Annotated in this window: 58 protein-coding genes and 2 riboswitches; of the genes, 26 read left to right on the forward strand and 32 right to left on the reverse strand. The window is 72.2% G+C overall.

Features of this window, described 5'->3' with window-relative positions:
- The 4 genes from JCO01S_RS07820 to JCO01S_RS07835 all read right to left on the reverse strand — a co-directional run.
- Positions 1-423: tetrahydrofolate dehydrogenase/cyclohydrolase catalytic domain-containing protein (locus JCO01S_RS07820; protein ID WP_281189184.1), on the reverse strand; the 423-nt coding region annotated here is incomplete at its 3' end.
- 32 nt (positions 424-455) lie between these two features.
- Entirely contained in the window at positions 456-2,066 is a 1,611-nt protein-coding gene (purH, locus tag JCO01S_RS07825; RefSeq protein WP_068253378.1) for a bifunctional phosphoribosylaminoimidazolecarboxamide formyltransferase/IMP cyclohydrolase, read from the reverse strand.
- A 29-nt stretch (positions 2,067-2,095) separates the two neighbouring features.
- Positions 2,096-2,173, reverse strand: a riboswitch (ZMP/ZTP riboswitch).
- Positions 2,174-2,203: 30 nt separating this feature from the next.
- Positions 2,204-2,806: a phosphoribosylglycinamide formyltransferase gene (gene purN, locus JCO01S_RS07830; RefSeq protein WP_068253379.1), complete on the reverse strand. Its 603-nt coding sequence runs from the start codon at positions 2,804-2,806 to the stop codon at positions 2,204-2,206.
- A 31-nt stretch (positions 2,807-2,837) separates the two neighbouring features.
- Positions 2,838-3,185, reverse strand: coding sequence for a hypothetical protein (locus JCO01S_RS07835; RefSeq protein ID WP_068253380.1), 348 nt, complete (start codon positions 3,183-3,185; stop codon positions 2,838-2,840).
- A gap of 146 nt (positions 3,186-3,331) precedes the next feature.
- On the opposite strand from JCO01S_RS07835, the gene JCO01S_RS07840 reads away from it, so the two are divergent.
- Positions 3,332-4,084: a CHRD domain-containing protein gene (locus JCO01S_RS07840; RefSeq protein ID WP_157074517.1), complete on the forward strand. Its 753-nt coding sequence runs from the start codon at positions 3,332-3,334 to the stop codon at positions 4,082-4,084.
- Between the two features lie 54 nt (positions 4,085-4,138).
- Positions 4,139-4,792: a class F sortase gene (locus JCO01S_RS07845; RefSeq protein WP_068253388.1), complete on the forward strand. Its 654-nt coding sequence runs from the start codon at positions 4,139-4,141 to the stop codon at positions 4,790-4,792.
- Between the two features lie 37 nt (positions 4,793-4,829).
- Here JCO01S_RS07845 and JCO01S_RS07850 read toward each other — a convergent pair whose 3' ends face one another.
- Positions 4,830-5,996: a cell division protein PerM gene (locus JCO01S_RS07850; RefSeq protein ID WP_245634369.1), complete on the reverse strand. Its 1,167-nt coding sequence runs from the start codon at positions 5,994-5,996 to the stop codon at positions 4,830-4,832.
- Positions 5,997-6,117: 121 nt separating this feature from the next.
- Between JCO01S_RS07850 and JCO01S_RS07855 the strand changes: the two genes are divergently transcribed.
- On the forward strand, positions 6,118-6,624 hold the full coding sequence (locus tag JCO01S_RS07855; protein WP_068253401.1) for an RNA polymerase sigma factor: 507 nt from the start codon (positions 6,118-6,120) through the stop codon (positions 6,622-6,624).
- Positions 6,617-8,152 (forward strand): hypothetical protein, encoded by a 1,536-nt coding sequence (locus JCO01S_RS07860; protein WP_068253402.1) that lies wholly within the window; start codon positions 6,617-6,619, stop codon positions 8,150-8,152. Before JCO01S_RS07855 ends, JCO01S_RS07860 begins: the two co-directional genes overlap by 8 nt.
- 131 nt (positions 8,153-8,283) lie before the next feature.
- Here JCO01S_RS07860 and ribH read toward each other — a convergent pair whose 3' ends face one another.
- From ribH to sucC, 7 genes are all read right to left on the reverse strand, one after another.
- Positions 8,284-8,754 (reverse strand): 6,7-dimethyl-8-ribityllumazine synthase, encoded by a 471-nt coding sequence (gene ribH / locus JCO01S_RS07865; protein ID WP_068253409.1) that lies wholly within the window; start codon positions 8,752-8,754, stop codon positions 8,284-8,286.
- The gene (locus JCO01S_RS07870; protein WP_084342742.1) at positions 8,751-10,031 is read right to left on the reverse strand and encodes a bifunctional 3,4-dihydroxy-2-butanone-4-phosphate synthase/GTP cyclohydrolase II; all 1,281 of its coding nucleotides are present in this window, start codon (positions 10,029-10,031) and stop codon (positions 8,751-8,753) included. The genes ribH and JCO01S_RS07870 overlap by 4 nt, the downstream gene beginning before the upstream one ends.
- Positions 10,028-10,648 carry a riboflavin synthase gene (locus JCO01S_RS07875; RefSeq protein ID WP_068253413.1) on the reverse strand — a complete coding sequence of 207 codons (621 nt, stop codon included), beginning with the start codon at positions 10,646-10,648 and terminating at the stop codon, positions 10,028-10,030. The genes JCO01S_RS07870 and JCO01S_RS07875 overlap by 4 nt, the downstream gene beginning before the upstream one ends.
- On the reverse strand, positions 10,648-11,739 hold the full coding sequence (gene ribD, locus JCO01S_RS07880) for a bifunctional diaminohydroxyphosphoribosylaminopyrimidine deaminase/5-amino-6-(5-phosphoribosylamino)uracil reductase RibD (protein WP_068253415.1): 1,092 nt from the start codon (positions 11,737-11,739) through the stop codon (positions 10,648-10,650). The genes JCO01S_RS07875 and ribD overlap by 1 nt, the downstream gene beginning before the upstream one ends.
- A gap of 121 nt (positions 11,740-11,860) precedes the next feature.
- Positions 11,861-11,991, reverse strand: a riboswitch (FMN riboswitch).
- A gap of 94 nt (positions 11,992-12,085) precedes the next feature.
- Positions 12,086-12,877 (reverse strand): lysozyme, encoded by a 792-nt coding sequence (locus JCO01S_RS07885; protein ID WP_084342743.1) that lies wholly within the window; start codon positions 12,875-12,877, stop codon positions 12,086-12,088.
- A 277-nt stretch (positions 12,878-13,154) separates the two neighbouring features.
- Positions 13,155-14,039 (reverse strand): succinate--CoA ligase subunit alpha, encoded by an 885-nt coding sequence (gene sucD, locus JCO01S_RS07890; protein WP_068253417.1) that lies wholly within the window; start codon positions 14,037-14,039, stop codon positions 13,155-13,157.
- A 20-nt stretch (positions 14,040-14,059) separates the two neighbouring features.
- Positions 14,060-15,241 carry an ADP-forming succinate--CoA ligase subunit beta gene (sucC, locus tag JCO01S_RS07895; protein WP_068253419.1) on the reverse strand — a complete coding sequence of 394 codons (1,182 nt, stop codon included), beginning with the start codon at positions 15,239-15,241 and terminating at the stop codon, positions 14,060-14,062.
- Positions 15,242-15,371: 130 nt separating this feature from the next.
- On the opposite strand from sucC, the gene JCO01S_RS07900 reads away from it, so the two are divergent.
- Complete coding sequence (locus JCO01S_RS07900) at positions 15,372-16,298, forward strand: esterase/lipase family protein (RefSeq protein ID WP_245634367.1); 927 nt, start codon at positions 15,372-15,374, stop codon at positions 16,296-16,298.
- Between the two features lie 58 nt (positions 16,299-16,356).
- The gene (locus tag JCO01S_RS07905) at positions 16,357-17,118 is read left to right on the forward strand and encodes a M23 family metallopeptidase (RefSeq protein WP_068253422.1); all 762 of its coding nucleotides are present in this window, start codon (positions 16,357-16,359) and stop codon (positions 17,116-17,118) included.
- A 7-nt stretch (positions 17,119-17,125) separates the two neighbouring features.
- Here the strand turns inward: JCO01S_RS07905 and pcrA are convergent, their stop codons facing one another.
- Positions 17,126-19,555: a DNA helicase PcrA gene (pcrA, locus tag JCO01S_RS07910; protein ID WP_068253425.1), complete on the reverse strand. Its 2,430-nt coding sequence runs from the start codon at positions 19,553-19,555 to the stop codon at positions 17,126-17,128.
- A gap of 52 nt (positions 19,556-19,607) precedes the next feature.
- Between pcrA and JCO01S_RS07915 the strand changes: the two genes are divergently transcribed.
- The 3 genes from JCO01S_RS07915 to ligD are packed head-to-tail and all read left to right on the forward strand — an operon-like array spanning position 19,608 to position 22,478.
- Positions 19,608-20,876 carry an MFS transporter gene (locus JCO01S_RS07915; protein WP_068253428.1) on the forward strand — a complete coding sequence of 423 codons (1,269 nt, stop codon included), beginning with the start codon at positions 19,608-19,610 and terminating at the stop codon, positions 20,874-20,876.
- A gap of 38 nt (positions 20,877-20,914) precedes the next feature.
- Positions 20,915-21,508, forward strand: a complete 594-nt coding sequence (locus tag JCO01S_RS07920; RefSeq protein ID WP_068253433.1) for a GNAT family N-acetyltransferase — start codon at positions 20,915-20,917, stop codon at positions 21,506-21,508.
- A 16-nt stretch (positions 21,509-21,524) separates the two neighbouring features.
- Positions 21,525-22,478: a non-homologous end-joining DNA ligase gene (gene ligD, locus JCO01S_RS07925; protein ID WP_068253436.1), complete on the forward strand. Its 954-nt coding sequence runs from the start codon at positions 21,525-21,527 to the stop codon at positions 22,476-22,478.
- Here ligD and JCO01S_RS07930 read toward each other — a convergent pair.
- Positions 22,475-22,801: a TfoX/Sxy family protein gene (locus JCO01S_RS07930; RefSeq protein WP_068253439.1), complete on the reverse strand. Its 327-nt coding sequence runs from the start codon at positions 22,799-22,801 to the stop codon at positions 22,475-22,477. The genes ligD and JCO01S_RS07930 overlap by 4 nt on opposite strands.
- A gap of 79 nt (positions 22,802-22,880) precedes the next feature.
- Between JCO01S_RS07930 and JCO01S_RS07935 the strand changes: the two genes are divergently transcribed.
- The 6 genes from JCO01S_RS07935 to JCO01S_RS07950 all read left to right on the forward strand — a co-directional run bounded on the left by JCO01S_RS07935 (position 22,881) and on the right by JCO01S_RS07950 (position 26,369).
- Positions 22,881-23,141 (forward strand): ribbon-helix-helix protein, CopG family, encoded by a 261-nt coding sequence (locus JCO01S_RS07935; RefSeq protein WP_068253441.1) that lies wholly within the window; start codon positions 22,881-22,883, stop codon positions 23,139-23,141.
- Positions 23,138-23,293 carry a type II toxin-antitoxin system RelE/ParE family toxin gene (locus JCO01S_RS15895; RefSeq protein ID WP_169796913.1) on the forward strand — a complete coding sequence of 52 codons (156 nt, stop codon included), beginning with the start codon at positions 23,138-23,140 and terminating at the stop codon, positions 23,291-23,293. Before JCO01S_RS07935 ends, JCO01S_RS15895 begins: the two co-directional genes overlap by 4 nt.
- A 29-nt stretch (positions 23,294-23,322) precedes the next feature.
- Positions 23,323-23,433 carry a hypothetical protein gene (locus tag JCO01S_RS16425; RefSeq protein WP_369407286.1) on the forward strand — a complete coding sequence of 37 codons (111 nt, stop codon included), beginning with the start codon at positions 23,323-23,325 and terminating at the stop codon, positions 23,431-23,433.
- A gap of 31 nt (positions 23,434-23,464) precedes the next feature.
- Positions 23,465-24,295 carry a uracil-DNA glycosylase gene (locus JCO01S_RS07940; protein ID WP_068253443.1) on the forward strand — a complete coding sequence of 277 codons (831 nt, stop codon included), beginning with the start codon at positions 23,465-23,467 and terminating at the stop codon, positions 24,293-24,295.
- A 21-nt stretch (positions 24,296-24,316) separates the two neighbouring features.
- Positions 24,317-25,303 (forward strand): quinone oxidoreductase family protein, encoded by a 987-nt coding sequence (locus tag JCO01S_RS07945; RefSeq protein ID WP_068253447.1) that lies wholly within the window; start codon positions 24,317-24,319, stop codon positions 25,301-25,303.
- Positions 25,304-25,445: 142 nt separating this feature from the next.
- Complete coding sequence (locus JCO01S_RS07950) at positions 25,446-26,369, forward strand: type IV toxin-antitoxin system AbiEi family antitoxin domain-containing protein (RefSeq protein ID WP_068253450.1); 924 nt, start codon at positions 25,446-25,448, stop codon at positions 26,367-26,369.
- A gap of 48 nt (positions 26,370-26,417) precedes the next feature.
- Here the strand turns inward: JCO01S_RS07950 and JCO01S_RS07955 are convergent, their stop codons facing one another.
- From JCO01S_RS07955 to JCO01S_RS07965, 3 genes are read right to left on the reverse strand one after another with little or no spacing between them, the layout of a single operon-like run.
- A complete protein-coding gene (locus tag JCO01S_RS07955) occupies positions 26,418-26,753 on the reverse strand; it encodes a hypothetical protein (RefSeq protein WP_068253453.1) in 336 nt (111 codons plus the stop codon).
- A 24-nt stretch (positions 26,754-26,777) separates the two neighbouring features.
- A complete protein-coding gene (locus tag JCO01S_RS07960; RefSeq protein ID WP_068253456.1) occupies positions 26,778-27,395 on the reverse strand; it encodes an NUDIX hydrolase in 618 nt (205 codons plus the stop codon).
- On the reverse strand, positions 27,392-28,498 hold the full coding sequence (locus tag JCO01S_RS07965; protein ID WP_068253460.1) for a glycosyltransferase family 4 protein: 1,107 nt from the start codon (positions 28,496-28,498) through the stop codon (positions 27,392-27,394). The genes JCO01S_RS07960 and JCO01S_RS07965 overlap by 4 nt, the downstream gene beginning before the upstream one ends.
- Positions 28,499-28,540: 42 nt before the next feature.
- Here JCO01S_RS07965 and JCO01S_RS07970 point away from each other — a divergent pair, with 42 nt between their 5' ends.
- Positions 28,541-29,386 (forward strand): PIG-L deacetylase family protein, encoded by an 846-nt coding sequence (locus tag JCO01S_RS07970; RefSeq protein ID WP_218002247.1) that lies wholly within the window; start codon positions 28,541-28,543, stop codon positions 29,384-29,386.
- On the forward strand, positions 29,383-30,417 hold the full coding sequence (locus tag JCO01S_RS07975) for a lysylphosphatidylglycerol synthase transmembrane domain-containing protein (RefSeq protein ID WP_068253463.1): 1,035 nt from the start codon (positions 29,383-29,385) through the stop codon (positions 30,415-30,417). The genes JCO01S_RS07970 and JCO01S_RS07975 overlap by 4 nt, the downstream gene beginning before the upstream one ends.
- A 7-nt stretch (positions 30,418-30,424) precedes the next feature.
- On the opposite strand, the gene JCO01S_RS07980 is transcribed toward JCO01S_RS07975, so the two are convergent.
- From JCO01S_RS07980 to JCO01S_RS07990, 3 genes are read right to left on the reverse strand one after another with little or no spacing between them, the layout of a single operon-like run.
- Positions 30,425-31,222 (reverse strand): type 1 glutamine amidotransferase, encoded by a 798-nt coding sequence (locus tag JCO01S_RS07980; RefSeq protein WP_245634368.1) that lies wholly within the window; start codon positions 31,220-31,222, stop codon positions 30,425-30,427.
- A complete protein-coding gene (locus JCO01S_RS07985) occupies positions 31,219-32,553 on the reverse strand; it encodes a Mur ligase family protein (RefSeq protein WP_068253465.1) in 1,335 nt (444 codons plus the stop codon). Before JCO01S_RS07985 ends, JCO01S_RS07980 begins: the two co-directional genes overlap by 4 nt.
- Positions 32,554-32,608: 55 nt before the next feature.
- Positions 32,609-33,298, reverse strand: coding sequence for a lysophospholipid acyltransferase family protein (locus JCO01S_RS07990; RefSeq protein ID WP_068253467.1), 690 nt, complete (start codon positions 33,296-33,298; stop codon positions 32,609-32,611).
- 33 nt (positions 33,299-33,331) lie between these two features.
- Between JCO01S_RS07990 and JCO01S_RS07995 the strand changes: the two genes are divergently transcribed.
- Positions 33,332-33,751 carry a hypothetical protein gene (locus JCO01S_RS07995; RefSeq protein WP_068253469.1) on the forward strand — a complete coding sequence of 140 codons (420 nt, stop codon included), beginning with the start codon at positions 33,332-33,334 and terminating at the stop codon, positions 33,749-33,751.
- On the opposite strand, the gene guaA is transcribed toward JCO01S_RS07995, so the two are convergent.
- From guaA to JCO01S_RS08025, 6 genes are all read right to left on the reverse strand, one after another.
- Positions 33,752-35,329: a glutamine-hydrolyzing GMP synthase gene (gene guaA, locus JCO01S_RS08000; protein ID WP_068253539.1), complete on the reverse strand. Its 1,578-nt coding sequence runs from the start codon at positions 35,327-35,329 to the stop codon at positions 33,752-33,754.
- 53 nt (positions 35,330-35,382) lie between these two features.
- A complete protein-coding gene (locus JCO01S_RS08005) occupies positions 35,383-35,727 on the reverse strand; it encodes a DUF3817 domain-containing protein (RefSeq protein ID WP_068253471.1) in 345 nt (114 codons plus the stop codon).
- The gene (locus tag JCO01S_RS08010) at positions 35,724-36,482 is read right to left on the reverse strand and encodes an SURF1 family protein (protein WP_068253474.1); all 759 of its coding nucleotides are present in this window, start codon (positions 36,480-36,482) and stop codon (positions 35,724-35,726) included. Before JCO01S_RS08010 ends, JCO01S_RS08005 begins: the two co-directional genes overlap by 4 nt.
- A gap of 64 nt (positions 36,483-36,546) precedes the next feature.
- Positions 36,547-38,337 (reverse strand): GMC oxidoreductase, encoded by a 1,791-nt coding sequence (locus JCO01S_RS08015; RefSeq protein ID WP_068253477.1) that lies wholly within the window; start codon positions 38,335-38,337, stop codon positions 36,547-36,549.
- A complete protein-coding gene (locus JCO01S_RS08020) occupies positions 38,334-39,926 on the reverse strand; it encodes a succinic semialdehyde dehydrogenase (protein WP_068253478.1) in 1,593 nt (530 codons plus the stop codon). Before JCO01S_RS08020 ends, JCO01S_RS08015 begins: the two co-directional genes overlap by 4 nt.
- 67 nt (positions 39,927-39,993) lie before the next feature.
- Positions 39,994-41,115 (reverse strand): GuaB3 family IMP dehydrogenase-related protein, encoded by a 1,122-nt coding sequence (locus JCO01S_RS08025; RefSeq protein WP_068253479.1) that lies wholly within the window; start codon positions 41,113-41,115, stop codon positions 39,994-39,996.
- A gap of 144 nt (positions 41,116-41,259) precedes the next feature.
- On the opposite strand from JCO01S_RS08025, the gene JCO01S_RS08030 reads away from it, so the two are divergent.
- Positions 41,260-42,924, forward strand: a complete 1,665-nt coding sequence (locus tag JCO01S_RS08030) for a DHA2 family efflux MFS transporter permease subunit (RefSeq protein ID WP_084342744.1) — start codon at positions 41,260-41,262, stop codon at positions 42,922-42,924.
- Positions 42,925-43,016: 92 nt separating this feature from the next.
- Complete coding sequence (locus JCO01S_RS08035) at positions 43,017-43,292, forward strand: antitoxin (protein ID WP_068253482.1); 276 nt, start codon at positions 43,017-43,019, stop codon at positions 43,290-43,292.
- 1 nt (position 43,293) lies between these two features.
- Here JCO01S_RS08035 and JCO01S_RS08040 read toward each other — a convergent pair whose 3' ends face one another.
- Entirely contained in the window at positions 43,294-44,313 is a 1,020-nt protein-coding gene (locus tag JCO01S_RS08040; RefSeq protein ID WP_068253485.1) for a dipeptidase, read from the reverse strand.
- 60 nt (positions 44,314-44,373) lie between these two features.
- On the opposite strand from JCO01S_RS08040, the gene JCO01S_RS08045 reads away from it, so the two are divergent.
- The gene (locus tag JCO01S_RS08045; RefSeq protein ID WP_084342747.1) at positions 44,374-45,408 is read left to right on the forward strand and encodes a P1 family peptidase; all 1,035 of its coding nucleotides are present in this window, start codon (positions 44,374-44,376) and stop codon (positions 45,406-45,408) included.
- Here the strand turns inward: JCO01S_RS08045 and guaB are convergent.
- Positions 45,393-46,934: an IMP dehydrogenase gene (gene guaB / locus JCO01S_RS08050; RefSeq protein ID WP_068253491.1), complete on the reverse strand. Its 1,542-nt coding sequence runs from the start codon at positions 46,932-46,934 to the stop codon at positions 45,393-45,395. The genes JCO01S_RS08045 and guaB overlap by 16 nt on opposite strands.
- 185 nt (positions 46,935-47,119) lie before the next feature.
- On the opposite strand from guaB, the gene JCO01S_RS08055 reads away from it, so the two are divergent.
- The gene (locus JCO01S_RS08055; RefSeq protein ID WP_068253493.1) at positions 47,120-47,422 is read left to right on the forward strand and encodes a WhiB family transcriptional regulator; all 303 of its coding nucleotides are present in this window, start codon (positions 47,120-47,122) and stop codon (positions 47,420-47,422) included.
- Positions 47,423-47,481: 59 nt separating this feature from the next.
- The gene (locus JCO01S_RS08060) at positions 47,482-47,727 is read left to right on the forward strand and encodes an RNA-binding S4 domain-containing protein (protein WP_068253496.1); all 246 of its coding nucleotides are present in this window, start codon (positions 47,482-47,484) and stop codon (positions 47,725-47,727) included.
- A 9-nt stretch (positions 47,728-47,736) separates the two neighbouring features.
- Here the strand turns inward: JCO01S_RS08060 and JCO01S_RS08065 are convergent, their stop codons facing one another.
- Complete coding sequence (locus tag JCO01S_RS08065; RefSeq protein ID WP_068253500.1) at positions 47,737-48,432, reverse strand: aspartate/glutamate racemase family protein; 696 nt, start codon at positions 48,430-48,432, stop codon at positions 47,737-47,739.
- A 100-nt stretch (positions 48,433-48,532) separates the two neighbouring features.
- On the opposite strand from JCO01S_RS08065, the gene serA reads away from it, so the two are divergent.
- Entirely contained in the window at positions 48,533-49,735 is a 1,203-nt protein-coding gene (serA, locus tag JCO01S_RS08070; RefSeq protein WP_068253503.1) for a phosphoglycerate dehydrogenase, read from the forward strand.
- A 123-nt stretch (positions 49,736-49,858) separates the two neighbouring features.
- Here serA and JCO01S_RS08075 read toward each other — a convergent pair whose 3' ends face one another.
- Positions 49,859-50,581, reverse strand: a complete 723-nt coding sequence (locus JCO01S_RS08075) for a GAP family protein (RefSeq protein ID WP_068253507.1) — start codon at positions 50,579-50,581, stop codon at positions 49,859-49,861.
- 73 nt (positions 50,582-50,654) lie between these two features.
- Here JCO01S_RS08075 and JCO01S_RS15900 point away from each other — a divergent pair, with 73 nt between their 5' ends.
- Positions 50,655-51,260 carry a TetR/AcrR family transcriptional regulator gene (locus JCO01S_RS15900; protein WP_068253516.1) on the forward strand — a complete coding sequence of 202 codons (606 nt, stop codon included), beginning with the start codon at positions 50,655-50,657 and terminating at the stop codon, positions 51,258-51,260.
- A 62-nt stretch (positions 51,261-51,322) separates the two neighbouring features.
- Here the strand turns inward: JCO01S_RS15900 and groL are convergent, their stop codons facing one another.
- Positions 51,323-52,930: a chaperonin GroEL gene (groL, locus tag JCO01S_RS08085; RefSeq protein ID WP_068253519.1), complete on the reverse strand. Its 1,608-nt coding sequence runs from the start codon at positions 52,928-52,930 to the stop codon at positions 51,323-51,325.
- Between the two features lie 100 nt (positions 52,931-53,030).
- Positions 53,031-53,327 carry a co-chaperone GroES gene (gene groES, locus JCO01S_RS08090; protein ID WP_068253522.1) on the reverse strand — a complete coding sequence of 99 codons (297 nt, stop codon included), beginning with the start codon at positions 53,325-53,327 and terminating at the stop codon, positions 53,031-53,033.
- Positions 53,328-53,694: 367 nt separating this feature from the next.
- Between groES and JCO01S_RS08095 the strand changes: the two genes are divergently transcribed.
- Positions 53,695-54,279: DUF8688 domain-containing protein (locus JCO01S_RS08095; RefSeq protein ID WP_500778491.1), on the forward strand; the 585-nt coding region annotated here is incomplete at its 3' end.

Consider the following 54,279-nt stretch of genomic DNA (forward strand, 5'->3'; position numbering starts at 1 on the left):
CATCGGCGTGCACGGCAGCGGCGCCGGCTCGCCGAGCACGAGCCAGCCGAGGTTCATCGGGTGCAGCCCGTCGACGTCCTTGACCGGGTCGACCGCGGAGAGGATCGCGTTCTCGTCCAGCCCGGTCGGCTGCTGCACGAGGTAGCCGGTGCACTCCGGGTCCTCGTTGAGCTCCCGGACGACCGCCAGGACCTCCTCGAGGGTGGAGTCCGCGGGCAGGTCCCGCCGGATGCTCGTGATGCCGATGTCGGCGCAGTCCTTGTGCTTGGCGCCGACGTACCAGCGCGAGCCGGGGTCGTCACCGACGAGGACCGTGCCGAGCCCGGGGGTGGTGCCGGCCTCCTTGAGGACGGCCACGCGCTCCCGCAGCTCGTCCTTGATCGTCGCCAGGACGGCCCTGCCGTCGAGGATCCGTGCGCTCACGAGGTCTCCCTTCTGCTCTGCGCTCGCCGGGCTCAGTGCGCGAAGTGCCGCGTACCGGTGAAGTACATGGTGACGCCGGCCGCCTCCGCGGCCTCGATGACCTCCGCGTCCCGCTTCGACCCGCCGGGCGCGATGACCGCGCGCACACCGGCGTCGAGGAGGACCTGCAGACCGTCCGCGAAGGGGAAGAAGGCGTCCGAGGCGGCCACGGCCCCCTGCGCCCGCTCCTCGCCGGCCCGGGAGACCGCCAGGTGGCAGGAGTCGACGCGGTTGACCTGGCCCATGCCGATGCCGACCGAGGCGCCGTCGTCCGCGAGGAGGATGGCGTTGGACTTGGTGGCGCGCACCGCTCGCCAGGCGAAGGCGAGGTCGGCCAGGGTCTGCTCGTCGGCCGCCTCGCCGCAGACGAGCGCCCACTGCGCCGGGTCGTCGCCGTGGCCCTGCATCGGGCCGTCGTCCTCCCCCTTCGCCACGACGGCGTCGATCGCGTCGCGGTCCTGCACGAGCAGACCACCGGAGATCGGTCGCACCTCGACCCCACCGGGCGTCGGTGTCGCGGCGCGCAGCAGGCGGCGGTTCTTCTTCTCCCGCAGGATCGTCAGCGCCTCCTCCTCGAAGTCCGGCGCGATGACGACCTCGGAGAAGGTGCCGTTCAGGGCCGTCGCCATCGCCGCGGTGACCGGCCGGTTGCTCGCGACGATGCCGCCGTAGGCCGACACGGGGTCGCAGGCCGCGGCGCGCTCGTAGGCGGCCTCGATGTCGGCGCCGACGGCGATGCCGCACGGGTTGGCGTGCTTGATGATCGCCACCGTCGGCTGGTCGGCGTGGTCATGGGCCGCACGCCAGGCCGCGTCGCCGTCGACGTAGTTGTTGTAGGACATCTCCTTGCCGTGCAGCTGCTCGGCGCCGGCGATCCCGTCCGACTGCCCGGCGGCGTCGGAGACGTAGAGCGCGGCGCGTTGGTGCGGGTTCTCGCCGTAGCGCAGCGGCCGCTGCCGGGTCCAGGTGCCGCCGACGAGGGCGTCGAAGCCGGTGCCGTCACCCGTGTCCGCGATGGTCCCGGCCATCCACTCCGCCACGGCCACGTCGTAGCGCGCGGTGTGCCCGAAGGCCCGGGTGGCCAGCAGCTGACGCTGCTCGAGGGTGAAGCCGCCCCCGCGCACCGCCTCGAGGACCTCACCGTAGCTCGCCGGGTCGGTGACGACGGCGACCGAGCCGTGGTTCTTCGCCGCCGCGCGAACCATGGTCGGGCCGCCGATGTCGATCTTCTCGACGCAGTCCGCGACCGATGCACCGGAGGCGACGGTCTCGGCGAAGGGGTAGAGGTTGACCACGACGAGGTCGAAGGGGGCGACCTCCAGCTCCTGGAGCTGGCGGACGTGGTCCGGGATCCGGGAGTCGGCGAGGATGCCGGCGTGCACGCGCGGGTGCAGCGTCTTCACCCGGCCGTCGAGGCACTCGGGGAAGCCGGTGAGCTCCTCCACCTTCGTCACGGGCAGGCCGAGGCCCTCGATGGCGGCAGCGGAACCACCGGTGGAGACGAGCTCGACACCGGAGTCGGCGAGGCCCCGCACGAGGTCCTCCAGTCCGCTCTTGTCGAAGACGGAGACGAGGGCGCGGCGGATCGGACGGCGTTCGGACACTTCGGGTGCTCCTGGTTCGCTGGTTCGTGCGGGTGCACCCAGGCGGGCGATGCACCCCGACTCCACTCCCCGGTGGTGACCCACCTGCGCCAGTCGTGACCTCGTCAGTCTATGCCGGTCCCGCAAAGACCAGCCAATCAGCCGAGGCGGCAGCGGCGCCCGTCCACGTGCCAGCCGCGGGTGGCCATCGCGGTGACCACGTCGACGAGCATGGCCCGCTCGACGACCTTGATCCGTTCGTGCAGGCTCTCCTCGGTGTCCTCGTCGAGCACCTCGACGACCCGCTGGTCGATGATCGGCCCGGTGTCGACGCCGGCGTCGACGAGGTGGGCGGTCGAGCCGGTGACCCGGACCCCGTGGGCGAGGGCGTCGCGCACACCGTGCGCGCCGGGAAAGGAGGGCAGCAGCGCCGGGTGGGTGTTGAGCACCGTGTGCTGCAGGACGCGGGGGCCGAGGATCTTCATGAACCCGGCGGTGACCACCAGGTCCGGGGAGTGCTCGGCGATGCGCGCGGCGAGGGCCTCGTCCCAGGCGCCCCGGTCGGGGTGCTGACCGACCCGCTCGACGAAGGTGGGCACCCCGGCGGCCACCGCCCGCTCCAGGCCCACCGTCCCCGGCCGGTCGGCGCCGGCCGCGACCACCCGCGCGGGCAGCGTGCCGGTGGCCTGTGCGTCCAGGAGTGCCTGCAGCAGGGTGCCGGAGCCGGAGACGAGGACGAGGAGACGAAGGGGGACGCTCACGGCGGCGAGTCTAGGGACCGGCCCCCTTCGCTCAGAAGTCCGGTCGGTCCATGCCGGACACCACGATGCCCACCGCCACCGCGACCACGGCGACCGTCGCGGCGGCCACCCACCACCTGCGGGGCGGGTGGGCCACGGCGTTCCAGACCGTCCACCCGAGCTCGAGCAGCGTCGCCACCCCGGTGATGACCGCACCGACGACGGCCGGCCCGAAGACCTTCGTACGGGGTGCTGCGACGCCCCCCGGATCGGTCGGCGGCAGATAGTACGTCATCGTGATCTGGCCCGCCATCACCGCCACGGTCAGGGCGCAGACGGCGAGCAGGCAGAGTGCGCCGCCGATCCGCGGCCACTGCCGCCCGACCGGGTCAGTCGTCACACCGGGCCATCCTCTCGTTGCTGTCCTCGCGGCCATGGTGCCAATTCCGGCATCGCGACGCGAGTGCGTCCAATCCACGAGTCGGCCGGCTCCGAAACCCCTGCACGAGGCGGCACCACGTCGCCGAGAGGAGAGGATCCGCAATGATGCGCACCACACGAATCGCAGGACTCGCCGCCAGCGCCGCCCTCGTCGGCCTGCCGCTCGCTGCGGGGCCGGCCAGCGCCGACTCCGGGGAGCTGACAGCACACCTCACCCAGCTCAACGACTCCGGCGCCTCCGGCACCGCGTGGGCCGAGGTGGACGGGAACCAGGTCCACATCAAGCTCGAGACGAGCGGCATGACGGCGAAGGCACCGCACGCCCAGCACGTCCACATCGGGGGCCAGAGCATGTGCCCCGATCCGGACATGGAGGGCACCGGGCCGGACGGCGCGCTGAAGACGACCGACGCGGCCGACCAGTACGGGATGGTCGCGGTCTCCCTGACCATGGAGCCGGGCAAGACCGGACCCAAGGCCGCTGTCGACGTGCCGAACTTCCCGACGGGCGACAGCTACACCTATGAGCGCACCATCGAGGTCTCCGACCAGGTGGCCCAGGACATCAAGGACGGCAACGGCGTCATCGTCACCCACGGTGTCGACCTCGACGGTTCGGGGACCTACGACGGCAAGGCCATGTCGGACCTGGACCCGAAGCTGCCCCTCGAGGCCACCGTCCCGGCCGCCTGCGGCGAGCTCGACCAGGCCCAGATGTCCATGCCCGAGGGTGGCGTCGAGACCGGCGGCAGCAGCACCGGGGGCATCGAGTACCCGGCCGCCCTGACTCTCGGCGCGGTCGCCGTGGGCCTCGGCGGCGCCGGCTTCCTGGCCGGTCGCCGCAAGAGCACCCGCTGAGCGGTGCACGCCCCACGGCACGGTGCACACCGCGGACCACGATGGGTGGTCCCGGTGTGCACCGTGCTGCTCGTGGCGGGAGGTGGCACCGTCGGGTGGGCGGCCACCCAGCAGGTGGGCGCTCCGCCCGCCCCGACCTCGGCGGCCGCCGGCAGCGGGGAGGCGAAGGGGGATCCGCTCCCCTCCACCACCGCGTCGTCCGCCCACTCGCCGGCCGGTTCGTCCGCACCATCGCCCGACGTGGAGCCGATGGCTGCCTCGCGACCGACCGAGGTGCGCCTGCCCGACATCGGTGTCCACTCCCGGCTCCAGGGCCTCGGCCTGGACGCGGCCGGCCGGTTGGAGGTGCCCGAGGGGGAGCACTACGACGAGGCGGGCTGGTACACGGGCTCGCCCACGCCCGGCGAGACCGGGCCGAGCGTGCTCCTCGGGCACGTCACCGGCAGCGGCCATGATCCCTCGATCTTCTTCGACCTCGGCGCGACGGAGGTCGGGGACCGCATCGAGGTCGACCGTCGGGACGGGTCCACGGCGGTCTTCACGGTGACGAGGGTGCGCCAGTACCCCAAGGACGACTTCCCACGCGCGGCGGTCTACGGCGCGACGAGCGATCCGGAGCTGCGCGTGATCACCTGCGGGGGCACCTACGACGAGGCCGCCCGACGTCATCTGTCCAATGTCGTGGTGTACGCAGAGCTGGTCGACTGAGCCACCGCCCGCGGCGGTCATCGGGCGCTCCCGCGCGTCAGCGACGCAGCCGCCACCAGTCGCGGGTGAGGACCACGGCGGCACCGATCCCGAGCTCGAGCAGGAGCACGACCGCGAGCCGGACCGCCGGGGCGCCGAGGTCGGAGAGGCGGGCGTTGCCGAGCGAGCCGCCGGCGACGCCGTCCAGGAGGGCCACTCCGACGGCGGTGACGGCCACGGCCGCCGCAGCGACACCGGCCTTGGTCGAGGTCGTCGCGAGGCGCGGTACCCGCCGCAGGGCGCGCCGGGCGACGAAGGCCCCGATGAGCAGCGGCACGACAACGAGCAGGTGGGTCACCCAGGGCAGCCCGCCCGGCTGCGGCTGCGCGGCGAGCACCGGCAGCATCGGGAGCACCTCGGACTCCGCACCGGACCACGTGGTGCTGGCGCCGTCGGCGGCGGAGAAGCCGGGTCCCGCGGCGAAGGAGAGCGCCCAGACGCCGAGGTTCGGCAGCAGGAGGAGCTGGGCGAGCACGAGCAGCAGGCCACCGAAGAAGCCGGCCTCGAGCGTGGACTGGATGTGGCCGACCCGATCGAGGTTGACGAGGACGGCGAGCAGGACGAGCAGGCTCCCCGCGGCCATCGACACGCCGACGCCCTCGAGACCGGGACGCAGCGCGCGGCCGAACGCGGCCGGCACGCGGTCGGTCACCCGGGCCACCCGCTCGGGCAGCACGTCGGACACGCCGTGGGCGAGCGCGAGGGCGAGCGCCGGCAGCACGAGCACCGGGACCGGCAGGAAGAGCCACGCCGGGCCGGCGGGGGCCATGAGACCGAGCAGTGCCGCCAGCACCCCGACTCCGGTGTACCCACCCAGCCACAGGCCCCGCAGCCGGGCATCGGGATCGTCCGGCAGCCCGCGGCGGGCGCCGAACCAGGCCAGCAGGAGGAGCAGGGCGGTGCCGAGCAGCGGCGTCATGGCGAGGTGCCCGGCACCGAGGTCGACCCGGCCTCCGCCGAGGACCAGCCACGTCAGTGCACCGGTGCCGACGGCATCGCCGGCCCCGGCGGTGGCGCGGGGGACCGCGAGCATGCCGAGCACGAGGAGGAGGACGGTGACGAGGAGGCCCGAAGCGGCTGTCGCCGCCCCCGCACCGGCGGCCCACCACAGGCGGCCCCGGTCCTCACCCTCGTCCACCCGTGTCGCCGAGCGGAGCATCTCCATGACCGTCACGGCGCCATGATCCCCGAGTTGTGGCCGCCACGACGGCCCGACAGGCCGTACCGTGCAAAAAGACATCACGAGGAGGCAACCTTCGCCGCCACCGACGCGTCTGGAGGAGTGAATGAAGGGAGGAGGATTGTCGGCGGCGGCCGAGTTCGACGAGTTCTACCGGGCCACCGCACAGCGCGTCGTGCACCTCGTCTATGCCTCGACCGGCGATCTCGAGCTGGCTCGCGACTCCACGCAGGAGGCGTACGCCCGCGCCTGGCAGCGCTGGGCACGGGTCAGGGACTCGGACGAGCCCCTCGCCTGGGTGCGCACCGTCGCGCGCCGCATCGCCATCTCCACTTGGCGCAAGGACACCAACCGGGCCCGGGTGCTGGAGCGCACCGGCCCCACGAGTGAGCCGGCAGCTCCGGGTGATGACCGGATGACCGTGGTCTCGGCGCTGCGCCGGCTCGGTCCGGAGGTGCGTGAGACCATCGCGCTGCACTACCTCGCCGACCTCAGCATCGACGAGATCGCCCGCCAGACCGGCTCGCCCCCCGGAACCGTCAAGGCCCGCCTGCACCGCGGGCGCCACCAGCTCGCCACGATCCTCGCCCCGAAGGAGGCCCACGATGACTGACGATCACCGCTGGGACCCCGACGAGGAGGAGCTCGTCCGGCGTGCCCTCGCGTCCCTCCGCGAGGACGTCGACGCCCACCCCCTCCCCGGGCCGGAGTCGGTGCGCGCTTCGGGCGCCGAGCTGGGTGTCCTCAGCTCCCGCCGCCATCGGGTCGTCGGCGTCCTGGCGGGCGCCGCCGCGGCCACGGTGGTCGCCGCGGGCGCCGGGATCCTCACCTGGAACAGCAGCGACGTCGCCCCGCCGGCGAGCTCCTCGACCTTCGCGGGGACGAGCAGCAGCTCTCCGGAGACGGTCGCCGTGAGGGAGGGGCTCGTCGTGCTCGGGGCACGCGAGTGGTCCGGAGCGCTCGGCCGCACCGTGCCCTCGACGGTCACGCCCGAGGACCTGACCGGTCCCTGCTTCACCCCGGACCCGGACGCGACCTGGGAGCACCGGGTGGCCCGTCTGGGAGACGGCGACGTCGCCGCCCGGCAGTGGGTCGGCACTGACGAGGAGGACCCGCAGCGGTTGCGCGACACCGTGGACGAGGCCGTCACCTCCTGCACCGACTCGTTGTCGCTGGAGAAGGTCGACTCGGGACGGCTCGGCGACGGCCGGTACCGGCTGTGGCAGGCCTCCCCGGACGGCGGTCCGGGCCAGTGGTGGCTCGAGGTGCGCCGCGGCAGCCGTCTCTCCTTCATCACCGTGGTCGAGGACGGGCCCGTCCACTCCGCGAAGGACATGCGCCGCCTCGGTCTGGGGGTGCTCGGGGAGGTCGACCTCGCCGACATCCCGCGTGAGCCGACCCCGACGAACACCTCCTCGGGTACGAGCACGCCGACCCCGACCTCGACCACGACTCCCTCCTCCCCCAGCCCGACCAGCACCGAGGAGCCTCCCGTCATGGCCGCACCGCGGCCCACCGGGAGCGCGTCCTCACCCTCCGGCTCGCCGTCCCGCAGCGATGACGACGTGGAGCCGACGACACCGCCGAGCGCCGCCATCGAGCCCGAGACGGGCAAGAGCACCACCTCGACGGAGGACCGGGACGAAGGGGGCCACCCCCAGGTCGGTGGCGTGGCCGCCCGCCACTACGTGCCCGCCGAGCGCTGGGCCTCCCCCGCGCTCACCGGTGGCGAGTCCTCCTTCGAGGGACCGGTGGAGATGGAGGGGCGGTCCTACCTGTCGGTGTGCACCTCGGCGGACTCCGGCGACCGGATCGGCGCGATCGGCATCCGCTCGGGCGAGGGGGACATGAACTACTTCGGTCAGCAGTACGTCCTGCTGACCGACGCCTCGTCCGACCGCTACGCGGAGCTGCGCGAGGGGCTGAGGTCAGGTTGCACGGGTACCGAGGCGACCGACCTGGGCAATGGCGTCTACCGGGTCGGCGACGGCGACTTCGTGGAGTACCTGGGCGTGGCCCGCATCGGCTCCGGGGTGACGATCTTGCACCTCACCGAGGCGCAGACGGCGCCCGGACCGCTCACCGACGACGTCGCCCGCAGCGAGCTGGGCCGGCTGCTGGGGATCGCGGTGACGCACTGACCGGGGGTGGGAGAAGATGGCAGTGCCGACCCGGGAGCAGGGGGGTCGACCGGGTCGGCACTGTAGCCGCCATGGTAAAGGAACGGTAAGCGAACGTCACGGGTGGACTTCCCCGGGCGTCGTGCCGCTGGTCACTCCCGCAGCGACCGGAGCGTGCGCAGCGTCGAGACGGCCGCCTCCGCGGCCTCCCGTCCCTTGTCCTCCCGCGAGCCCGGCAGGCCCGCGCGGTCGATGGCCTGGCCCTCGTCGTCGCACGTGAGCAGGCCGAAGCCGACCGGGGTCCCGGACTCGAGCGCGACACGTGAGAGCCCCTCGGTCGCGGCGGTGCACACGTAGTCGAAGTGCGGGGTGCCCCCGCGGATGATGACGCCGAGTGCCACGACCGCGTCGTGGGTCCGGGCCAGCTGGGCGGCGACGACCGGCAGCTCGAAGCTGCCGGCGACCCGCACCACCTGCGGGTCGATCCCCGCGTCGGCGAGCGCCGCCTCCGCTCCCCCGACCAACCCGTCCATGATGGTCGTGTGCCAGCTGGAGGCGACGATCGCGACGGTCACGTCGCTCGCATCGCCCAGGTCCAGGCTCGGTGCGCCCTCGCCACTCATGTCGTGCTCCCTTCGTCCGTCTCCGGCAGCCACGGCAGGTCGTGGCCCATCCGGTCCCGTTTGGTGCGCAGGTAGCGCAGGTTCTCCATCGTCACCCCGGCCGCGAGCGGTACCCGCTCGCTCACCTCGACCCCGAGCGTGGTGAGGGCCGTGACCTTGGTCGGGTTGTTGCTCAGCAGCCGCACCCGGTCCACGCCGAGGTCGCGCAGGATCTGTGCCGCGTGGGTGTAGTCACGGGCGTCGACCGGCAGGCCGAGGTTGAGGTTGGCATCGACGGTGTCCTCGCCGGCGTCCTGCTGGGCGTAGGCACGCAGCTTGCCGAGCAGCCCGATGCCGCGCCCCTCGTGCCCCCGGACGTAGACGATGATGCCCCCGCCGGCCTCGACGACCTGCCGCTGGGCGGCCTCCAGCTGGGGCCCGCAGTCGCAGCGCCGGGAGTGCAGGACGTCCCCGGTGAGGCACTCGCTGTGCACCCGGACCAGCGGCGTGCCGGTCGTGATGTCGCCGTGGACGAGCGCGACGTGCTCGCTGCCGTCCACGCCGCTGCGGTAGCCGTGGGCGACGAAGTCCCCGTGGGCCGTCGGCAGCCGGGTGGTGACGACGCGATCGACGAGGGCCTCGGTGCGACGACGCAGGTCGACGAGGTCGGCGATGCTCACCAGCGCCCAGCCGCGCTCGTCCGCGACCCGGCGCAGCGAGGGCAGTCGGGCCATCGACCCGTCCTCCTCGACGACCTCGCAGATGACACCGGCGGGTGCGCGCCCCGCCAGCCGGCAGAGGTCGACGGCCGCCTCGGTGTGCCCCCGACGCTCCAGCACGCCACCGCTGCGGGCGCGCAGCGGGAACATGTGCCCGGGCCGAGCGAGGTCCCCGCGCATCGTCCTGGGGTCGGCGAGCAGCCGGGCGGTCCGGGAGCGGTCCGCCGCGCTGATGCCGGTGCTCACGCCGGTGCGCGCGTCGACCGAGACCGTGTAGGCGGTGCCCTTGGCGTCCTCGTTGACCCGGGTCATCGGGGGCAGGCCGAGGCGGTCCAGCTCCTCGCCGATCATCGCCACGCACACCACCCCGCTGCCGAGGCGCACGGTCAGGCCCATGAGCTCGGGGGTGGCCGCGTCCGCGGCGAAGATGATGTCACCCTCGTTCTCGCGGTCGGCGTCGTCGACGACGAGGACGGGACGGCCCGCACCGATCTCGGCCACCGCACGCTCGATCGGGTCGAGCATCGACTCGGGATGGTCCCCGTGGGCGTGGCGCTCGAGGTGGTCCTGCGCTGTCATCGCGCGTCCTCCTGGTCCAGGTCCAGCTGGCGCTGGACGTACTTGCCGATGACATCGACCTCGACGTTGACCCGGTCCCCGACGGCCTTGTGCCCCAACGTCGTCAGCTCCATCGTCGTGGGGATCAGGGCCACCTCAACGTGCTCGCGACCCACCGCGGTCAGCGTGAGGCTCACGCCGTCCAGGCAGATGGAACCCTTCTCCACGACGAAGGGGGCCAGGTCGCCCGGGATCTGCAGGCGCACCACGTCTCCCTCACGGCCTCGTCCCTCCGGGCGACGTTCGGAGATCGTCGCGACCGCATCCACGTGCCCCTGCACGAGGTGGCCGTCGAGCCGGGAGCCGAGGACCATCGCCCGCTCGAGGTTGACCCGGTCCCCGACACGCAGGTCGCCGAGGGCGCTGCGGCGCAGGCTCTCCGCGATGACGTCGAAGGTGACGCGGTCCCCCTTCGGACTGGGGTCGGTGACCGTCAGGCACACCCCGTCGACGGCGATCGAGGCACCGTGGGTGGCGCCGCGCGTCGCGACCCGGCCGGCGACCGTGATCCGGCTGGAGTCACCCGTGGGTTCGATCGCGACGACCTCCCCCAGCTCCTCGATGATCCCGGTGAACATCAGCTGATCCTCCTGACGGCAGCAGTGATGGCGACGTCCTCACCCAGGCGGGTGACGTCGGTGGTGGTCAGGCGCAGGGCCTCGGTGATCGTGGCGATGCCCGCGTCCTCCAGGACGGGGCGACCGGCACCCAGCAGGGCCGGTGCGACGTGGGCGACGACCTCGTCGACGAGGTCGGCGGCGACGAAGGCGCCCGCGAGCCGGGCACCCCCTTCGAGCAGGACGGAGCGGATCCCTCTCTCCTGCAGGCCGTGCAGCACCGCGGGCAGGTCGAGACCGTCGGCCGCGGGCACCGCGAGGACACCGACGCCGGCGTCGGTCAGGCGGCTGGCATCTGTGCCCTCGGCGACGACGACGAGGGTGTCGGCGGCGTCGTCGAGCACCCGTGCGGTGAGGGGGATCTCGGCCCGGGCGTCGAGCACGACGCGCAGCGGCGACGGGGCGCCCGGGAGGTCCCGGACGGCCAGGTGGGGGTCGTCCGCCCGCAGCGTGCCGGTCCCGACGAGGACGGCGTCCCGCTCGGCCCGCAGCTCGTGCACCGCCCGGCGGGCAGGGGCGCCGGTGATCCAGCGGCTCGTGCCGTCGGCGGCAGCGGTGCGCCCGTCCAGGGTGGCTGCGGACTTCCACGTGACGAAGGGTCGGCCGGTGCGCACCGAGTGCAGCCAGGCGCGGTTGACGTGGGTCGCCGCCTCCCGGCCGACTCCCTCGTCCACCTCGATGCCGGCCGCGCGCAGGTCCTGCAGCCCGCCACCGGCATCGCCGGTCGGGTCCGCCACCGCCACGACGACGCGGGTGATGCCCGCCTCGACGAGCGCGCGGGTGCACGGGCCGGTGCGGCCGCTGTGGCGGCACGGCTCGAGGGTGACGACGGCGGTGCCGCCCCGTGCCCGCTCGCCGGCGTCCGCCAGGGCAGCCACCTCGGCGTGCGGTCCTCCCGCCCGCTGGTGGAGGCCCTCGCCGACGACGTGGCCGTCGCGGTCGAGGATGACGCAGCCGACGACGGGGTTCGGGCTGGTGCGCCCCAGGCCCCCGGCGGCGAGCACGACGGCACGGTCCATCGCCTCGGCTGGTGTCATCTGCTGGCCGGCCATCTGCCCTCTCCGTGCTCGGTACACGAGCCCGGTGGGGCGAAGGGGGTGGCAGCCCGGTTCTCGGGCGACGACGGCGATCGGGGCGCCGGGCCCCGTTGCGGGACCGGCACGACCGGAACCGTCGCGTGCTGCCTCCCATCCGGACTTTCACCGTCGGTGCTGGAGTTCCACCAGCTCGGCCCGCCCTCGAGGAGGACGGGTTCGCGGACTGTCACCGCCGGCTCGGACTTCCACCGACCCCGGAGCACGCGTACGACTTGCTCGTACGCCGAGCAGTCTACGCCAGCGCGTCGGCGGACCCTGCGGTGGTGTGGTCACACTCACCGAGCGGGCCCACTGCCGCCGGTCAGCCCGTGGCGAGCGCCTTGAGCCGGGTGTAGGAGCCGTTGAAGACGTTCTTGTCGATGGGGTCGTCGGTGTACTGCCAGAAGGTGTACCAACCCCACCCGGGCGGCAGCGACCCGGCGCTGGAGCCGTAGCGGGCGATCCACAGCGGGGACTTGTTCGCGAACGACGTGTCCGAGCCGACGCACTGGTTCCACCAGTTGGTGTTGGAGTAGATGACCGGGTACCGACCGGTGAGGGTCTTGTACCGATTGAGGAAGGAATTCATCCAGGAGCGCATCTGGGTCTTCGTCTTGCCGTAGCAGGTGGCGCCGTAGGGGTTCCACTCCATGTCGAGGGCTCCCGGCAGCGTCTTGCCGTCCGAGGACCAGCCGCCGCCGTTGGCGACGAAGTGGTTCGCCTGCGTGGCGCCGCTGGACTTGTTCGGGAGCGCGAAGTGGTACGCGCCGCGGATCATGCCGGCGTCGTAGGACCCGTTGTACTGCTGGGTGAAGTAGGAACTCGTGTAGCTCGTGCCCTCCGTCGCCTTGACGTAGGCGAAGCGGTTGCCGGCCGCGCGCTGGGCCGACCAGTCGACATTGCCCTGCCAGCTCGAGACGTCGATGCCGGGGACCCCGGAGACGGCGGTGTCGGCAGCGGCGCTGCGGTCCGCGGAGCGCTCGTCGTGCAGCTTCCAGCCCATCTGGGCGCGGCCGGGGGGCGGGTCATCCGGGTCTGCGGCATTCGCCGAGGGGGCGGCACAGAGCGCGAGCACGCCGGTGAGGGCGGCGGCGCGCAGGACGGATCGGAGCATGGGAGCTTCTCCTCGTTCAGGGGGCGGGCGCGCGAGGGGGTCGCGCCACCGCAGAGGCTAGAGATCGAAGGTGACCACGAGGCAAGCATTGGGTCGAGATTTCGTCCCGGATTGGTCAACACCGGTGTGCCGCAACCCCCTTCGCGCGCAAGTGAGCCTCGAAGGGCGCTGCGCCGCGGCGGCACCGCTCCCGTCAACCAGGTAACTCGCGAGTAGGTGCCACGACGAAGGGCGGGTGCCGGGAAGACCCGGCACCCGCCCTTCGTGTGGGGAGGGATCACTTGCCCTGCATGATCTCCCGCATGAGCTCGGCGGTCTCGGACGGCGTCTTGCCGACCTTGACGCCCGCGGCCTCGAGGGCCTCCTTCTTCGCGGCCGCCGTGCCGGAGGAGCCGGAGACGATGGCGCCGGCGTGGCCCATCGTCTTGCCCTCCGGGGCGGTGAAGCCCGCGACGTAGCCGACGACCGGCTTGGAGACGTTGTCCTTGATGTAGTCGGCCGCACGCTCCTCGGCGTCGCCACCGATCTCGCCGATCATGACGATCGCGTCGGTCTCGGGGTCCTTCTCGAAGGCCTCGAGGCAGTCGATGTGCGTCGTGCCGATGACCGGGTCACCACCGATGCCGATGGCGGTGGAGAAGCCGAAGTCACGCAGCTCGTACATCATCTGGTAGGTCAGCGTGCCCGACTTGGACACCAGGCCGATGCGGCCGGCCCCGGCGATGCTCGCAGGGATGATGCCGGCGTTGGACTTGCCGGGGCTGATGACGCCGGGGCAGTTCGGGCCGATGATCCGGGTCTGCTTGCCCACGCTGTAGTTGTAGAACTCCGCGGAGTCCTTGACGGCGATGCCCTCGGTGATGACGACGGCGGTGCCGATCTCGGCGTCGATGGCCTCGACGACCGCGGACTTGGCGAAGGCCGGCGGCACGAAGATGACGGACACGTCGGCGCCCGTCTCCTTCATCGCGTCGCCGACGGAGCCGAAGACGGGCACGCTCTGCCCGGAGGGGAAGTCGACGCTCTGGCCGGCCTTCTTGGGGTTGACGCCGCCCACGACGTTGGTGCCGGCGGCGAGCATGAGCGTGGTGTGCTTCATGCCCTCGGAGCCGGTCATGCCCTGGACGATGACCTTGGATTCTGCGGTGAGGAAGATTGCCATGGTTGTTTTCTCTACGTCCTTTACTTCGCGGCCAGCTCGGCGGCCTTGCGGGCGGCACCGTCCATCGTGTCCTCGATGGACACGAGCGGGTGGTTGAACTCGGCGAGGATGCGACGACCCTCGTCGACGTTGTTGCCGTCCAGGCGGACGACGAGCGGCTTCGTCGCGCCGTCACCGAGGGTCTTCAGCGCGCCGACGATGCCGTTGGCGACGGCGTCGCAGGCGGTGATGCCACCGAAGACGTTGACGAAGACGGACTTGACCTGCTCGTCACCGAGGATGACGTCCAGACCGTTGGCCATGACCTCGGCGGAGGCGCCGCCACCGATGTCGAGGAAGTTGGCCGGCTTGGCCTTGCCGCCGGTGTGGTCCTCACCGGCGTAGGCGACGACGTCGAGGGTGCTCATGACGAGCCCCGCGCCGTTGCCGATGATGCCGACGTTGCCGTCGAGCTTGACGTAGTTGAGGTCCTTCTCCTTGGCCTTGGCCTCCAGCGGGTCCGTGGCGGCCTTGTCCTCGAGGGCCGCGTGGTCCGGCTGGCGGAAGGCGGCGTTGCCGTCGAGGGTGACCTTGCCGTCGAGGGCCACGATGTCGCCCTGCTCGGTCTTGACCAGCGGGTTGACCTCGACGAGCGTGGCGTCCTCGTCCCGGTAGACGACCCACAGCTTCTTGAGGGCCTCGGCGATCTTGGCGCCGTCCGCCTCGTCGAAGCCCGCGGCCGTGACGATCTCCTTCGCCTTGGCGTCGTCGATGCCCACGTTCGGGTCGACCTCGACGCGGGCGAGGGCCTCCGGGCGCTCGACGGCGAGCTGCTCGATCTCCATGCCGCCCTCCTTGGAGCACATGGCGAGGTAGGACCGGTTGGCCCGGTCGAGCAGGATCGAGAAGTAGTACTCCTCGGCGATCTGCGCGCCCTGGGCGATCATCACCTTCTGGACCGTGTGGCCCTTGATGTCCATGCCCAGGATGGCCTCGGCGTGGGCCTCGGCCTCGTCGAGGGTCTTGGCGACCTTGACGCCACCTGCCTTGCCGCGCCCACCGGTCTTGACCTGGGCCTTGACGACGGTGACGCCGCCGCTCTTGGCCCCGATCGTCTCGGCGGCCGCGCGGGCCTCCTGCGGGGTGGTGGCAACGGAGCCGGCCAGGACCGGGACGCCGTGCTTCTCGAACACATCGCGTGCTTGGTACTCGAAGAGATCCACGAGGGTAATTCCGTCCTTGCTGTGATAACGGGGTGCAGGCCGAGGGTATCGCTTCGCTCGAGGGCCGGGCACGACCGGGGGCGGGTGGTATCCCCCACGACGGCCTGCTCGTGGTTACCCTGCAGTCACCATGGTGTCGCAGAACGTCACGACCACGGCGGTCGAGGAGGTCCCGGTGGAGCCCCCACCGGGGTCCTCGCTGCGCTCCGAGCTCTGCCGGCAGCTGCGACGGATGGCCACGCCGCAGGCCGTGGCCTTCGCCGCCGTCGAGCTGGTCTGGGCGAGCACCCACGTGTCGCTCTACCCCTTCGGGACGCGGCCGCCGCGACGCGGCCGGGTCGGGCACACCTACAGCCTGGAGTCCCTGACCCCGCTGCAGCGCGGCATGGTCGTCGCGGCCGGCCCGCAGCTCGGCACCCCGATCCTGCTGCTGCACGGGCTGGCGGACAACCACTCGATCTTCGCGCTGCTGCGCCGTGGTCTGCTGCGCCGCGGCTTCACGCGGGTCTTCGCGATGAACTACTCGATCCGGACCAAGGACGTGCGCACCGCCGCCATCCAGCTCGCGGAGGAGATCGAGCGGATCTGCGAGGAGACCGGGTTCGAGCGGATCCACGTCGTCGCCCACAGCCTCGGCGGGATCATCGCCCGGTACTACGTGACCCGTCTCGGCGGCGATGAGCGGGTGCACACCCTCGTCACCCTCGGTGCCCCGCACCGCGGCACCCTCGTGGCCCACCTCCTGCCGACCGCCCTCACCCGTCAGCTGCGGCCGGGAAGTGCCCTGATGCACGACCTGAACGCCCCCGCGCCGGAGTGTCGCACCCGGGTCATCTCCTTCTGGTCGGACACCGACGAGGCGGTCGTACCCGCCTCCAACGGGGTGCTGCACCAGGAGGGCGTGGACGTGACGAACGTCGAGCTGCACGGGGTGGGGCACCTGTCGTTGCCGATCCTGCCCTCGGTCGCCCACCGCATCTCCACCGGGCTGGTCCAGCTGGACTCGAAGGGGGCCCCCACGGCCTCCGTCACGGACATCACCGGCCTCCCCCGCTGAGCCGGAGCGGTATCGTCCTCGGGTCGTCCGCTCCCCTGCCCCGAGGACACCCGCCGTCATGATCCGTTACGCCGGCCGGCACCGACCGCGCAGTGCCCGCCGCACCGCGCGACCGCGCATCCGTGCGTCCGCCTGGCTGCGCCGCGGCGTGCCCGCACTCGCGATCGGGGCCCTCTTGCTCACCGGCGTCGCGGCGGGCAGCCGGAGCGGGGCACTGCCGGGCCTCGGTGACGTGTCCGGCGACCCCGGGGCATCCGCCATGACGAGGCCGGGCGCGGACAGGGACCTCCAGCGTGCCTCCCGCGACGGTCGGCGCGGCCCTTCCCCCGCCGAGGAGGACCGCGCCGACACGCTCACCCTCATGGCGGGGTCGCAGCAGGAGGAGGCGCAGGAGCGGCGGGAGGCGACCGAGCCGCCTGCCACGTGGGTGATGCCGGTGAGGCAGGCCCCCTTCACCTCCGGTTACGGGCAGCGGTGGGGCCGGCTGCACGCGGGCAACGACTACGGCGTCGACGTCGGGACCCCGGTCCGTTCGATGGGTGACGGGACGGTCCTCGCCGCCGGCGAGATGGCCGGGTACGGCATCCGGGTGGACATCGAGTACGCGGACGGCACCGTCTCCCGCTACGGCCACCTCTCCTCGACGTCGGTGGACGAAGGGGATGAGGTCACCCGCGGCGAGGTCGTCGCCGAGTCGGGGAACACCGGGCACTCCACGGGACCGCACCTGCACCTGGAGATCCGCCCCGGCGACGGTGACCCGGTCGACCCGAGCCCCTGGCTCGCGAGGCACGGGCTCGACGGGGAGCCGACGGGGTAGGAGCCCCTCAGAGCTTCTCGAGCGGGGCGTAGCGCAGCAGCAGCCGCTTGACGCCGTCCTCGTCACCGAAGTCCACGTGGGCCAGCGCCTTCTCGCCCTCGCCCTCGACCCGCACGACCGTCCCGAGACCGAAGGTGTCGTGGGTGACCTTGTCCCCCGCGTCGAGCCTGATGGCCGGTCGGTTGCCCGGGGACTTCGCCCGCGGCCGTGCCGCCAGCCGGGCCACGGCCGGCTGGCCGCCGACACCGGGGCGGGCCGGACCCACCTTCGGCCCCTCCCGCTCCCACTGCAGCAGCGTCTCCGGGATCTCGTCGAGGAAGCGTGAGGCCGGGTTGTACTGGGGCGTGCCGAAGGCGCTGCGCACCGACGCCCGGGAGAGGTGCAGCCGCTCCTTGGCCCGGGTGATGCCGACATAGGCCAGTCGGCGCTCCTCCTCCAGCTCCTTCTCGTCGCCGAGGCTGCGCTGGTGGGGGAAGGTGCCGTCCTCCAACCCGGTGAGGAAGACCGCGGGGAACTCCAGGCCCTTGGCCGTGTGCAGCGTCATCAGCGTGACGACGCCACCGTCGTCCGCGTCGTCGGGGATCTCGTCGGCGTCGGCGACGAGGCTCACCTGCTCGAGGAAGTCGTCGAGGCTGACGACCTCGCCCGTCGCCTCGCGGGTGGCGTCGAACTCCCGGGCCACGCCGACGAGCTCGGCAAGGTTCTCCAGGCGGGTCTCGTCCTGCGGGTCGCGGCTGGCCTGCAGCTCGCTGACGTAGCCGGTGCGCTCCAGGACCGCCTCGAGCAGGTCGCCGATGCCGGCGCCGTCCTCCTGCAGCTCACGCAGCCCCTCCAGGAGGGTGGTGAAGCCCTTGATGGCGGTGGCGGAACGGGTGGCGATGCCGGGGGCGTCCTCGGCCCGGCCGAGCGCCGCGACGAAGGGGATGCGCTCACGCTCCGCGAGCTGGGAGACCGCGGCCTGGGCCCGGTCGCCGATGCCCCGCTTCGGGGTGTTGAGGATGCGGCGCAGGTTCACGTCGTCGACCGGGTTGGCGACGACGTGCAGGTAGGCCAGGGCGTCCTTGACCTCCCGCCGCTCGTAGAAGCGGGTACCGCCGACCACCTTGTACGGCAGGCCGACCCGCACGAAGACCTCCTCGATCGCACGGGACTGGGCATTGGTCCGGTAGAAGACGGCGACGTCCTTGGGCTGCACGCCGTGCTCGTCCTGGAGCCGGTCGATGCTCGTCGCGATGAAGGAGGCCTCGTCGTGCTCGTTGTCCCCGACGTAACCGATGATCGACTCGCCCTCGCCGGCCTCGGTCCACAGGTTCTTCTTGCGGCGGGACTCGTTGCGCTCGATGACGGCGTTGGCCGCGGTGAGGATCGTCTGGGTGGAGCGGTAGTTCTGCTCCAGCAGGATGGTGCGCGCGTCCGGGTAGTCCTGCTCGAACTCGATGATGTTGCGGATCGAGGCGCCGCGGAAGGCGTAGATCGACTGGTCCGCGTCACCGACGACGACGAGGTCGCTCGGCGGGACGGCCTTGGGGTCGCGCTCCGCCGCGTCGTCGGTGCCGCCGACGAGCTCGCGGACCAGCTGGTACTGCGCGTGGTTGGTGTCCTGGTACTCGTCGACGAGGACGTGGCGGAAGCGGCGCCGGTAGTGCTCGGAGACGTCCGGGAAGGCCTGCAGCATGTGCACCGTCGTCATGATGATGTCGTCGAAGTCCAGCGCATTGGCCTGCCGCAGCCGCCGCTGGTACTCGGTGTAGACGTCCGAGAGCACCTTCTCCTGGTGGGTGCCTCCCGGGTCCTCGGCGTCCTCGTCACCGGCGACCCGGCGGGCGTACTCCTCCTCGTCGACGAGCTCGTTCTTGAGGTTGCTGATCTGGTGGGAGAAGGCCCGCGGCCGGTACCGCTTGGAGTCCAGGTCCAGGTCGCGCATCACGAGGGAGACGAGGCGCTGGCTGTCCGCCGCGTCGTAGATCGAGAAGGTGGACTTCATCCCGACCTTCGCCGCCTCGCGGCGCAGGATCCGCACGCACGCGGAGTGGAAGGTCATCACCCACATCGCACGCGCCCGGGGACCGACGAGCTCCTCGACCCGCTCGCGCATCTCCGCGGCGGCCTTGTTCGTGAAGGTGATCGCCAGGATCTGGCCGGGCTGGACCCCCTTCGCGCCGAGGAGGTGAGCGATGCGGTGGGTGAGCACGCGGGTCTTGCCGGAGCCGGCGCCGGCGACGATGAGGAGGGGGCCCCCTTCGTGCAGGACGGCCTCGCGCTGCGAGGGGTTCAGCCCCGCCACCAGCTCCTCGGGATCGGCGGGGCCGACCGCGGCGTGCGGCGCGCTGGCCGGGGTCTGGCCGGAGAGCGCCCAGGTGGGCACACCGGAGTCCGTGACGTCGCCGGTCCAGCCACCGGGCAGGGCATCGGGAAGGTCGTCGAAGAGGCTGCTCATCTCGCCCTCCAGCCTACGTCGGGGCACCGATAGCCTGCCGCGGGTGAGTCCGATGCGCGATGACCTGGGTCTGCTGCGCGAGCGACGCTTCGCCTCGCTCTTCGGCGCCCGGACCCTCTCGATGCTCGGGCTGGCCTTCGCCCCGGTGGCGCTGGCCTTCGGGGTGCTGGACCTCCCGGGCGGGGACGCCGGCACGCTCTCGCTCGTCGTCGCGTGCGAGGCGGTCCCCCACGTGCTCGGGCTGCTCCTCGGCGGCGTGGTCGCCGACCGGTACCCGCGCCGACTGGTGATGTTCGTCGGTGAGTGCCTCTCGCTCACCGGGTGGCTCGGCATCGGGACGATGCTGCTCCTCGGGTGGGCGCCGCTCGCGGCGCTGTGTGGCTTCGCGGTGCTCACCGGCCTCGCCGGTGCGGTCGTCTGGCCGGTGCTCTCGGGGATCGTGCCCGAGGTCGCACCACGGGACCGGCTGCAGCCGGCCAATGCCCTGCTCGCGGTGGGCGCCAACGTCGCCCGGATCACCGGGCTGGTCTCCGCGGGCGTGGTCGTCGTCCTCGTCGGGCCCGGGTGGGCGCTCGTCGGTGCCGCGATCGTCTACGCCGGGGCCGCCACCTTCGCCTGGCGGATCGGTGCCACCCCGAGACCCGGGCGCGACGGCGGCACGTCGGCCATCGGCGAGCTGCGCGAGGGCTGGCGGGAGTTCGCCTCCCGGGAGTGGTTGTGGGTCGTCGTGGCGCAGTTCGCGCTGCTCGTGCTCGCCTGGCAGGGGGCGCACACCGTCCTCGGCCCGGTCGTGGCCAAGGAGCACCTCGGCGGCGCGGGCGCGTGGTCGGCGATCCTCACCGGTGAGGCCGTCGGGATGCTCGTCGGCGTCGTCATCGCACTGCGGATCCGGCCCCGTCGTCCGATCCTCGTCGGGGTGCTGCTCACCGGGCTGACCGCGGTGCCGTACCTGCTCCTCGGGTTCGGTGCACCGCTGCCGGTGATCGTCCTCGGCGGCTTCCTCATGGGCCTGGGGATGGACGTCTTCAACGTGCTGTGGCAGACGGCGATGCAGCGGGAGGTCCCGCCCGAGGCGCTCTCCCGGGTCGCCTCCTACGACGCCTTCGGGTCGATGGTGCTCGGGCCGATCGGGGTGCTGCTCGCGGGCCCGGCGGCGACGGCCTTCGGCGCGCGGCCGGCACTGCTCGTCTGCTCCGGGGTCATCGTCCTCTCCTGCCTGCTCGCGCTGCTCTCCCGGGACGTGCGCACGCTGCGGGCACCGGAGCAGGTGGAGCCGGTCGCGGAGGGCGAGTTCGCCGCGCCGGTCGACCCCGCCACGTGAGGTCGGGAGGGGCTCCCCCTTCGTCCTAGGGTTGGGGCATGACCCACGTCGTCCGCCCCGACCGCCGCTACCACCCCGCCTACCTCGAGGCGGTCGACGAGATGGCCGGTGCCCACCGCGACGGGGACGGCGAGTGGGAGCAGTCGCCGGACGACGCCACCGGCTTCGCGGGGTACCGCTTCACGCGGGAGGGCCTCGAGGACCCGGCGGAGTTCGCCCGGCTGGTGCGCACCCGGCGGGCCGAGGAGCTGCCGGAGACCCCGCGCCCGAGCGGCCGCGTCCCGTGCACGTACCTGTGGATCGTCGACGAGGAGGACCAGTACGTCGGCTCGATCTCGCTGCGGCACGAGCTGACCGACTTCCTGCTGGAGCAGGGCGGGCACATCGGCTACTACGTGCGGCCCTCGGCGCGGCAGCAGGGGCACGCGGGCACGGCGCTGCGGCAGACCCTGGAGATGGCGCACGAGATGGGCCTGGAGCGGGTGCTCATCACCTGCGACGAGGACAACGCCGCCTCCCGCGCCGTCATCGAGGGTGCCGGCGGCGAGTACGAGGACTCGCGCGCCGGCAAGCGGCGCTACTGGGTCCCCACTCCCCCGTCGGACCAACCCTTCGGCGTCCGGCTGGTCTGACGGCTAGGCTCGGTGCATGTCGGCCGGGCAGCACGGCGAGGACGTCCACCTGGACGTGGGTGACCGGCGCGTGCGCATCTCCTCCCCCGACCGGGTCTACTTCCCCGCCCGCGGCGAGACGAAGCTGGACCTGGCGCACTACTACCTCGCGGTCGGCGACGGGATCCTCCGCGCGCTGCGGGATCGGCCGACGATGCTGCACCGCTTCCCGAAGGGGGTGGCCGGCCCCAAGGTGCACCAGAAGCGGCTGCCGAAGGGGGCACCGGACTGGGTCTCGACGGTCCGCCTGCACTTCCCCCGCTACGACCTGCACGCCGACGAGCTGTGCCCCACCGAGGTCGCCGAGATCATCTGGGCGGTGCAGATGTCCACCGTCGAGCTGCACCCGTGGAACGTCCGCCGCGCCGACGTCGACCGGCCCGACGAGTGGCGGATCGACCTCGACCCGATGCCGCAGACCCCCTTCGCCCGGGTGCGGCGGGTGGCCGGCGTCTGCCACGAGGTCCTCGACGAGCTCGGCATCACCGGGTACCCCAAGACCTCGGGCGGTTCCGGGCTGCACGTCTACGTGCGGATCGAGCCGCGGTGGGAGTTCGGCGACGTGCGAAGGGCGGCGCTCGCCTTCGCGCGGGAGGTGCAGCGGCGGGCGCCGCAGGACGTGACGACCGAGTGGTGGCGCAAGGACCGGGACCCGGCGGCGGTCTTCGTCGACTACAACCAGAACGCGCGCGACCACACCATCGCCGCCGCCTACTCCGTGCGCGGGAACGAGCACGGAACGGTGTCGACCCCGATCACGTGGGACGAGGTCTCCGACGTCGAACCGCGCGACTGCACGATCGCGACGGTGCCGGAGCGCTTCGCGCGGCTGGGTGATCTGCACGAGGGCATCGACGAGGTCGCCCACGACCTGACACCGCTGCTGGAGTGGGCGGGGCGCGACGAGGCGGACGCACCGCCCGAGCCCTAGCGGCGCAGCACGGCGTCCACCCAGTGGGTCAGGCCCGCGTCGTCCTCGACGGCATCCGGTGAGACATCGAGCCAGCTCGGCCCCATGTCCTTCTCCCCCATGAGAGCGACCTGGGCGTACCACGGTCCGGCCTCGCGCAGCAGCTCCTCGCTCTCGGACGGGTCGACGCGCACGAGTAGGCCGCCGCCACCGCGGCAGCCCAGGGCGATCGCCCCACCAACCATGAAGATCAGGGCCCCGAACATGCGCTTCTCCTCCCACTCGATCCCGCGGTCGGACAGCTCCGAGCGGACCCGGTTCGCCACCTCCTCGTCGATGGCCATGGGGTCAGCCTGCCAGCCGCCGTCGCCTGCTCGGCCCACGTGACGGCGGGCAGCGGCAGGATTTCGTCATACTGAGGAGGTGGCCACGATGGTTCGGAAGGTTGCCGTCACCTTGCCGGAGGAGTTGTACGACCTGATCGAGCGAGCCCGAGCAATCGAACACCGCAGTCGATCGGAAGTCGCCCAAGAGGCGTTGCGCACCCACTTCGGGGAACCTGTCTACCGCCCCACCGACCGCGAACGCCGCCAACTCCTCGAGGCACTCGAGGCAGACGCGTCCGACGCAAGCACCCGGCTCGACTGGGAGACGGTGCGTCGGCAACTGCACGCACGCGAGTGAGGATCCGCTTCACCCGCCACGCAGCCGCGGACCTGCACGATGCGGGCGATCACTACACCAGCATTGCCCCTGCACTGCGGGAACAGTTCCTCGCGGACGTCGATCTCGTCATGGAGCGGATCCACACCTTCCCCCACGGCGCCGCCCCGTAGCGGGCTATCCGGACCTGCGGCGAGCACGAATGCGCCGCTTCCCGTTCGTGGTCTTCCACCGAGTCGAGAACGCCTCCGACCTCGTGATCGTCCGAGTCCTCCACACCCGTCAGGACCAGAGCTCCGAGCTGTTGGCGTAGGTCGGTCCGAGCCACGGTCTATCGTGGCCGCGTGCCCGAGCCCGTCCTCCTCCCCCACCCGGTGACGGGGACCCCCTTCGCCTCGCCGGTGGAGCCGGGCACGGGGTGGCCGGACGACGCGGCCACCGCGGAGACTCCCGTCGCGCGGACCCCCGCGCAGGTGCGGCGGTTGGCGAAGGGGGCGCTCGGCCCCGAGGACCTCGGTGCCCGCATCTCGGTGTGCCGCGCCTGCCCACGCCTCGTCGCCTGGCGGGAGGAGGTCGCCACGACCAAGCGGGCCGCCTTCGCGGGCGAGCCCTACTGGGGCAGACCGGTGCCCGCCGTCGGGCCGGTGGACGCCCCGGTCGTCATCGTCGGACTGGCCCCCGCGGCACACGGCGCGAACCGGACCGGGCGCAACTTCACCGGGGACCGCTCCGGTGACTGGCTCTACGGCGCCCTGCACCGTGCGGGCTACGCCAGCCAGCCCGAGTCGTGGGCCGCGGGCGACGGGCTCGAGCTGACCGGGGCGCGGATCATCGCGCCCGTGCGCTGCGCCCCGCCGCAGAACAAGCCGACCACCGAGGAGAAGCGCACCTGCGCCCCCTGGCTCGACGCCGACCTCGCCCTCAGCGCACCGCACGTGCGCTCGATCATGTGCCTCGGCTCGATCGGCTGGGACACGACGATCGCCGGGGTGCGCCACGCCGGCTGGGAGGTGCCGCGGCCCAAGCCGAAGTTCGGGCACGGCGCCCGCGCGACACTGCGCACCCCCGAGGGCCGCGAGGTCGCCCTCGTCGGCTGCTACCACGTCAGCCAGCAGAACACCTTCACCGGCAAGCTCACCCAGGAGATGCTCGATCAGGTCATCGCCTCGCTGTGACCACGGCCATATGGTGAGTGCATGACCACCACCACTGCCCTCGTCGTCCCACGGCACGGAGGACCGGAGGTCCTCACCCTCGAGGAGCGCGAGGTCCCCTCGCCCGGGCCGGGTGAGGCCCTCGTCGAGGTCGCCGCGGCGGGGGTGAACTTCATTGATGCCTACCAGCGCGAGGGCATCTACCCGACCGATCCGCCGTACGTGCAGGGCTTCGAGGCCGCGGGGACGGTGCGCGAGGTCGGCGAGGGAGCGGCCGTCACCGTGGGCGACCGCGTCGCGTGGTCGATGACGCTCGGTCTGCACGCCGGGATGGTCCTCGCCGACTCCCGGGCGCTGCTGCCGGTGCCCGACGGCGTCGACCTGGAGACCGCGGCCGCCGCGACGCTGCAGGGCATGACCGCCCATGCCCTGGTCACGGACGTGCACCGCGTCGAGGAGGGCACGGTCGCCCTCGTGCACGCGGCCGCCGGCGGGGTCGGCCAGCTGCTGACCCAGATGATCGTGAACCGCGGTGGCCACGTCGTCGCGACCGCCGGGTCGCACGCCAAGCTGGAGATCGCCCGCTCCCGCGGCGCCGCCGAGACGATCGACTACGCCGAGACCGAGGACCTGGCCGGGGCCGTGCGCGAGGCCGCCGAGCGTCTCGGCGCGAAGGGGGTCGACGTCGCCTACGACGGCGTCGGGAAGGCCACCTTCGACGACTCCCTCGCCTCGCTGCGCCCCCGCGGGACCATGGTCCTCTTCGGCGGTGCGTCCGGGCAGGTGCCCCCCTTCGACCTGCAGCGCCTGAACTCCGGGGGCTCCCTCTTCGTCACCCGACCCAGCCTCGCGCACTTCATCGCCGAGCGGGAGGAGCTGATGCTGCGCGGACGGGAGCTCTTTGACGACATCGACGCCGGGCGGGTCGACGTCGCGATCGGTGGGCGGTACCCCTTCGCCGAGGCGGCCGAGGCCTACCGGGCGCTGGAAGGCCGGCAGTCGACGGGCAAGCTGCTGCTCATCCCCTGACCTTCAGCACGTCGCACGGCAGTTCGGCCCGCTCGGTACGAGAACATGGGCCGGAGCGCGCGTCGAACCGGCGAACTGCCGCACGGAGTGCCCCTGTGGACAACGCGGAGCACGACGCGGCGAAGGTCGGCAGGGTGTCGGGATGACCATCGCGACCCTCATCATCGCCCAGCACGCAGGCGCAGCCACGCGTCAGGACCTGCTGGAGGTGATGACCCGGCACGCGCTGGACGCAGCGCTGCGCTCCGGCGAGATCGTGCGACCCCGCCGCGGGACCTACACGCTGCCCATCGAGGACGAGGCCCTGGCCACTGCCGCCGAGCTGGGGGTGCTCCTCAGCCACCGGACTGCAGCGCTCCACCACGGCTGGGGCGTGCTGCATCCACCGGACGAGCCCGAGATGGTGGCCGACCGCCACCGCCGGATCCCTCGGAGGCCCCGCTGCACCGTGCGCTACCGGGACCTGACCGGGCACCCGGACGAGGGGCCCGCGACCACCCCGATGCGGACGGTCATCGACAGCGCCCGCGATCTCGACCTCCCCGAGTCGCTGGCGGTCGCGGACTCCGCCCTCCGCGCGGGCCACGTGACCACTGACGAGCTGTCTCGAGCGATCCCTTCCCTCCCGAGAACCGGCAGGGCTCGAGCCACCCTCGCGCTGGAGGAGGCCACGTCGCTGGCGGCCAACCCCTTCGAGTCGGGGCTGCGGGCCCTCGCGATCGGGGCGAGCGGGAGGATCTGGCAGGCGCAGGCCGAGGTCCGACTGCGCGGCGGCGCAGTGCGGCACGCGGACGTCGGCTGCCCCGAGCTGCGGATCGCTCTGGAGGCGGACAGCCACGAGTTCCACAAGACCCGGGCAGACGTGCGCCGCGATTGCCGCCGCTACGACGAGATGATCCTCGCCGGGTGGCTCGTGCTCCGCTTCGCGTGGGAGCACGTGATGTTCGACCCCGACTGGGTCATGGAGGTCATCGCCTGGGTGGTCCGTCAGCGAGCCGGCATGTCGCACTGCGGTTCGCTCTCGCTGCCACGAGGAATGGCGGTTCCATCGACGGTCAGCGCCTGAACTGCCGTGCGAAGTGCACGGCTGCCACGCCGTGACGCGGACGTCAGCTCACCACAGGAAGGCGATGGCGGCGTTGACGACCGCGAGCCCGGCGGCGGTCCAGGCGAGCGCCGTGCCGTTCTCCCCGCGCTTGTCCTTGGCGTTGCCGATCTCGGCGCAGGCGAGCACGGCGATCATGACGACGAGCTTGGTGCCGATCTTCGCGTGGTTGACCGGGTCGTCACCGGCCTCGGCGATGCCCGTGAGGAGCAGACCGAGGATCAGCTGCGCACGGGCCGCCCACGCCTGGACACGGTGGCCGCTCCCGGGGATCGGCGGGCTGATGACGATGGCGATCATCGCGATCATGTGCAGGACGTAGAGGACGATGCGCAGGGTCTCCATGACTGCCAACCGTAGGCGAGCCGCTCACGCCCCCACGAATCGCACTGCGGGGGCGATCATCCCCGTCTGCGGCAGCGACGACACCTCGTCGAACGGGACCCACGCCGCCTCACCGGTGGACCCGTCGACCTCGGTGACGCGGGCCGGCCGCGGGTGCGGGCACCGCGCCCGGTGGATGAGCCGCACCGCGTGGAAGTCCTCGCCCTCACCGGCCCAGTGCGCGGTCTGCACCTGCACGAGCCCCTCGACGAGGACCTCCTGCCCGGCCTCCTCCCACACCTCGCGGACCGTGGCCTCGACGGGCCCCTCACCCGGCTCGACGCCCCCGCCCGGCAGCGTCCACAGACCGCCGACCCCGGGCACGTGCCCGGCCAGTCGGGACAGCAGCAGGCACCCCCGATCGACGACGAGTGCGTAGGCGCCGAGACGCTGCTGTCGCGGGCCGGTCGGCTCCGGCGGCGTGACCGCGACGGGTTCGCCGACCTCCCGCACCTCATAGCGCACGGCCACCCGACCGTGCCCGTCCCGCCCCGACCCCACCGGCTCGCCGACCAGACCGTGGGCGGCGAGCACGTCCGTCGGGTCCAGCCCGTGCGGCAGCGGCCAGGAGCGCCGGCCGTCGGTGATCACCACGTCCGTCATGCCCCGGCCCTCCCGTACTCGGCGAGCACCTGCCCGATCACCCGGTCCCAGGTCTGCGCCGGTGGCGTACTCACGTTGTGCCGGGCCAGCCGGTCGCGCAGCGTCCGGTCGGCGACGAACCGCACGAGTGCATCGACGAGCCCGTCGTCATCGCCGGCGAGCAGCCCGGACACCCCGTGGGTCACGACGTCCGCCGTGCCGGAGTCCGCCCGGGCGATCACCGGCAGTCCGGCGGTGCGCGCCTCCAACGCCGCGATGCCGAAGGCCTCCAGCCGCGTCGCCGAGACGAAGCCGTCGGCCTCCCGATGCATCCGCGCCACCACGGCGCGCTCCACCCGACCCCGCAGCACCACTGTCCCCTCCAGCCCCAGCGCACGGATCCTGCTGCGCAGCAAGGGTTCCAGCGGCCCACCACCGAGGACCTCGAGCGAGAACGCGCCCTCCCCCAGCCGACCCCGGGCCCGCGCGACGACGTCCAGCAGCCCCAGGACACGCTTGCGGGGAGCAAGCCGGGTGACCGCGACCAGCCGCACCGGTCGCGAGGCACCACGCACCGGACCGACCGGCCAGTCCAGCGGATCGATCCCGTTGGGCAGCACCGCGACCCGGGCGCCGTCGGCGGCGCGGGCGACACCCTGCGCCGCCACCGCGGAGACCGCCGACAGCACGGCGCCCCGGCGCACCCACCGACGCACCCACGGCGCCTGCAGCGGCGCGGTCCGGTCCAGCAGGCAGTGCCAGGTCAACGCGGTCGGCAGCCCGACCCGTGTGGCCACCCCCGCCGTGTCCCAGGCGAAGGGGGACACCACCCCCACGTGCACGTGCGCCACGTCGAAGCCGCCCTCGACCAACCGGCGGGTCACCTCCGGCACCGCCCACGGGTTCACCGGCACCCCCACCGCGGGAGGCAGAGCCATGCGGTGCACCGGCACTCCGCCGACCACGTCGATGGCGCCGGCGTGCTCCCCCTTCGCCCCCGGTGTCGCGGTGAAGACCTCCGTCTCGTGGCCCGCGCGGCGCAACCGGGCCGCGAGGTCGCCCACCTGCGACTCGATCCCACCGGTGCGCGGCGGGTAGCAGTCCGAGAGCATGGCGACCTTCACGGCTCCAAGGGTGTCACGGGGTCGTGTGCCATCCTGAGCGCCGTGGCCGAGCACCCGCAGACTCTCGTGGTCTTCCACGCCCATCCCGACGACGAGGCACTGCTGACCGCCGGGACCATGGCTGCTGCCGCCGCCCGCGGCCACCGGGTCGTGCTCGTCGTCGCCACCGACGGTGCCCTCGGCCTGGCCGACGAGTCCGCCCACGGCGCGAAGGGGGACGCCCTGGCCGCGACGAGGAGCCGGGAGCTGGCCGCGAGCGCCGCCGCGCTCGGCGTGGCCCGGACCGTGCGACTCGGTTACGCCGATAGCGGCTCGGGTCCCGAGGTCTTCCCGGACCCGCCGGGTGGCCGGCGCTTCGTGCGGGTGCCGGTCGACGAGGCCGCTCGGGCGCTCGCGACGGTGCTGCTCGAGGAGTCGGCGGACGTGCTCACGACCTACGACCCGGCTGGTGGCTACGGGCACCGCGACCACGTGCGGGTGCACGAGGTCGGCGCCCGCGCAGCGGAGCTTGCTCGCGAGCAGGGCAGGGACGTCCGCGTGCTGTGGGCGACCGTCCCGCGCGAGCTCATCGGACGCGGGATCGATCTGGCGATGAAGGTCTACCGCTTCCCGCCGGACTTCGACCGCTCCTCCTTCGACACCGCCTACTCACCGCGCAGCCGGATCACCCACCGGGTCCCGGTGCGGCGCCACGCCCGGGCGAAGCGCGCGGCGATGCGTGCCCACGCGAGCCAGGCCTCCGGCGGCGAGGGGGACCGCACTCTCGGGGTCCTCTCCCGCCTGCCGTGGCCGCTCTTCGGTCTCGTCCTCGGCCGGGAGTGGTTCGTCGAGCCGGGGGCGGAGCGGACCGGCCACCCCGCCACGGACGTCTTCGAGGTGGCGACATGAGCGCACCCACCCGCCGTTGGGCCCGCCCGCTGCAGGTCGTCCTCGGGCTCGGGCTGGCCGTCGTGCTGCTCGTGTGGGGTCTGCCCTTCTTCGCCCAGACCTCGTGGAGCGAGGTCTTCGCCGTGCTGGGGCGGGTCACGGGGTGGCAGCTGGCGCTCTTCCTCGTCCTCGAGGTGCTCGGGCTGTACTCCTACACCTTCGTCATGACCGGCGCGATGCCGGGACTGAGCCACACCCGCGCGCTCGTCCTCAACGTGTGCGGCTCCTCCGTCTCGAACATGCTGCCCGGCGGTGGTGCGGTCGGCCTGGCCGCGACCTACTCGATCGCCCGGTCCTGGGGCTTCGATCTCGCCCGCGTGACGACGATGGCCGTCGTCACGGGGGTCTGGAACGTCCTCGCCCGGGTCGTGCTGCCGGTCATCGCCGTGGCCGGCCTGTCCCTGAGCGCGAACGACCTGCCCGCCTCCATGCGCGACGCCGCCTGGGCCGCGATCGGATCCGGCCTCGTCGTCGTGGTGGTCGCCACCCTGGCGACGGTCAGCGACCGCGGGTCGCACGTGGTCGGCGGCCTCGTCGACCGCGGCGTGCGGGTGCTGCGCCCCGGGCACACCGACGGCGCGACCCGGGCGCTGGTCCGGCTGCGGCGACAGACCGCCGAGACGGTGCGCACCGGGTGGCTTCCCATGACCCTCGGGATGGCCGGCTTCTTCGGGATCTACTACCTGCTCTTCGTGCTGTGCACTGCCGTGACCGGGGTGGAGCTCTCGCACGGGCAGCTCTTCGCCGCGTACGCCCTGGGGCGCCTGCTCACCGCCGTCGGCGTCACCCCGGGGGGCCTGGGCGTGACGGAGGCCGGCACGACGGCGGCGCTGGTCGCGTGGGGCGCCGACCCGGCCTCGGCACTGGCGGGAGTGGTGATCTTCTCGATCTTCAGCCACCTCATGGAGGTGCCGCTCGGCGCGCTCGGGTGGCTGGCGTGGAGCGTGATGCCCCGCGCGAGTGAGCGGGAGGTCGCCCGGGTCGAGAGCTGAGTCGCCGTCAGCCCAGCAGCCGTGCGATCTGCCGGGTCCGGGCCTGCCGGGCGACCTCGTCGTCCAGCGGCTCCGGCTCGAATTCCCGCCCGGTGCTGGCCTCGGCGGCCCACCCGATGAGCGCGTCGGCGACGGCAGGGTTCGCCGGCAGGATCGGGCCGTGCAGGTAGGAGCCGATGGCGTGGCCGGTGATCGCCCCCTCGGTCCCGTCGCTGCCGTCGTTGCCCCGCCCGTGCCGGACCGTGCCGAAGGGGGCCTGCCCCGCCCCGCGCGTGGTGGCACCGGAGTGGTTCTCGTAGCCGACGACGTCCCCGAAGTCGGTGCTGAGCACGATCGGCCCGATCATCCGCTCCTCGCCGCCCAGGGTGGTCACGTCGAAGAGCCCCAGCCCGGGCAGCTGCCGCCCGCCCACGGTGGTGAAGGTCTGCCCGAGCAGCTGGTACATGCCGCAGATCATCAGCATCGCCACGCCGTCGTCGGCGAGGGAGCGCAGCCGGTCGCCGACCCGTGCCAGGTCCTCCTCGACGGTGACCTGGCCGGAGTCCTGGCCACCGCCACCGACGAGGAGGTGGACCTGCTCGGGCAGCTCGTCGCCGGGGTGGTGCTGGTGGACGACGGGTGCGTACCCGTGCCGCCGGATCCGCGCCGCGAGGCAGCGGGTGTTGCCCAGGTCGCCGTAGATGCTCATCTCGCGGGGGTACATGTGCACGAGGTGGATCTCGCCCTTGCCCTCCCGGCCGGGTCGGGCCGGTCGGTCGGAGCGCTCCGGCTCGCCGAGGATGGTCACGTCACGGGCGTCGTTCACGCATCCGCTCCCTTCGTCCCGGGGGCGTCGACGCCCATCTCCGGCAGGTCGTAGCGCTCCCCCAGCAGACGGCGGAGGGTGAGCATGGCGGTGTAGCTGGTGAAGATCCGCTTCGGCTCCCCGCGGTGCTCGGCGAGGAAGCGCTCCAGCGCGGCCGCGAGGTCGACCTCGGTCCCACCGACCGGCACGTCGTCGTAGTCCAGGCGCAGTGCCATGTCCCAGCCGCGGACGCCGCTGGTGAGGGCGACCCCCTTCTCCCGCAGCGACTCGAAGCTGACGTCGTAGAGCCAGGAGACGTCGCGACCGTCGGCGTAGTCGTCGTTGATGGCGATCATCGTCGCGGCCGGCGTGGACTCGTAGGTGCCGAGGGCCACGGTGAAGCCTGCGGGGTTCTTCACGAGCACCAGCTCCAGCGGCGTCCCGTCGACGTCGATCACCTCACCCCGGCCGAAGGGGGGCGCCACCGTGCGCAGCGCCTGCTCGGCGGCGGCGACGTCGAAGGCCCCACCGAGGAGCATCCGGGCGGTGGCGGTGGCGGCCGTGGCGTTGATCATCGCGGCGAGACCACGCTGGCGGAGGGTGACCGGGCCGACGGCGTCGGGGCCGAGGCGCACGACCAGCTGCGTGTCGTCGACGGGGTCGAGCAGCGCGTCGCCGAGTCCGGCGGGCGGCGGGCTCCAGTCCTCGTGGGCCCGGGCGTCGTGCTCCTGGAGCTCCTCGATCCGGTGGCCGACGGACTCCCCGAGCCCGAACCAGCCGACGCCGATGCCCGCGCCGAGCGTCGAGGCGATGCGGTTGACGTAGGGGTCGTCGCGGTTGAGCACGACCCCCTTCGTCGTCATGGAGGCGAGGGTGGTGAGCAGGCCGGCGGTCTGGTCGATCTCGGCGAAACGGTCCAGCTGGTCCCGGGCGACGTTGAGCAGCAGCGCGTGGGTCGGCGCGACCGCCCGGCCGAAGTGCAGGGCGTGGGCCTCGTCGAGCTCGAGGATCGCGATGTCGGCGTCCAGCCCTCCTGAGCGCCCCGACAGCTCCGGCAGCATCGCGGAGATGACCCCGCGGGTGAAGTTGCTGCCGGTGGGGTTGGTGAAGACCCGCTTGCCGTGGGCGCGCATGATCGCGACGAGCATCTTCGTCGTCGTCGTCTTGCCGTTGGTCCCGGAGACGACGACGATCCCGTCCGGCATCCCGCCGAGGGTGTTCCCGAGGAAGCCGGGGTCGATCTTCTCCGCCACGAGGCCGGGCAGCGCCGAGCCCCCGGACCCGCCACCGCGCAGTCGGGCAGCACGGCGGGCGGCCTTGCCGGCCAGGGCGGCGATCGTGGTTCTCAGCACCGGATCACCCTAACCGCCGGGCGGGTCGCTCCCGTGTCTCGGCCGCCCGCAGAGGCTATCCGCGGTCCGCGTACTCGCTGCTGCGCTCCTGGTCGGTGCGCGCGGCGACCTCGTCCATGACCGCGTCGGTGATCACGCGGTGCAGGCGGGCCTTGACGTGCTCCCGGCGAAGGGGGGCGACGTCCACCGGCGGGCCGAAGCGCACCGTGACCCGGTACGGTCGCCACCCCTTGGAGCCGACCGGCTGGACCCGCTCGGTCCCGGTGACGGCGCACGGGACCACGGGCGCCTCGGTGCTCACGACGAGGCGACCCACGCCGGTACGGCCCTTGTGCAGTCGGCCGTCGCGGCTGCGCGTGCCCTCGGGGTAGATGCCGAAGGCGCCTCCGGAGAGGACGTGCGCCTCGGCCAGCTCGAGGGACCGGGCGGCGGCGCGGGGATCCTCGCGGTCGACGGGGATCATGCCGCCGAACTCGCCGAACCAGAGCCGCTTTGCCCAGCCGGTCAGCCCGTCGCCCTCGATGTACTCCGCCTTGCCGAGGAAGCCGACCTTGCGGCCGGCCGCGAGCGGGATGACCATCGAGTCCACGAAGCTGCGGTGGTTGCTGGCGATGATGAGCGGTCCGGTGGCCGGCACGTGCTCCCGCCCCTCCACCGTGAGGCGCAGGTAGGCGCGCAGCGGCGGTCCGACGAGGACCCTGCGCAGGAGCCACTCGCCGACTCTGGTCGCGGGGCTGCTTGGCACGTGGCCAGCGTAACCGGCGCTACCGTCGTGCCCGTGACCGTCTCACCGCAGCCCTCGGCCCCCGCCGGACACGGCACGCTGGCCCTCACCGTGCAGGGCGGCGCCCTCACCTCCGGCTTCTTCACCCCGAGGGTGCACGTGGACGGGTACCCGGTGCCGGTCGCCTTCGGCACGACCCCGATCCCGCTCGTGCCCGGGCGCCACCGCGTGGACGTGCACACCTGGTGGCTGCTGCGCTACGGGGAGGCGACCATCGAGGTCGACGTCGCGCCGGGCGGGGTCGTCCCGGTCTTCTACGCGGTCCCGTGGCACCAGTTCTCGCCCGGGTCGATCGGGCACATCCCGCAGCAGCGCAAGGGGGGCCGGGCGGTCGCGGTCTACTTCGGCTGCATCCTCGCACTCGTGGTCGCCATCGTCTGCGGCCTCGGGCTGATGGCGATCGCCATCAGCTGACTACTCCCACTCGATGGTGCCCGGGGGCTTGCTCGTCACGTCGAGGGTCACCCGGTTGACCTCCTCGACCTCGTTGGTGATCCGGGTCGAGATCCGGGAGAGGACGTCGTAGGGCACCCGGGTCCAGTCGGCCGTCATCGCGTCCTCGGAGGAGACCGGGCGCAGCACGACCGGGTGGCCGTAGGTGCGCCCGTCGCCCTGCACGCCCACGGAACGCACGTCGGCGAGCAGCACCACCGGACACTGCCAGATGTCCTTGTCCAGCCCGGCAGCGGTCAGCTCCTCGCGGGCGATGGCATCTGCCCGGCGCAGGATCGCCAGGTTGTCCTCGGTCACCTCGCCGATGATCCGGATGCCGAGGCCGGGGCCGGGGAAGGGCTGCCGGTCCACGATCGCGTCCGGGACGCCCAGCTCGCGGCCGACCTGGCGGACCTCGTCCTTGAAGAGCGCCCGCAGCGGCTCGATGAGCTTGAACTGCAGGTCCTCGGGCAGCCCGCCGACGTTGTGGTGGGACTTGATGTTCGCGGCGCCGCTGCCGCCGCCGGACTCGACGACGTCCGGGTAGAGGGTGCCCTGGACGAGCCACTTGACGGGGTGGCCCCGGTCGTCGCCGTCTCCGACGACGTCGCGGGCGGCCTGCTCGAAGACCCGGATGAACTCGCGGCCGATGATCTTGCGCTTCTGCTCGGGGTCGGTGACTCCGGCGAGCTCGCCCAGGAAGCGGTCCTGGGCGTCGACGACGACGAGGTTGACCCCGGTCGCCGCCACGAACTCCCGCTGGACCTGCTCGGCCTCGCCCTCTCGCAGCAGCCCGTGGTCGACGAAGACGCAGGTCAGCTGCTCCCCCACGGCGCGCTGGACGAGCGCGGCCGCGACGGAGGAGTCGACCCCGCCGGAGAGGGCGCACAGCACCCGGTCCTCACCGACGGTCTCGCGGATCAGCGCGACCTGCTCGTCGATGACGTTGTCGGGGGTCCAGTCCGGTGTGAGACCGGCGCCGCGGCGCAGGAAGTTCTCCAGCACCGGCTGCCCGAAGGTGGAGTGCATGACCTCGGGGTGCCACTGCACGCCGTAGAGCCGGCGCTCGTCGTCCTCGAAGGCGGCGACCGGCGCGCCGGACGTCGTGGCGGTGACGCGCATGCCCGCCGGGGCCTCGCTCACCGAGTCGCCGTGGCTCATCCAGACCGACTGCGCCTCGGGCTGGCCGTTGAAGAGGGTGGACTCCCGGTCCGCGATGCGCGCCTGGGTGGACCCGTACTCGCGCAGGCCGGTCCGCTCGACGGTGCCACCGAGGGCGCGGACCATCGACTGGAAGCCGTAGCACATGCCGAAGACCGGGACCCCCGCCTCGAGCAGGGCCGGGTCGAGCTCCGGCGCGTCCTCGGCGTAGACCGAGCTGGGGCCCCCGGAGAGGATGATCGCCGCGGGCTTCCTGGCGAGCATCTCGGCGACGGGCGTCTCGTACGGCACGACCTCGCTGTAGATGTTCGCCTCACGCACGCGGCGGGCGATGAGCTGGGCGTACTGCGCTCCGTAGTCGACGACGAGGACTGGCGCGGTCTTCAGCGTTTCCGTCACGAGCACAGGGTACGTGCCTCCCCCACACGAGGTGCTGCTGGCAGCATCTCGCGTCAGGGGCGGGTCAGCGGCGTGACCTCGCGCACGACCCGGCGCTCCTCGACGAAGGCGACGAAGGGGATGCAGGCCAGCAGGATCGTGGCGATCATCCGACCGACCGACCAGTTCACCTTGAAGCCGAGGTTGGCGGTCGCGACGGCGAAGACCATGAAGATCAGGCCGTGCACCGGCGACCACCACGACAGCACGTCATTGCCCATCCCGTACTTGAGGACCATCTCGAGGATGAGGACGAACATCGCCAGACCGGCCACGACCGCGCTCACGCGGAAGAACCCCAGCCCGGTGCCGATCGCCTTGGTCTCCGCGTCGGTCCTCGTCTGCTGTTCGGCGCTCACGGCACCCTCTCCTTCTCCTCGGCGGCCTCGGCCGCCTCGTCGTCCTCACGGCGCGCCGCCTGGCGCACCATCTTCAGCCACATCCACAGCGCGAAGGTCGAGAACATCCACCACTGGACCGCGTACATCGCGTTGCGGAACTTCATCGAGGTGTCCGGCAGCGGTGGCGGTACCCGTTCCAGTCCCGGGGCGGACTCCTGCCCGTCCTCGCTGATCGCGAACGCGAAGCCGGTGTAGATCGACCCGGGCCACTCGTTGACCAGCCTCGAGATGTCGACCGAGGTCATTGATCCCTTCGGCAGGCCGGCGTCCTCACTGGGCGCCTCCGGTGGTGCCAACGACCCACGCAGCTCGATGGTGCCCGAAGGGGGCTCCGGCGCGGCTTCCCCCTTCGGGACCCACCCGCGGACCACCGCGAGATTGGCACCGCCGTCCTCGACGACGAAGCGATCGACCACCCAGGTGACCTTCTGGCCCTCGAACCGTCGGTCGACCACGAGGCGTTGCCCCTTCGCGTAGTGGCCGGTGGCGGTGACCCGCTGGCCCGACCCGTCGTCGGGGAAGGTGTCGTGCGGGTCCAGCACCTCGCCGAGCGGTTTAACCGGCCGGTCCTGGATCTCCCGGACCGCGTCCGCGCGACCCTCGCTGTGGGCCACATCCCACTGCCAGCGCCCGGCGATGACGCCGAGCACGGCAAGGACCAGGGCCACGACGAGCAGCCCCAGCCAGCGGGGTCGAAGGGCGGTCCGAAGCATCCGCTCAGGCTACGTGGCTCGCCTGAGTGACCCGTCAGCCCCCGCGGCGCCCACGGGACGGCGCTCACCGCACCGTCGGCAGCCCCAGCTCGACCTTGCGCGAGGGCCCGTGGGTGAAGGCGGTGACCGCCCGCACCTGCGGCTCGACGGGGTCGAGCCGCTGGTAGGCCTCCCCCTGCGACGGACGCGGGTCGGCCTCGCCGACGTTGGGCCAGAGCGAGAAGGCCCGCTCGGCCTGCGCGGTGATCGTCAGCGAGGGGTTCACCCCCAGGTTGGCCGAGACGGCGGAGCCGTCGACGACCGAGAGGCCGGAGTGGCCCCACAGTCGGTGGTAGGGGTCGACGACGCCGGTCGCCGGGGAATCGCTGATCGGCACCCCACCGAGGAAGTGGGCCGTCAGCGGGATGTCGAAGGCCTCGCCCCACGTCCCACCCGGGTAGGTCCTCATCCCGAGCCGCTCCGCCAGCCGCTCCGCGATGACCCTGATCCCCCGGTGCCCGGCCTCGATGTAGGTCGGGTTCTCCTCGCCGTGCCCCTGCCGGGAGGTCAGTCGCCGTCCACCGAGACGGCCACGTCCCAGCGAGGTCGTCAGCGAGTTGTCCAGGCTCTGCATGACCAGGCCGATCACGGTGCTGTCGGCGAAGTGGGCCCCCGGGGGGAACCAGGCGATCAGCGCCGGGATCTGCCGGGGCAGCTCCGCGAGGAGCTTCGCGATCCGGGGGGCGCGTCCGGTCTTCGGCGGCGCCAGGAGCGTGGTGAGCATCCCCATGGCGTCCGAGCCCTGGCCGTAGCGCACGTTCTCGATGTGCGTCGAGGAGTCCGGGTGGAAGGAGGAGGTGATGGCCACCCCCTTCGTCAGGTCGTCCGCCCCGGTGGGCGGACGCTCGGTGAGTGCCCCGACGAGCGCCTCGGAGTTGGTCCGGGTCAGCTCACCGAGCTTGTCGCTGATGCCGGGCAGCTCCCCGTCGTCCTTCATCCGGTGCAGCAGGTGCTGGGTGCCCCACGTCCCGGCGGCGAAGACCACGTGCCGTGCGGTCGTCACCCGGGCGCTGCGGTCACCGCGCCGGTCGGTCGCCTCGTGACGGACCCGGTAGAGCTCGTCGGCGCCCGCGGTGCCGGGCACGACCCCGACGCGGGTGACGGTGCGCATCGGGATGATCTGCGTCCCGAGCCCCTCGGCGAGGGCGAGGTAGTTCTTCATCAGGGTGTTCTTGGCGCCGTACCGGCACCCGACCATGCAGTTGCCGCACTCGACGCACGTGCTCCGGTCCGGCCCGGCGCCACCGAAGTACGGGTCGGCCACCGTGGTCCCCTGCGCATGGCCCCCCTCCTCGGTGTCGAAGAAGACGCCGACGGGGGTCTTGCGGAAGGTCTCGGGGACCCCCATGTCCTCGGCCGCTGCGCGCATGACCTCCTCGACCGGCCCCTCGCAGGGGTTGGTGACCACGCCGAGCATGGAGCTCGCGACGTCGTAGTGCGGCTTGAGCTCGGCCTGCCAGTCGGTGATGTGGCCCCACTGCCGGTCCTTGAAGAAGACCTCGGGCGGCACGTAGAGCGTGTTGGCGTAGTTCAGCGAGCCACCGCCCACCCCGGCGCCGGCGAGGATCATCACGTCCTTGAGCAGGTGGACCCGCTGGATGCCGTAGCAGCCCAGCTTCGGGGCCCACAGGAAGTTCTTCAGGTCCCAGCTCGTCCGCGCGAAGTCCTCGTCCTCGAAGCGCCGACCGGCCTCGAGGACGGTGACCCGGTACCCCTTCTCCGAGAGACGAAGGGCGGCGACGGATCCGCCGAAACCGGAGCCGACGACCAGGACGTCGGTGTCGACCGTCGTCTGCAGCTGCGGAGTGTCGCTCACTTGATGCCCATCGCCTTCATCGCCCGCAGGCCGGTGGAGAGCACCCGCGCGTAGGCCTTGTCGCTCAGCCCGTGCGAGGCGGCGATCGGCAGCAGGTGCTGCGCCGCGACCGTCTGCGCCTCGGTGTAGCGCAGGATGCCCTCGGCGCCGTGCCGCCGGCCGACGCCGGAGGCCTTCATCCCGCCCATCGGGGCGCCCATCGAGGCCCAGGCCGCGCTGTAGGCCTCGTTGATGTTCACCGTCCCGGTCCGCAGCCGGGCCGCGACGCCGCGGGCCCGGGGGACGTCCCGGCACCAGATGGAGGAGTTCAGCCCGTACTCGGTGTCGTTGGCCAGGGCGATGGCCGCCTCGTCATCGGGCACGCGGGTGATCGCCACGAGCGGCCCGAAGGTCTCCTCGTCGCGACACCGCATGTCCGCGGTCACCCCCTCGAGGACGGTCGGCTCGAAGACGTACGGCCCCACCTCCGGCCGGTGCCGACCACCGGCGAGGACGCTCGCCCCCTTCGCCACGGCGTCATCGAGGTGGGCACGGACCGTCTCCAGCTGGGCGGGGCTGACGAGGGAGCCCATGTCGTAGCCGTAGGCCAGCTCCGTCCCCAGCCGCATCGCCTGGACCGCCTCGACGAAGCGCGGGACGAACTCGTCGGCGATCGACTCGTGGACCAGCAGCCGCTCGGTGGAGATGCACAGCTGGCCACTGCTGGAGAAGCACGCCCGCACTGCCCCCGCCACCGCGGTGTCGAGGTCGACGTCGTCGGTGACGTACACCGAGTTCTTGCCGCCGAGCTCCATGCTGAAGGAGACCAGCCGCTGCGCCGCCGAGGCCGCGACGCGCCGGCCGGTCGCGGTGGAGCCGGTGTAGGCGACGTAGTCCGCGGTGTCCACGATCGCCTGCCCGGCCTCGGAGCCGGTCCCGAGGACGACCTGGAGGACGCCCTGCGGCAGCCCGGCCCGGTAGAGCAGCTCGATCGCCGCGAGGGCGGTGAGGGAGCCCTGCTGGTCGGGACGGAGCACGACGGCGTTGCCGGCCATGAGCGCCGGGAGCGCGTCGGTGATGGCCAGGCTGAGCGGGTAGTTCCACGGGGAGACGATCCCGACGACGCCGACCGGGTGGTGCAGCACACGGGTCTGGGTGAGCACGGGGTAGGCGCCGAGCACGCGGCGCGGCCGCAGGTGGGACTCGGCGGTGCGCGCGTAGTAGCGGGAGGCCATCGCGGTGTCCGCGATCTCCTCGAAGGCATTGGCCCGGGTCTTGCCGGACTCGATCTGGACCAGGTCGAGCAGCTCCACCTGGTGGGTGAGCACCAGGTCGTGGAAGCGCAGCAGGATCCGCTTGCGCTCGGCGAAGGGGGTACCGGCCCACCGTGCCTGCGCGGCGCGGGCGGACGCGACGGCCGACTCGACGTCCGCGGCCGAGGAGAGCGGGAGCGCCGCGATCGGCGCCCCGGTCATCGGCGAGTTCATCGTGAAGGTCTCCGCCCGTGGCCCGGCGACGACCCGCGCGGCGAGGCGACGCGAACGGCTCGGGGCCACGACGTACGTGGCCGTGGGGTCCAGCTCCGGATCGGCGATGGTCTCGGAAGTCATTACTCCAGAGTAATCCTCCGCGCCGCCGACGACCATCGGAAGGATCCCGTCGTGAGACGTCCGTGGATCAGCTCGGCTGGTGCGGCGCGACGACGACCTCGATGCGCTGCAGCTCCTTGACCTCGGTGTACCCGGTGGTGGCCATCGCCCGGCGCAGCGCGCCGACGAGGTTGGTCGTGCCGTCGGCGACCCGGCTCGGGCCGAAGAGGACCTCGTGCAGCGGGGCGACCTGGCCGACCTCGACGCGGGCGCCGCGCGGCAGCTCCGGGTGGTGGGCCTCGGCGCCCCAGTGGAAACCGCGTCCCGGGGCGTCGGCGGCCCGCGCGAGGGCGGCGCCGAGCATCACCGCGTCGGCACCGCAGGCGATCGCCTTGACGATGTCTCCGCTCGTGCCGAGGCCGCCGTCGGCGATGACGTGCACGTACCGACCACCCGACTCGTCGAGGTAGTCCCGGCGGGCGGCCGCGACGTCGGCGACCGAGCTGGCCATCGGGGCCTGGATGCCTAGGGCCTGCCGGGTCCGGTGCGCCGCTCCCCCGCCGAAGCCGACGAGCACCCCAGCCGCCCCGGTGCGCATCAGGTGCAGCGCAGCGGTGTAGGTCGCGGCGCCACCGACGATGACCGGCACGTCGAGCTCGTAGATGAAGCGCTTGAGGTTCAGTGGCTCGGCCCGGCTGCTCACGTGCTCGGCCGAGACGGTCGTGCCCCGGATGACGAAGAGGTCGACGCCGGCGTCGACGACGGTGCGCCAGTGCTGCTGGGTGTGCTGCGGGCTGAGCGCGCCGGCGACGGTCACGCCCGCCTCGCGGATCTCGCGCAGCCGCTCCGTGATCAGCTCCGGCACGATCGGCGCGGAGTAGATCTCCTGCATCCGCGCGGTGGCGACCGCGGGGTCGAGCGAGGCGATCTCGGCGAGCAGCGGCTCGGGGTCCTCGTAGCGGGTCCACAGCCCCTCGAGGTCGAGCACGGGTAGCCCCCCGGCCTCACCGAAGGTGATCGCCGTCGTCGGAGACATCACCGAGTCCATCGGCGCCGCGATGACCGGCATCTCGAAGTGGTAGGCATCGATCTGCCAGTCCAGCGACACCTCCTCCGGGTCGCGGGTGCGCCGGCTCGGCAGCACCGCGATGTCGTCGAAGGAGTAGGCCCTGTGGCCCCGCTTGCCCCGTCCGATCTCGATCTCGTTCACCCGGCCACCCTACGGGTTTGGTCCAGCCGGTGATGCAGGCGCATAATTGGTTGGCCGATGCATGCAACTGTCGCACTCGGCGCCCGTGGCAACGAGGCCACCACCTCGACCCACGACCCATCGCGCACCCCGTAGGAGACGCCCGTGCCGTCCACCTCCAAGCACGACCCCGATCTGCTCGAAGAGTATCCGGAGAAGATCGACGCCGCGGTCCTCAAGGTCGCCGGCGTCGTCGTCCTCGGGATGATCATGGCGATCCTCGACATCACCGTCGTCAACGTCGCCCTGCCCCACTTCCAGACCGATCTCGCCCCCGGTGACACCCCGCTGGACTACTCGACCGTCGCCTGGACCGTCACGGCCTACACGCTCGCGCTGGCCAGCGTCATCCCGCTGACGGGGTGGGCCGCGGACCGCTTCGGCACCAAGCGCCTCTACCTGACGGCGATCGTCCTGTTCGCCCTCGGCTCGACGCTGTGCGCCTTCGCACCGAACATCCACCTGCTCATCAGCGCCCGGGTCGTCCAGGGCCTCGGCGGCGGGATGCTCATGCCGCTCGGCATGACGATCATGACCCGCGCCGCGGGTCCGAAGCGCATCGGTCGACTGATGTCCATCCTCGGTATCCCGATGCTGCTGGGCCCCATCGGGGGCCCGATCCTCGGCGGCTGGCTCATCGACAACGCCCACTGGCTGGACCGCCCCAGCTGGACGTGGATCTTCATGATCAACCTGCCGATCGGCATCATCGCCTTCCTCTACGCCTCGATCGTGCTGCCCAAGGACCACACCCAGCCCAGCGAGTCCATCGACCTCGTCGGCCTGGCCCTGATGTCCCCCGGCCTGGCCCTCTTCCTCTACGGGGTCTCGTCCATCCCGGACGCCGGCACCTTCGCCGACGCCGAGGTGCTCGTCCCGATGATCGTCGGCGCGGTGCTCATCGCCGCCTTCGGCTGGTGGTCGATGAAGCCGAAGCACCCGCTGCTGGACCTGCGACTCCTCGGCAACCGGCAGTTCTCCGTGGCGGCCCTGACGATGTTCCTCTTCGCCTGCGCCTTCTTCGGTGCCCTGCTGCTCATGCCGACCTACTTCCAGCAGGTGCGCGGGGAGAGCACGTTCGACGCCGGGCTGCTCATGGCGCCACAGGGTCTGGGTGCGATGGTGACGATGCCGATCGCGGGCGCGCTCGTCGACCGCTTCCCCGTCGGCCGGATCGTGCCGGTGGGCATCGCGCTGATCGCCGGCGGGATGTTCACCCTCACCCAGCTGACCGCGGAGTCCAGCTACTGGGGCTTCGTCATCCCGGTCCTCTTCGTCATGGGGCTGGGCATGGGCGCGACGATGATGCCGCTGATGACCAGCTCGCTCAAGGCGCTCGTCGGGCCGCAGGTCGCCCGCGGCTCGACGATGCTGAACATCATCCAGCAGGTCGCCAGCTCCTTCGGCGTGGCCATCGCCTCGGTGCTGCTCACCCGCGGCTACAACCAGCACCCGCTCATCGGGCAGGCGCAGGCCTTCGGCGAGGCGAGCAAGGGCGTGAAGGACCCGAGCGCCATCCAGCAGCTGCTGGAGAAGTTCCCCGAGGTCGGGAAGGTCGCGGCCACGGTCAACGACCCGGGCGCCATGGCCCAGGCGCTGCAGACGGCCGTCCACAGCGACATGGCCGAGGCCTTCGCCTCGACCTACTGGGTCTCGGCCTTCCTGTGCCTGGTGACCTTCGTCGTCGCGCTCTTCCTCCCGCGCAAGCACGAGGAGAGCCACATGCTCGACGAGGAGGAGGACGAGGCGGCCACGCCCGTCGCCTCCTGACGGGACACGACGGGCGAAGGGGGGTCGGAACCACCACCGACCCCCCCTTCGTCGTGCATGGTGGAGACCCACGTACGAGAGGGAAGAGCCCGATGCCGAGACTCAGGGGCGCCGCAGCCGTCCTGACCGCCGCCGAGACGGCGCGCCAGTGGGCGCGCAGCAATCCCGACCAGGCCGAGGCCTACATCGACAAGGCCGTCGGCTTCATCGACCGGCGCACCGGCGGGAAGTACCACTCCAAGGTCACCGGACTCTCCGGCCACGCCAAGAAGGCCCTGACCGGCCGCCCGGCGGTGGGTGGAGCGACCGTCGAGGGCGAGACGGCCCCGGAGGAGCCGCGGCGCCGGTTCCCGGACGCCCGCCACTGACTCAGACCTCTGTCTCCTCGAGCACCCGCAGCACGTTGCGGTGCCCCAGGGCCGTCAGGTCCGAGCGGGACCAGCCCCGCTCCCCCAGCGCCGTGAAGAGTCGCGGGTAGCTCGCGACGTCCTCCAGCCCCACCGGGGTCTCGTCGACGCCGTCGTAGTCGGCGCCGATGCCGAGGTGCTCGATCCCGACCACCTCGCGCAGGTGCTCGACGTGGGCGATGACGTGCTCGATCGTCGCCACCGGGTCCGGTACGACGTCGGTGCGGCCGAGCACCTCGTCCGCGCGGGCCTGGCTCACGAACTTCGGCACGACATTCGCCATGACGATGCCGCCGTTGCCGGGGATGCGCTCGAGGACGTCGTCGGGGACGTTGCGCGGGTGGTCGCACACCGCACGGGCCCCCGAGTGACTGAACATCACCGGCAGCCGGGTGGCGTCCAGCGCGTCGTGCATCGTCTCGGCGCTGACGTGGGAGAGGTCGACCACGACGCCCAGGTCGTTCATCCGCGCGACGACCTCCCGGCCGAAGTCGGTCAGGCCGCCGTGCTCGCGCTCGTCCGTCGCCGAGTCGGCCCACTCGGTGTTGTCGTTGTGCGTCAGCGTCATGTACCGGACCCCGCGGCCCGCGAAGGCCTCCAGCGTCTCCAGCGAGCCGGCGATGCAGTGCCCGCCCTCCATGCCCGTCAGCGCCGCGTGGTGGCCCCGGTCCCAGGCCCGGCGCACGTCCGCGGCCGTGCGGGCCGGCACCATCTCCTCGTAGCGGGCGCACATCGCCTCGACGAAGTCGATCTGCTCGTGGGTCGCGGTCACGGCCTCCTGCCCCTGCAGCGAGGTCGGCACCCAGACCGACCAGAGCTGGGCGGCCAGGCCCCCTTCGCGCATCCGCGGCAGGTCGGTGTGCAGCTGCGGCTGCGGCTGCGAGATGTCGCACGCGTCGAGGTCGTAGGAGGCCAGCTCCCGGTGGTGCCAGGGGAGGTCGTTGTGCCCGTCGAGGACCCGGATGCTCGCGTGGTTGCTCATGTCGTCAGTCAACCACCGCGCCGCGGCCGGCCGGCACTCCCGGGGTGCATGCTGGGGGTCATGGACCTCGGAGACAACGCCATCACCGACGTCCCGGGCATCCGGGTCGGCCACGCCACCCGTGACGAGCCCGGCTGGCTCACCGGAAGCACCGTCGTGGTCCCCCCGCCGGGCAGCACCGGCGGGGTGGACGTGCGCGGGGGCGGCCCGGGCACCCGGGAGACCGACCTGCTGGACCCGCGCAACGCCGTCACGACGGTGGACGCGGTGCTCCTCTCCGGGGGCAGCGCCTTCGGGCTCTCGGCCGCGGACGGGGTGCTCGCCGAGCTCGTCGACGCCGGCCGCGGCTGGCCCGTCGGCGCCGAGCCGGGGCAGGTCGTGCCGATCGTGCCGGGCGCCATCATCTTCGACCTCGGCCGCGGCGGCGCCTGGCGCCACCACCCCGGCCCGGAGGAGGGGCGGGCCGCCTTCCGCGCGGCGGACTCCGGACGCGTGGCCGAAGGGAGCGTCGGCGCGGGCACCGGGGCGGTCGCCGGCGGCCTCAAGGGCGGCATCGGCACCGCGAGCGCGCGCCTCCCCGACGGCGGGACCGTCGGGGCCCTCGTCGCGGTCAACGCCGTCGGCTCCCCCCTCTCCCCCAGCGGCGAGCTGCTCGGAGCCGACCTGCTCCGGGACGGCGAGGTCGACCTGCCGCGGCCGGACCCCGCTGCCGCGCAGACCTACTGGGACCGGTGGGCCGCAGAGATGGCCGCGCTGCGCGCCGGGACCGCGACCACGCTCGCGGTCGTCGCGACCGACCTCGAGCTGGACAAGGCAGGGTGCGCGACGCTGGCCCGGGTCAGCCACGACGGGTTCGCCCGGGCGATCAGCCCGGTGCACACCCCCTTCGACGGGGACACGGTCTTCGCCCTCTCGACGAAGGGGGCCGGGCCGCCCACCCCCTTCGCCACCGTCGAGCTGCACACGGCCGCAGCCGACTGCGTCACCCGCGCGATCGTGCGGGCCGTGCTGGCGGCCGGCACGGTGGACCGCTCCGCGGAGGGCGGGGTGGTCGCCTCCTCCTACCGGGAGGCGATCGCTCAGCCGAGCGAGTAGTTCGGCGCCTCGACCATGCCCTGGATGTCGTGGGGGTGGCTCTCCTTGAGGGAGGCGGAGGTGATCCGCACGAACTTCCCCTTCTCCTGCAGCTCGGGGATCGTGCCGGCACCGACGTAGAACATCGACTGCCGCAGCCCGCCGACCATCTGGTGGGCCACCTGGGCGAGGGTGCCGCGGTAGGCGACCCGCCCCTCGATGCCCTCCGGCACGATCTGGTCGTCGCTCGTAACCTCGGCCTGGAAGTAGCGGTCCTTGGAGAAGGACTTCTTGCCGCGGCTGCTCATCGCGCCGAGGCTGCCCATGCCGCGGTAGGCCTTGAACTGCTTGCCCCCGATGAAGATCAGCTCACCGGGGCTCTCCTCGCAGCCGGCCAGCAGCGAACCGATCATCACGGTGTCGGCGCCCGCGACCATCGCCTTGGCGATGTCCCCGGAGAAGTGCAGGCCACCGTCGGCGATGACGGGCACGCCGGCCGGGCGGGCCACCCGTGCCACGTCGTTGACCGCGGTGATCTGCGGTGCGCCGACGCCGGTGACGATGCGGGTGGTGCAGATCGAGCCCGGGCCGACGCCGACCTTGATCGCGTCGGCGCCGACGTCGAGGAAGGCCTGGGCCCCCTCGCTCGTCGCGACGTTGCCGCCGATGACCTCGACGTGCCGGGTTGCCGGGTCGGACTTCAGGCGCTGGACCATCTCCAGCAGCAGCCGGACGTGGCCGTGGGCGGTGTCGGCGACGAGCACGTCGACGCCGGCCTCGATGAGGCGGGTCGCGCGCTCCCACGCGTCGCCGAAGTACCCGATCGCGGCGCCGACCATGAGCCGCCCCTGGCCGTCCTTGGTGGCGTTGGGGAACTGCTCGCTCTTGACGAAGTCCTTGACGGTGATCAGGCCGCGCAGGTGGTTCCCCGCGTCGACGAGCGGGAGCCGCTCCAGCTTGTGCCGCCGCAGCAGCAGCGTGGCGTCCTCGCGGGAGATCCCCTCCGGGGCGGTGATGAGCGGCATGTGCGTCATCACCTCGTGCACCCGCGTGGTCGCCCACTCGGCCACCGGGGTGAAGCGCAGGTCGCGGTTGGTGATGATGCCGATGAGCACGTTGTCGGCGTCGACGACGGGGAGCCCGGAGACGCGGTACTCGCCGCAGACGGCGTCCAGCTCCTCGAGGGTCGCGTCCCGACCGATCGTCACCGGGTTGTCCACGATCCCCGTCTGGGTCCGCTTCACGAGGTCGACCTGGTAGGCCTGGTCGTCGATGGACAGATTCCGGTGCAGCACACCGATGCCGCCCTGGCGGGCCATCGCGATCGCCATCCGCGACTCGGTGACGGTGTCCATCGCCGCGGAGACGAGCGGGGTGCGGATGCTGATCTGCCGGGTCAGGCGACTCGTCGTGTCCAGGTCACCGGGGTCGTACTCGCTGTAGCCCGGCAGCAGCAGGACGTCGTCGTAGGTCAGGCCGACCTTCGCGAAGGGGTCCGGGCTCTCGGGACGGATGGGGGCAGATTCGCTGGAGGCGCCGAAATCCATTGCCCCATCCTAGGTCACCGCGACGGGCGCCCTCGACGTGACCATTCCCTGACCAAGGCGTCCATTTTCGTCCCGAACCCTTACTCCACAACGGTTCGGCGCTGGTCGCCCGACTCGTACCTTGATGGGGCAGAACATCGGCGGCGCTGCCGCCGACGGTGAGTCGTGTTCGAAAGGTGCAGCAGATGGCTCAGGTGCCAACACCCCCGGGACCGGTCGCCGATCGGTGGGAGTGGCAGTTCGACGGCGCCTGCCGGGACACGGGTAGCGAGTCCTTCTACCACCCGGACGGGGAGCGGGGCGCCGCGCGCCGCATGCGCGATGCCGCCGCCAAGGAGATCTGCGCCCACTGCCCGGTCATCGGCTCCTGCCGGGAGCACGCCCTCGCCCTCCGCGAGCCCTTCGGGGTCTGGGGCGGGCTGACCGAGGACGAGCGGGCCGCCATCCTGCGCGAGCGCGACCTCGAGCGCGTGGGTCTCGCCGGCTGAGGCGGGGCACTCCCCCTTCGCCCGGGCCGACCCGGTCACGGGCACGTAGGCTTGCCACCGTGTCCACCGCAGAGCCCGTCCACATCCGCGACGACGCCATCCGGCTGGGGCAGCTGCTGAAGCTGGCCTCCCTCGTCGAGGACGGCGTGAGCGCGCGCGAGGTCATCGCCGAGGGCCTGGTCACCGTCGACGGCGAGGTCGAGACGCGGCGCGGGGCGCAGATCGCTGCCGGGTCGGTCGTCGAGCTGGGCGGGCAGCGCATCGAGGTCGTCACCGGGGAGCCCGAGATCGACGTCCCCTGGTGAGCCGCCGGGTCACTGCCCGGCGAGCATCCAGTCCAGCGCCTCCTCGACGTGGATCGTGGTCGTGTCGTGCATCGGCACGGGGCAGTCGTCCTCGTCCAGGAGCAGTCCGATCTCGGTGCCGGCGAGCACCACACCCTCGGCGCCGCGCTCGGCCATCCCCTGCATGACCTGCCGGAACTTCTTGCGCGAGGAGTCCTTGATGATGCCGTGGACCAGTTCCTCGTAGATCATCCGGTCGACCTCGGCGCACTCCTCCTCCAGGGGGAGGATCACCTCGATGCCCCGCTCCCGGAAGGGCCGGGTGTAGAAGTCCTGCGCCATCGTCGTCGCGGTCGCGACGAGCCCGACCGTGCGCTGGCGCGCCGCCTGCACCCGACCGGCCGTGGCCTCGGCGATGTGCACGACGGGGACGTCCAGGGCCCCGGAGACCTGGTCGGCGACCGCGTGCATCGTGTTCGCGGCGATGAGGACGGCCTCGGCGCCGCCGTCCTGCAGGCTGCGCCCGGCCGTGACGAGCTGCTGGGCCATCGAGTCCCAGTCGTCGGCGTTCTCGGCGTCGTCGACCGGCTGGAAGTCGACGCTGTGGATGAGGACCCTGGCGCTGTGCAGGCCACCGAGGCGCGCCTCGACCCCTTCGTTGAGGCGGCGGTAGTACTCCGCCGTCGCGGACCAGCCCAAGCCGCCGATGACACCGAGGAGACGCATGGCCACATGCTACCCAGCCGTAGGTCGCGCGCAGCGGGGGCGGATCCCGCATGACGGGCCGGTGCGCGGCACCGACGCGAGGCGTCATACCCTGCCTGACGTGAAGGTCCTGCTGCTCGAGAACATCCACGCCGCCGCCCGAGACGCCCTCGCCGAGGCCGGATTCGAGGTGGAGACCCGTTCGGGGGCCCTCGACGAGGAGGAGCTGATCGCGGCCCTCGAGGGCGTCGACATGGTCGGCATCCGCTCCAAGACCCAGGTCACCGACACGGTCCTGCGGGCCCGCCCGGAGCTGAAGGTGATCGGCGCCTTCTGCATCGGCACCAACCAGATCGACCTCGACGCCGCGGCCCAGGCCGGCACGGTCGTCTTCAACGCCCCCTTCTCCAACACCCGCAGCGTCGTCGAGCTCGCGCTGGCCGAGATCATCGCGCTCGCCCGCCACCTGACCGACAAGAACGCCGCGCTGCACAGGGGCGTCTGGGACAAGTCGGCCAAGGGCGCCCACGAGGTCCGCGGCCGGACCCTGGGCATCATCGGCTACGGCAACATCGGCAGCCAGCTCTCCGTCGTCGCCGAGGCCTTCGGGATGCACGTCTACTTCTACGACCTCGACGACAAGCTCCCGATGGGCAACGCCAAGAAGTGCGACAGCCTCGAGGAGCTGCTCTCGACCTGCGAGACGATCACGCTGCACGTCGACGGGCGCCCGGGCAATGCGGGCAACTTCGGCGCCGAGGAGTTCGCGCGGATGCTGCCGCGCAGCCTCTTCCTCAACCTCTCCCGTGGGTTCGTCGTCGACCTGGAGGCGCTGCGGGACAACCTCGTCTCCGGGCACATCGCCGGTGCCGCCGTCGACGTCTTCCCGGAGGAGCCGAAGAAGGCCGGCGCCCCCTTCGAGAACGTCCTCCAGGGCATCCCCAACGTCATCCTGACCCCGCACGTCGGCGGCTCCACCGAGGAGGCGCAGCTGGACATCGGGCACTACGTCTCGGGCAAGCTGCGCGACTGGGCGAGCACCGGCGCGACGACGATGTCGGTCAACGTGCCCGGCGTCTCGGCGCCTGTCGCCCCCGGCACCACCCGCATCCTGCACCTGCACCGGAACGTGCCGGGCGTGCTGGCCCGGGTCAACACGATCCTCTCCGAGGGCGGGGCGAACATCGACTCCCAGCAGCTGAGCACCAAGGGCGAGTACGGCTACGCCGTCACCGACCTCGCCGGCGCCCTGCCCGCCGACACCGAGCAGCGGCTGCGCGAGCTCGAGGAGAGCGTCGAGGTCAGGGTCATCGTCACCGCCTGATCCCCACCGGCTTCCGGTGCACGTCGTACGGCAGTTCGGACAATGCTTTGGTCTGCCGGCCCGGGATGCCGGGGATGGCTGGGACGAAGGGGGACGAACTGCCGTACGACACGCCGCCCGCCATCACCCGAAGAGCTGTAGCCGGCCCGCCGCGTCGAGGGCGAGCAGCACGCCGATGATGCCGAGCACCCAGCCCAGCATCGCGTCCGAGCGTCTCGCGAACCACGCATTGATCCGCGCGAGCAACGGCTCCACCCGGCCGGTCAGGGCCACCCGCAGGCCGAGGAGGAGCGCTGCCGGCGCGACCATGACGAGGACGTAGCCGACGAGCAGCCCGATCTGGCTCGCGCGGGCGTAACCCGAGGCCGCCAGCAGCCCCATCGCCGCGAGGTAGGGCAGCATCGAGGCCGCCTCGATGACCCCGGCGACGAGCGCCAGCACGACGACGGCGCGGGCGCTCGCGCGTTCGCCCACCACCGTGCTCCTGAGCCGCTCCACGCGGGTCGGTCCACCCCCACGGGCCTCCCGCCTGGCCCGTCGACGGGCCGCCGGCTTCTCGTCGAAGAGGAAGCTCGCCGCGAGGAGGCCCACCCCGACCACGAGCTGCGCCCAGGCCAGAGCGGGGTTGCCGGAGAGTCCGTCCGCGAAGCGGCGCAGGACGTCGACGCCGAGGAGCAACGCGATGCCGAGCACCCAGTAGAAGGCCGCGATGGTCAGCAGGTAGCCGAGCACGGGTCGCACCCGGATGCGCCGCTGCGCGAGCATCCACACCGGGATGCCGAGCGTCCCGACACTCGTCCCGTCGATGAGCGCGAGCACCACGAGCCCGCCGAGTGTGAGTTCCATACCCCTGCCTTTTTGATGCAGCCGTGCTGAATCAAGCGTAAGGGAAGAAGCACAGATGTGCGAACATGGGCGCGTGCCCAAGATCGTCGACCACGAGGCCCGCCGCGGCGAGATCGCGCTCGCCGTGCGGCGCCTCGTCGCGCGCGAGGGCCTCGCCGGCGCGACCGTGCGCGCGGTCGCCGAGGAGTCCGGATGGTCGATGGGCGCGGTGCGGTACTACTTCGCCAGCCAGGACCAGCTGCTCGTCTTCGCCGTGGAGTCGATGATGGAGCAGGTCACCGAGCGCGTCCTCCGGATCCGGGAACGGATGCCCGCCGGGCCGGACCGGGCGGCGGCGCTCATCGAGCAGCTCCTCCCCCAGGACCGGGAGCGTCGCGCGGAGTGCACGGTGTGGCTGGCGGCGCTGGCGCGGGCCCGGCACGACTCGGCCATGGACGAGCTGCGCCATCGGGCGTGGGCGGGCGAGCGCCACCTGCTCGCCCTGGCGATCTGCGACGCCCGCGGCGTGGTGGTCGACTTCGACCGCGACGAGGTCCCGGAGCGCCTCGTCGCGGACGTGGACGACCTGCAGCTGCGCGTCGACGGGGCGACGCTGATCTGGACGACCATGGCCGACCAGGTCAGCGGCCGCGACCTGTCGGTGACGGTGGGCACCTGGGTCGAGCAGCTCTCCTCCTGACACGGCGAAGGGGGCCGTCCACCAGCTGGTGGACGGCCCCCTTCGCCTCAGGGAGCAGGACCTCAGTGGGTGTGGCCGTGACCGGCCTCCTCCTCGTCCTCCTTCTTGTCCACGACGAGGCTCTCGGTGGTCAGGACCATCGAGGCGATCGAAGCGGCGTTGACCAGCGCGGAGCGGGTGACCTTGACCGGGTCGATGACACCGGCGGAGAGCAACTCGCCGTACTCACCGGTCGCGGCGTTCAGACCCTGACCGGGGGTCAGCTCCTGGACCTTCGCGACGGCGACGTAGCCCTCGAAGCCCGCGTTCTCGGCGATCCAACGCAGCGGCTCGACGACGGCCTTGCGCACGAGGTTGGCGCCGACCTGCTCGTCCTCGTCCTCGAGCGTGAGGGAGTCGAGCGAGGAGACGGCGTGCACGAGGGCGGAGCCGCCACCGGCGACGATGCCCTCCTCGATCGCGGCGCGCGTCGCGGAGATCGCGTCCTCGATGCGGTGCTTCTTCTCCTTGAGCTCGACCTCGGTGTGCGCGCCGACGGAGATGACGCAGACGCCACCGGCGAGCTTGGCGAGGCGCTCCTGGAGCTTCTCGCGGTCCCAGTCGGAGTCGGTCCGCTCGATCTCGGCCTTGATCTGGTTGACCCGGCCGTCGACGTCCTCCTTGGCACCCTCGCCGTCGATGATCGTCGTGTTGTCCTTGGTGACGACGACGCGGCGGGCCTGACCGAGGTCCTCGATCCCGACCTGGTCCAGCTTGAGGCCGACCTCCTCGGCGATGACCTGGCCGCCGGTGAGGATGGCCATGTCCTGGAGCATCGCCTTGCGGCGGTCACCGAAGCCGGGCGCCTTGAGCGCGACGACGTTGAAGGTGCCCTTGAGCTTGTTGACCACAAGGGTGGAGAGCGCCTCGCCGTCGACGTCCTCGGCGATGATGACGAGCGGCTTGCCCGACTGCACAACCTTCTCGAGGATCGGCAGGATCTCCTGGATGTTGGAGATCTTGCCCTGGTTGATGAGGATGTAGGCGTCCTCGAGGACGGCCTCCATGCGCTCGGCGTCGGTGACGAAGTAGGGGCTGATGTAGCCCTTGTCGAACTGCATGCCCTCGGTGAAGTCGAGCGCGGTCTCCGCGGTCGAGGACTCCTCGACCGTGATGACGCCGTCCTTGCCGACCTTGTCGAAGGCCTCGGCGATCGTGGAGCCGATGACCTGGTCCTGGGCGGAGAGGCCGGCGACCTGGCCGATCTCGTCCTTGCCCTCGAGCTCGCGCGCGTTCTCCAGCAGGCGGGCGGAGACGGTCTCCACCGCCTTGTCGATGCCACGCTTCAGGCCGGCCGGAGCCGCACCCGCGGCGACGTTGCGCAGGCCCTCGCGGACCATCGCCTGGGCGAGGACGGTCGCGGTGGTGGTGCCGTCACCGGCGACGTCGTTGGTCTTGGTCGCGACCTCCTTGGCGAGCTGGGCACCGAGGTTCTCGTAGGAGTCCTCGAGCTCGATCTCGCGGGCGATGGTCACGCCGTCGTTGGTGATGGTCGGCGCGCCCCAGGCCTTGTTGATGACGACATTGCGGCCCTTGGGGCCGAGCGTCACCTTGACGGCGTTGGCGAGCTGATCCACGCCCCGCTGGAGGGCGTCACGGGCGGAGTCGTTGAACTCCAGTTCCTTGGCCATGAGTGTCCTTTGTCTCTGCTGCGAAGGGGGGAAACGGCGACGCCCCGGAGGACCCGGGTGGGCCCGCCCGGGGCGTGCGTCGAAGCTGGGTGGCTGCTCGTCAGCCGACGATCGCGAGGACGTCGCGCGCGGAGAGGATCAGGTACTCCTCGCCGCCGTGCTTGACCTCGGTGCCGCCGAACTTGGAGTAGATGACGCGGTCGCCGACGGAGATGTCCATGGGGACGCGCTCGTCGCCGTCGTCGTTGAAGCGGCCGGGGCCGACGGCAACGACCTCGCCCTCCTGCGGCTTCTCCTTGGCGGTGTCCGGGATGACGAGGCCGGACGCGGTGGTCTGCTCGGCCTCGATGCCCTTGACGACGATCCGGTCCTCGAGCGGCTTGATGGAAACCGACACGCTGACTCCTTTGGTGAGGGTCTGGTTATGAGTTCTCGGTGTGCCGGGCCGGGCGCCGTCGCGGGGGTCGACCAGCCATGGCGTTGGCACTCGCCGGTGGTGAGTGCCAAGGTTTAATCTATGCCGCTGGTTGGCACTCGGTCAACCTGAGTGCCAGCCGGCTCCCACCCCCTTCGCCGCGCGGGCTCCCCCGGCCCCGTGATCAGCCGTGTGGCGCCCCCTTCGTCCGCGCCCCGGCGCCCACTTCGCAAGAGTTCCCTACGCTTCGCAGGAGTTCCACACTCTTGCGAAGCGGCGGTTTCTCGGGTCACCCGAGAATCGTCGCGGGGTTCCCCAGGATCGCGGGAGCGCCGTGGACAATGGCCGGGTGGATGTCCCGACCGTGCGCTGGCTCGCCTCCGAGGAGGGCCGGCGCGTGCTCGCCGGGCTGGGCGAGTACCGCGAGTCCGAGGCGGTCACGGTGGCCACGCGGCTGCGCGCCGAGGGGCTCGACGCCGACCGGGCCGCGGCCGTCCTCACCCAGCAGCGGCTGCGTGGGCGCGCCGTCGAGAAGTTCGGCGGGTCGGCGCAGGAGATGCTCTTCACCCCCGACGGGTTGGAGCAGGCCAGCCGGGGCGAGGTCGCGGCCGGCCATGCCGGGAGGTTCGCTGCCGCCGGCATCGACACCGCGCACGACCTCGGGTGCGGCATCGGCTCCGACGCCCTGGCCATGGCCGGGCGAGGCATCACCGTGCACGCCCTCGATGCCGATCCGGTGACCGCCGCGATCGCCGACGCCAACCTGCAGGCCCTCCCCGGCACCACGGCCGGCAGCCGGGCGCACCAAGGGCTCGCCGAGGACTTCATGCCACCGCACGGGCCGGAGCGGGAGCGCACCGGTGTCTGGCTCGACCCCGCCCGGCGCACCCCCGGACGCGCCGACCGGCAGGGCCGTACCCGCCGCGTCTTCCGG

Source organism: Janibacter corallicola NBRC 107790, from assembly GCF_001570965.1.
GTDB classification, from domain to species: Bacteria; Actinomycetota; Actinomycetes; order Actinomycetales; family Dermatophilaceae; genus Janibacter; species Janibacter corallicola.

What these genes read in the sequence shown, in the direction of transcription:
- guaB (WP_068253491.1), bottom strand. Translation starts at nt 46,934, where the DNA reads ATGGATTTCGGCGCCTCCAGCGAATCTGCCCCCATCCGTCCCGAGAGC.
- JCO01S_RS08065 (WP_068253500.1), bottom strand. Translation starts at nt 48,432, where the DNA reads ATGCGTCTCCTCGGTGTCATCGGCGGCTTGGGCTGGTCCGCGACGGCG.
- ligD (WP_068253436.1), top strand. Translation starts at nt 21,525, where the DNA reads ATGTCGGCCGGGCAGCACGGCGAGGACGTCCACCTGGACGTGGGTGAC.
- JCO01S_RS07955 (WP_068253453.1), bottom strand. Translation starts at nt 26,753, where the DNA reads ATGGAGACCCTGCGCATCGTCCTCTACGTCCTGCACATGATCGCGATG.
- JCO01S_RS07840 (WP_157074517.1), top strand. Translation starts at nt 3,332, where the DNA reads ATGCGCACCACACGAATCGCAGGACTCGCCGCCAGCGCCGCCCTCGTC.
- JCO01S_RS07900 (WP_245634367.1), top strand. Translation starts at nt 15,372, where the DNA reads ATGGTGTCGCAGAACGTCACGACCACGGCGGTCGAGGAGGTCCCGGTG.
- JCO01S_RS07885 (WP_084342743.1), bottom strand. Translation starts at nt 12,877, where the DNA reads ATGCTCCGATCCGTCCTGCGCGCCGCCGCCCTCACCGGCGTGCTCGCG.
- JCO01S_RS07975 (WP_068253463.1), top strand. Translation starts at nt 29,383, where the DNA reads ATGAGCGCACCCACCCGCCGTTGGGCCCGCCCGCTGCAGGTCGTCCTC.
- sucD (WP_068253417.1), bottom strand. Translation starts at nt 14,039, where the DNA reads ATGGCAATCTTCCTCACCGCAGAATCCAAGGTCATCGTCCAGGGCATG.
- JCO01S_RS08020 (WP_068253478.1), bottom strand. Translation starts at nt 39,926, where the DNA reads ATGACTTCCGAGACCATCGCCGATCCGGAGCTGGACCCCACGGCCACG.
- JCO01S_RS08010 (WP_068253474.1), bottom strand. Translation starts at nt 36,482, where the DNA reads ATGCTTCGGACCGCCCTTCGACCCCGCTGGCTGGGGCTGCTCGTCGTG.
- JCO01S_RS08055 (WP_068253493.1), top strand. Translation starts at nt 47,120, where the DNA reads ATGGCTCAGGTGCCAACACCCCCGGGACCGGTCGCCGATCGGTGGGAG.
- JCO01S_RS07905 (WP_068253422.1), top strand. Translation starts at nt 16,357, where the DNA reads ATGATCCGTTACGCCGGCCGGCACCGACCGCGCAGTGCCCGCCGCACC.
- JCO01S_RS07850 (WP_245634369.1), bottom strand. Translation starts at nt 5,996, where the DNA reads ATGGAGATGCTCCGCTCGGCGACACGGGTGGACGAGGGTGAGGACCGG.
- JCO01S_RS08035 (WP_068253482.1), top strand. Translation starts at nt 43,017, where the DNA reads ATGCCGAGACTCAGGGGCGCCGCAGCCGTCCTGACCGCCGCCGAGACG.
- JCO01S_RS16425 (WP_369407286.1), top strand. Translation starts at nt 23,323, where the DNA reads ATGCGCCGCTTCCCGTTCGTGGTCTTCCACCGAGTCGAGAACGCCTCC.
- JCO01S_RS08040 (WP_068253485.1), bottom strand. Translation starts at nt 44,313, where the DNA reads ATGAGCAACCACGCGAGCATCCGGGTCCTCGACGGGCACAACGACCTC.
- JCO01S_RS07950 (WP_068253450.1), top strand. Translation starts at nt 25,446, where the DNA reads ATGACCATCGCGACCCTCATCATCGCCCAGCACGCAGGCGCAGCCACG.
- groL (WP_068253519.1), bottom strand. Translation starts at nt 52,930, where the DNA reads ATGGCCAAGGAACTGGAGTTCAACGACTCCGCCCGTGACGCCCTCCAG.
- JCO01S_RS07915 (WP_068253428.1), top strand. Translation starts at nt 19,608, where the DNA reads ATGCGCGATGACCTGGGTCTGCTGCGCGAGCGACGCTTCGCCTCGCTC.
- JCO01S_RS08045 (WP_084342747.1), top strand. Translation starts at nt 44,374, where the DNA reads ATGGACCTCGGAGACAACGCCATCACCGACGTCCCGGGCATCCGGGTC.
- ribD (WP_068253415.1), bottom strand. Translation starts at nt 11,739, where the DNA reads ATGGCCGGCCAGCAGATGACACCAGCCGAGGCGATGGACCGTGCCGTC.
- JCO01S_RS07930 (WP_068253439.1), bottom strand. Translation starts at nt 22,801, where the DNA reads ATGGCCATCGACGAGGAGGTGGCGAACCGGGTCCGCTCGGAGCTGTCC.
- JCO01S_RS07860 (WP_068253402.1), top strand. Translation starts at nt 6,617, where the DNA reads ATGACTGACGATCACCGCTGGGACCCCGACGAGGAGGAGCTCGTCCGG.
- JCO01S_RS07960 (WP_068253456.1), bottom strand. Translation starts at nt 27,395, where the DNA reads ATGACGGACGTGGTGATCACCGACGGCCGGCGCTCCTGGCCGCTGCCG.
- ribH (WP_068253409.1), bottom strand. Translation starts at nt 8,754, where the DNA reads ATGAGTGGCGAGGGCGCACCGAGCCTGGACCTGGGCGATGCGAGCGAC.
- JCO01S_RS08075 (WP_068253507.1), bottom strand. Translation starts at nt 50,581, where the DNA reads ATGGAACTCACACTCGGCGGGCTCGTGGTGCTCGCGCTCATCGACGGG.
- JCO01S_RS07855 (WP_068253401.1), top strand. Translation starts at nt 6,118, where the DNA reads ATGAAGGGAGGAGGATTGTCGGCGGCGGCCGAGTTCGACGAGTTCTAC.
- JCO01S_RS07945 (WP_068253447.1), top strand. Translation starts at nt 24,317, where the DNA reads ATGACCACCACCACTGCCCTCGTCGTCCCACGGCACGGAGGACCGGAG.
- JCO01S_RS07870 (WP_084342742.1), bottom strand. Translation starts at nt 10,031, where the DNA reads ATGACAGCGCAGGACCACCTCGAGCGCCACGCCCACGGGGACCATCCC.
- JCO01S_RS07875 (WP_068253413.1), bottom strand. Translation starts at nt 10,648, where the DNA reads ATGTTCACCGGGATCATCGAGGAGCTGGGGGAGGTCGTCGCGATCGAA.
- JCO01S_RS07920 (WP_068253433.1), top strand. Translation starts at nt 20,915, where the DNA reads ATGACCCACGTCGTCCGCCCCGACCGCCGCTACCACCCCGCCTACCTC.
- pcrA (WP_068253425.1), bottom strand. Translation starts at nt 19,555, where the DNA reads ATGAGCAGCCTCTTCGACGACCTTCCCGATGCCCTGCCCGGTGGCTGG.